Origin of the sequence: Nocardia sp. NPDC059229 (assembly GCF_042754165.1) — a bacterium.
Lineage (GTDB): Bacteria > Actinomycetota > Actinomycetes > Mycobacteriales > Mycobacteriaceae > Nocardia.
In genome coordinates, this window is sequence record NZ_JBHZAK010000021.1 from 1 (window position 1) to 55,385 (window position 55,385).

57 protein-coding genes (1 of these 57 running past the window's edge) are annotated in these 55,385 nt (G+C 67.9%); 25 read left to right on the forward strand and 32 right to left on the reverse strand.

The window, feature by feature from the left end:
- Positions 1–119: 119 nt before the first annotated feature.
- Positions 120–1,265 (reverse strand): methyltransferase, encoded by a 1,146-nt coding sequence (locus ACFXHE_RS35015; RefSeq protein ID WP_379388948.1) that lies wholly within the window; start codon positions 1,263–1,265, stop codon positions 120–122.
- Between the two features lie 284 nt (positions 1,266–1,549).
- Between ACFXHE_RS35015 and ACFXHE_RS35020 the strand changes: the two genes are divergently transcribed.
- The 3 genes from ACFXHE_RS35020 (at position 1,550) to ACFXHE_RS35030 (ending at position 4,378) form a co-directional block, all read left to right on the forward strand.
- Entirely contained in the window at positions 1,550–2,404 is an 855-nt protein-coding gene (locus ACFXHE_RS35020; protein WP_379388949.1) for a hypothetical protein, read from the forward strand.
- Between the two features lie 100 nt (positions 2,405–2,504).
- The gene (locus ACFXHE_RS35025; RefSeq protein ID WP_379388950.1) at positions 2,505–3,095 is read left to right on the forward strand and encodes a TetR/AcrR family transcriptional regulator; all 591 of its coding nucleotides are present in this window, start codon (positions 2,505–2,507) and stop codon (positions 3,093–3,095) included.
- Between the two features lie 83 nt (positions 3,096–3,178).
- Positions 3,179–4,378, forward strand: coding sequence for a cytochrome P450 (locus ACFXHE_RS35030; protein WP_379388951.1), 1,200 nt, complete (start codon positions 3,179–3,181; stop codon positions 4,376–4,378).
- A 46-nt stretch (positions 4,379–4,424) separates the two neighbouring features.
- On the opposite strand, the gene bioB is transcribed toward ACFXHE_RS35030, so the two are convergent.
- Entirely contained in the window at positions 4,425–5,489 is a 1,065-nt protein-coding gene (bioB, locus tag ACFXHE_RS35035) for a biotin synthase BioB (protein WP_364624651.1), read from the reverse strand.
- A 186-nt stretch (positions 5,490–5,675) separates the two neighbouring features.
- On the opposite strand from bioB, the gene ACFXHE_RS35040 reads away from it, so the two are divergent.
- Entirely contained in the window at positions 5,676–6,983 is a 1,308-nt protein-coding gene (locus tag ACFXHE_RS35040; protein ID WP_379388952.1) for a PucR family transcriptional regulator, read from the forward strand.
- Here the strand turns inward: ACFXHE_RS35040 and ACFXHE_RS35045 are convergent.
- The gene (locus ACFXHE_RS35045) at positions 6,926–7,930 is read right to left on the reverse strand and encodes an alpha/beta hydrolase (protein ID WP_379389055.1); all 1,005 of its coding nucleotides are present in this window, start codon (positions 7,928–7,930) and stop codon (positions 6,926–6,928) included. The two genes, ACFXHE_RS35040 and ACFXHE_RS35045, sit on opposite strands and share 58 nt — an antisense overlap.
- Before the next feature lie 284 nt (positions 7,931–8,214).
- On the opposite strand from ACFXHE_RS35045, the gene ACFXHE_RS35050 reads away from it, so the two are divergent.
- Both ACFXHE_RS35050 and ACFXHE_RS35055 read left to right on the forward strand, forming a co-directional pair.
- Positions 8,215–9,639 carry a condensation domain-containing protein gene (locus tag ACFXHE_RS35050; RefSeq protein WP_379388953.1) on the forward strand — a complete coding sequence of 475 codons (1,425 nt, stop codon included), beginning with the start codon at positions 8,215–8,217 and terminating at the stop codon, positions 9,637–9,639.
- Positions 9,636–11,486, forward strand: a complete 1,851-nt coding sequence (locus tag ACFXHE_RS35055; protein WP_379388954.1) for an MFS transporter — start codon at positions 9,636–9,638, stop codon at positions 11,484–11,486. The genes ACFXHE_RS35050 and ACFXHE_RS35055 overlap by 4 nt, the downstream gene beginning before the upstream one ends.
- 12 nt (positions 11,487–11,498) lie before the next feature.
- Here ACFXHE_RS35055 and ACFXHE_RS35060 read toward each other — a convergent pair whose 3' ends face one another.
- Complete coding sequence (locus ACFXHE_RS35060) at positions 11,499–11,729, reverse strand: hypothetical protein (RefSeq protein WP_379388955.1); 231 nt, start codon at positions 11,727–11,729, stop codon at positions 11,499–11,501.
- A gap of 341 nt (positions 11,730–12,070) precedes the next feature.
- On the opposite strand from ACFXHE_RS35060, the gene ACFXHE_RS35065 reads away from it, so the two are divergent.
- Both ACFXHE_RS35065 and ACFXHE_RS35070 read left to right on the forward strand, forming a co-directional pair.
- A complete protein-coding gene (locus ACFXHE_RS35065; protein ID WP_379388956.1) occupies positions 12,071–12,946 on the forward strand; it encodes a 3-hydroxyacyl-CoA dehydrogenase family protein in 876 nt (291 codons plus the stop codon).
- 16 nt (positions 12,947–12,962) lie between these two features.
- The gene (locus ACFXHE_RS35070) at positions 12,963–13,862 is read left to right on the forward strand and encodes a hypothetical protein (protein ID WP_379388957.1); all 900 of its coding nucleotides are present in this window, start codon (positions 12,963–12,965) and stop codon (positions 13,860–13,862) included.
- Here ACFXHE_RS35070 and ACFXHE_RS35075 read toward each other — a convergent pair.
- Positions 13,748–14,161 (reverse strand): ArsR/SmtB family transcription factor, encoded by a 414-nt coding sequence (locus ACFXHE_RS35075; RefSeq protein WP_379388958.1) that lies wholly within the window; start codon positions 14,159–14,161, stop codon positions 13,748–13,750. The genes ACFXHE_RS35070 and ACFXHE_RS35075 overlap by 115 nt on opposite strands.
- Positions 14,162–14,243: 82 nt before the next feature.
- Here ACFXHE_RS35075 and ACFXHE_RS35080 point away from each other — a divergent pair, with 82 nt between their 5' ends.
- Complete coding sequence (locus tag ACFXHE_RS35080) at positions 14,244–14,618, forward strand: VOC family protein (RefSeq protein ID WP_379388959.1); 375 nt, start codon at positions 14,244–14,246, stop codon at positions 14,616–14,618.
- Between the two features lie 131 nt (positions 14,619–14,749).
- On the opposite strand, the gene hsaA is transcribed toward ACFXHE_RS35080, so the two are convergent.
- The gene (hsaA, locus tag ACFXHE_RS35085) at positions 14,750–15,913 is read right to left on the reverse strand and encodes a 3-hydroxy-9,10-secoandrosta-1,3,5(10)-triene-9,17-dione monooxygenase oxygenase subunit (protein WP_379388960.1); all 1,164 of its coding nucleotides are present in this window, start codon (positions 15,911–15,913) and stop codon (positions 14,750–14,752) included.
- Between the two features lie 209 nt (positions 15,914–16,122).
- Between hsaA and ACFXHE_RS35090 the strand changes: the two genes are divergently transcribed.
- The 3 genes from ACFXHE_RS35090 (at position 16,123) to ACFXHE_RS35100 (ending at position 19,307) form a co-directional block, all read left to right on the forward strand.
- The gene (locus ACFXHE_RS35090; RefSeq protein ID WP_379388961.1) at positions 16,123–17,310 is read left to right on the forward strand and encodes a Rieske 2Fe-2S domain-containing protein; all 1,188 of its coding nucleotides are present in this window, start codon (positions 16,123–16,125) and stop codon (positions 17,308–17,310) included.
- Positions 17,311–17,442: 132 nt separating this feature from the next.
- Positions 17,443–19,182 (forward strand): cytochrome c oxidase subunit I, encoded by a 1,740-nt coding sequence (gene ctaD / locus ACFXHE_RS35095; protein ID WP_379388962.1) that lies wholly within the window; start codon positions 17,443–17,445, stop codon positions 19,180–19,182.
- On the forward strand, positions 19,179–19,307 hold the full coding sequence (locus ACFXHE_RS35100; protein ID WP_354844614.1) for a hypothetical protein: 129 nt from the start codon (positions 19,179–19,181) through the stop codon (positions 19,305–19,307). Before ctaD ends, ACFXHE_RS35100 begins: the two co-directional genes overlap by 4 nt.
- Before the next feature lie 110 nt (positions 19,308–19,417).
- Here ACFXHE_RS35100 and ACFXHE_RS35105 read toward each other — a convergent pair whose 3' ends face one another.
- From ACFXHE_RS35105 to ACFXHE_RS35120, 4 genes are all read right to left on the reverse strand, one after another.
- A complete protein-coding gene (locus tag ACFXHE_RS35105) occupies positions 19,418–20,017 on the reverse strand; it encodes a TetR/AcrR family transcriptional regulator (RefSeq protein WP_379388963.1) in 600 nt (199 codons plus the stop codon).
- A 19-nt stretch (positions 20,018–20,036) separates the two neighbouring features.
- The gene (locus ACFXHE_RS35110) at positions 20,037–20,744 is read right to left on the reverse strand and encodes an ABC transporter ATP-binding protein (RefSeq protein WP_379388964.1); all 708 of its coding nucleotides are present in this window, start codon (positions 20,742–20,744) and stop codon (positions 20,037–20,039) included.
- Positions 20,741–21,862 (reverse strand): ABC transporter permease, encoded by a 1,122-nt coding sequence (locus ACFXHE_RS35115; protein ID WP_379388965.1) that lies wholly within the window; start codon positions 21,860–21,862, stop codon positions 20,741–20,743. The genes ACFXHE_RS35110 and ACFXHE_RS35115 overlap by 4 nt, the downstream gene beginning before the upstream one ends.
- An 85-nt stretch (positions 21,863–21,947) precedes the next feature.
- The gene (locus ACFXHE_RS35120) at positions 21,948–22,481 is read right to left on the reverse strand and encodes a hypothetical protein (RefSeq protein ID WP_379388966.1); all 534 of its coding nucleotides are present in this window, start codon (positions 22,479–22,481) and stop codon (positions 21,948–21,950) included.
- Between the two features lie 167 nt (positions 22,482–22,648).
- Here ACFXHE_RS35120 and ACFXHE_RS35125 point away from each other — a divergent pair, with 167 nt between their 5' ends.
- A complete protein-coding gene (locus tag ACFXHE_RS35125; RefSeq protein WP_379389056.1) occupies positions 22,649–25,594 on the forward strand; it encodes an AAA family ATPase in 2,946 nt (981 codons plus the stop codon).
- 17 nt (positions 25,595–25,611) lie between these two features.
- Here ACFXHE_RS35125 and ACFXHE_RS35130 read toward each other — a convergent pair whose 3' ends face one another.
- Positions 25,612–25,953, reverse strand: coding sequence for a putative quinol monooxygenase (locus ACFXHE_RS35130; RefSeq protein WP_379388967.1), 342 nt, complete (start codon positions 25,951–25,953; stop codon positions 25,612–25,614).
- A gap of 61 nt (positions 25,954–26,014) precedes the next feature.
- Between ACFXHE_RS35130 and ACFXHE_RS35135 the strand changes: the two genes are divergently transcribed.
- Positions 26,015–26,410: an ArsR/SmtB family transcription factor gene (locus tag ACFXHE_RS35135; RefSeq protein ID WP_379388968.1), complete on the forward strand. Its 396-nt coding sequence runs from the start codon at positions 26,015–26,017 to the stop codon at positions 26,408–26,410.
- On the opposite strand, the gene ACFXHE_RS35140 is transcribed toward ACFXHE_RS35135, so the two are convergent.
- Entirely contained in the window at positions 26,369–27,532 is a 1,164-nt protein-coding gene (locus ACFXHE_RS35140) for a lipase family protein (protein WP_379389057.1), read from the reverse strand. The genes ACFXHE_RS35135 and ACFXHE_RS35140 overlap by 42 nt on opposite strands.
- A 262-nt stretch (positions 27,533–27,794) precedes the next feature.
- Complete coding sequence (locus tag ACFXHE_RS35145; RefSeq protein ID WP_379388969.1) at positions 27,795–28,277, reverse strand: MarR family winged helix-turn-helix transcriptional regulator; 483 nt, start codon at positions 28,275–28,277, stop codon at positions 27,795–27,797.
- 82 nt (positions 28,278–28,359) lie between these two features.
- Here ACFXHE_RS35145 and ACFXHE_RS35150 point away from each other — a divergent pair, with 82 nt between their 5' ends.
- Positions 28,360–29,604 carry an FAD-dependent oxidoreductase gene (locus tag ACFXHE_RS35150; protein ID WP_379388970.1) on the forward strand — a complete coding sequence of 415 codons (1,245 nt, stop codon included), beginning with the start codon at positions 28,360–28,362 and terminating at the stop codon, positions 29,602–29,604.
- A 106-nt stretch (positions 29,605–29,710) separates the two neighbouring features.
- On the opposite strand, the gene ACFXHE_RS35155 is transcribed toward ACFXHE_RS35150, so the two are convergent.
- The gene (locus tag ACFXHE_RS35155; RefSeq protein WP_379388971.1) at positions 29,711–30,451 is read right to left on the reverse strand and encodes an alpha/beta fold hydrolase; all 741 of its coding nucleotides are present in this window, start codon (positions 30,449–30,451) and stop codon (positions 29,711–29,713) included.
- A 62-nt stretch (positions 30,452–30,513) separates the two neighbouring features.
- Between ACFXHE_RS35155 and ACFXHE_RS35160 the strand changes: the two genes are divergently transcribed.
- Entirely contained in the window at positions 30,514–30,933 is a 420-nt protein-coding gene (locus ACFXHE_RS35160; protein WP_379388972.1) for a MarR family winged helix-turn-helix transcriptional regulator, read from the forward strand.
- 37 nt (positions 30,934–30,970) lie between these two features.
- Here the strand turns inward: ACFXHE_RS35160 and ACFXHE_RS35165 are convergent, their stop codons facing one another.
- Together ACFXHE_RS35165 and ACFXHE_RS35170 are read right to left on the reverse strand one after the other, a co-directional pair.
- The gene (locus ACFXHE_RS35165; protein ID WP_364624682.1) at positions 30,971–31,183 is read right to left on the reverse strand and encodes a hypothetical protein; all 213 of its coding nucleotides are present in this window, start codon (positions 31,181–31,183) and stop codon (positions 30,971–30,973) included.
- A 70-nt stretch (positions 31,184–31,253) separates the two neighbouring features.
- Complete coding sequence (locus tag ACFXHE_RS35170; RefSeq protein ID WP_379388973.1) at positions 31,254–31,901, reverse strand: TetR/AcrR family transcriptional regulator; 648 nt, start codon at positions 31,899–31,901, stop codon at positions 31,254–31,256.
- A gap of 241 nt (positions 31,902–32,142) precedes the next feature.
- Between ACFXHE_RS35170 and ACFXHE_RS35175 the strand changes: the two genes are divergently transcribed.
- The 3 genes from ACFXHE_RS35175 (at position 32,143) to ACFXHE_RS35185 (ending at position 35,487) form a co-directional block, all read left to right on the forward strand.
- Entirely contained in the window at positions 32,143–33,327 is a 1,185-nt protein-coding gene (locus tag ACFXHE_RS35175) for an LLM class flavin-dependent oxidoreductase (RefSeq protein WP_379388974.1), read from the forward strand.
- Positions 33,328–33,331: 4 nt separating this feature from the next.
- Positions 33,332–34,399: an alcohol dehydrogenase catalytic domain-containing protein gene (locus tag ACFXHE_RS35180; protein ID WP_379388975.1), complete on the forward strand. Its 1,068-nt coding sequence runs from the start codon at positions 33,332–33,334 to the stop codon at positions 34,397–34,399.
- A gap of 239 nt (positions 34,400–34,638) precedes the next feature.
- Positions 34,639–35,487 carry a ParA family protein gene (locus tag ACFXHE_RS35185; RefSeq protein ID WP_379388976.1) on the forward strand — a complete coding sequence of 283 codons (849 nt, stop codon included), beginning with the start codon at positions 34,639–34,641 and terminating at the stop codon, positions 35,485–35,487.
- Here the strand turns inward: ACFXHE_RS35185 and ACFXHE_RS35190 are convergent.
- On the reverse strand, positions 35,460–35,990 hold the full coding sequence (locus tag ACFXHE_RS35190; protein ID WP_379388977.1) for a hypothetical protein: 531 nt from the start codon (positions 35,988–35,990) through the stop codon (positions 35,460–35,462). The two genes, ACFXHE_RS35185 and ACFXHE_RS35190, sit on opposite strands and share 28 nt — an antisense overlap.
- A 112-nt stretch (positions 35,991–36,102) precedes the next feature.
- Between ACFXHE_RS35190 and ACFXHE_RS35195 the strand changes: the two genes are divergently transcribed.
- The 3 genes from ACFXHE_RS35195 to ACFXHE_RS35205 are packed head-to-tail and all read left to right on the forward strand — an operon-like array spanning position 36,103 to position 38,856.
- On the forward strand, positions 36,103–36,867 hold the full coding sequence (locus tag ACFXHE_RS35195) for an ATP-binding cassette domain-containing protein (protein WP_379388978.1): 765 nt from the start codon (positions 36,103–36,105) through the stop codon (positions 36,865–36,867).
- Entirely contained in the window at positions 36,864–37,847 is a 984-nt protein-coding gene (locus ACFXHE_RS35200; RefSeq protein ID WP_379388979.1) for an ABC transporter permease, read from the forward strand. The genes ACFXHE_RS35195 and ACFXHE_RS35200 overlap by 4 nt, the downstream gene beginning before the upstream one ends.
- 58 nt (positions 37,848–37,905) lie before the next feature.
- Positions 37,906–38,856 carry an ABC transporter substrate-binding protein gene (locus tag ACFXHE_RS35205; protein WP_379388980.1) on the forward strand — a complete coding sequence of 317 codons (951 nt, stop codon included), beginning with the start codon at positions 37,906–37,908 and terminating at the stop codon, positions 38,854–38,856.
- A gap of 57 nt (positions 38,857–38,913) precedes the next feature.
- Here ACFXHE_RS35205 and ACFXHE_RS35210 read toward each other — a convergent pair whose 3' ends face one another.
- The 3 genes from ACFXHE_RS35210 to ACFXHE_RS35220 form a co-directional block, all read right to left on the reverse strand.
- On the reverse strand, positions 38,914–39,195 hold the full coding sequence (locus ACFXHE_RS35210; RefSeq protein ID WP_379388981.1) for a hypothetical protein: 282 nt from the start codon (positions 39,193–39,195) through the stop codon (positions 38,914–38,916).
- Between the two features lie 322 nt (positions 39,196–39,517).
- Positions 39,518–40,405, reverse strand: a complete 888-nt coding sequence (locus ACFXHE_RS35215) for an alpha/beta fold hydrolase (protein WP_379388982.1) — start codon at positions 40,403–40,405, stop codon at positions 39,518–39,520.
- A gap of 142 nt (positions 40,406–40,547) precedes the next feature.
- Entirely contained in the window at positions 40,548–41,513 is a 966-nt protein-coding gene (locus ACFXHE_RS35220; RefSeq protein WP_379388983.1) for an NAD(P)/FAD-dependent oxidoreductase, read from the reverse strand.
- Positions 41,514–41,595: 82 nt separating this feature from the next.
- On the opposite strand from ACFXHE_RS35220, the gene ACFXHE_RS35225 reads away from it, so the two are divergent.
- Entirely contained in the window at positions 41,596–42,180 is a 585-nt protein-coding gene (locus ACFXHE_RS35225) for a helix-turn-helix domain-containing protein (RefSeq protein ID WP_379388984.1), read from the forward strand.
- 3 nt (positions 42,181–42,183) lie between these two features.
- Here ACFXHE_RS35225 and ACFXHE_RS35230 read toward each other — a convergent pair whose 3' ends face one another.
- From ACFXHE_RS35230 to ACFXHE_RS35260, 7 genes are all read right to left on the reverse strand, one after another.
- Positions 42,184–42,810, reverse strand: a complete 627-nt coding sequence (locus ACFXHE_RS35230) for a TetR/AcrR family transcriptional regulator (RefSeq protein ID WP_379388985.1) — start codon at positions 42,808–42,810, stop codon at positions 42,184–42,186.
- Between the two features lie 108 nt (positions 42,811–42,918).
- Entirely contained in the window at positions 42,919–44,415 is a 1,497-nt protein-coding gene (locus tag ACFXHE_RS35235) for a flavin-containing monooxygenase (RefSeq protein WP_379388986.1), read from the reverse strand.
- The gene (locus tag ACFXHE_RS35240) at positions 44,412–45,269 is read right to left on the reverse strand and encodes an SDR family NAD(P)-dependent oxidoreductase (protein ID WP_379388987.1); all 858 of its coding nucleotides are present in this window, start codon (positions 45,267–45,269) and stop codon (positions 44,412–44,414) included. The genes ACFXHE_RS35235 and ACFXHE_RS35240 overlap by 4 nt, the downstream gene beginning before the upstream one ends.
- A complete protein-coding gene (locus ACFXHE_RS35245) occupies positions 45,253–46,155 on the reverse strand; it encodes an alpha/beta fold hydrolase (protein ID WP_379388988.1) in 903 nt (300 codons plus the stop codon). The genes ACFXHE_RS35240 and ACFXHE_RS35245 overlap by 17 nt, the downstream gene beginning before the upstream one ends.
- Positions 46,152–47,513, reverse strand: a complete 1,362-nt coding sequence (locus ACFXHE_RS35250) for a cytochrome P450 (protein ID WP_379388989.1) — start codon at positions 47,511–47,513, stop codon at positions 46,152–46,154. Before ACFXHE_RS35250 ends, ACFXHE_RS35245 begins: the two co-directional genes overlap by 4 nt.
- Before the next feature lie 157 nt (positions 47,514–47,670).
- On the reverse strand, positions 47,671–47,955 hold the full coding sequence (locus ACFXHE_RS35255) for a hypothetical protein (protein WP_379388990.1): 285 nt from the start codon (positions 47,953–47,955) through the stop codon (positions 47,671–47,673).
- A gap of 384 nt (positions 47,956–48,339) precedes the next feature.
- Positions 48,340–48,984 (reverse strand): TetR/AcrR family transcriptional regulator, encoded by a 645-nt coding sequence (locus tag ACFXHE_RS35260; RefSeq protein ID WP_379388991.1) that lies wholly within the window; start codon positions 48,982–48,984, stop codon positions 48,340–48,342.
- A gap of 151 nt (positions 48,985–49,135) precedes the next feature.
- Between ACFXHE_RS35260 and ACFXHE_RS35265 the strand changes: the two genes are divergently transcribed.
- Positions 49,136–50,080: an oxygenase MpaB family protein gene (locus ACFXHE_RS35265; protein ID WP_379388992.1), complete on the forward strand. Its 945-nt coding sequence runs from the start codon at positions 49,136–49,138 to the stop codon at positions 50,078–50,080.
- Between the two features lie 12 nt (positions 50,081–50,092).
- On the opposite strand, the gene ACFXHE_RS35270 is transcribed toward ACFXHE_RS35265, so the two are convergent.
- Positions 50,093–51,409 carry an alpha/beta hydrolase gene (locus ACFXHE_RS35270; protein ID WP_379388993.1) on the reverse strand — a complete coding sequence of 439 codons (1,317 nt, stop codon included), beginning with the start codon at positions 51,407–51,409 and terminating at the stop codon, positions 50,093–50,095.
- Between the two features lie 345 nt (positions 51,410–51,754).
- Between ACFXHE_RS35270 and ACFXHE_RS35275 the strand changes: the two genes are divergently transcribed.
- Entirely contained in the window at positions 51,755–52,156 is a 402-nt protein-coding gene (locus tag ACFXHE_RS35275; RefSeq protein ID WP_379388994.1) for a hypothetical protein, read from the forward strand.
- A gap of 6 nt (positions 52,157–52,162) precedes the next feature.
- On the opposite strand, the gene ACFXHE_RS35280 is transcribed toward ACFXHE_RS35275, so the two are convergent.
- The 4 genes from ACFXHE_RS35280 to ectB form a co-directional block, all read right to left on the reverse strand.
- Entirely contained in the window at positions 52,163–53,242 is a 1,080-nt protein-coding gene (locus ACFXHE_RS35280; protein ID WP_379389058.1) for a calcium:proton antiporter, read from the reverse strand.
- Positions 53,243–53,527: 285 nt separating this feature from the next.
- On the reverse strand, positions 53,528–54,412 hold the full coding sequence (gene thpD / locus ACFXHE_RS35285) for an ectoine hydroxylase (protein ID WP_379388995.1): 885 nt from the start codon (positions 54,410–54,412) through the stop codon (positions 53,528–53,530).
- Between the two features lie 9 nt (positions 54,413–54,421).
- Positions 54,422–54,811 carry an ectoine synthase gene (locus ACFXHE_RS35290; RefSeq protein WP_379388996.1) on the reverse strand — a complete coding sequence of 130 codons (390 nt, stop codon included), beginning with the start codon at positions 54,809–54,811 and terminating at the stop codon, positions 54,422–54,424.
- Position 54,812: 1 nt separating this feature from the next.
- A protein-coding gene (gene ectB, locus ACFXHE_RS35295) for a diaminobutyrate--2-oxoglutarate transaminase (protein ID WP_379388997.1) crosses the window boundary here: on the reverse strand, positions 54,813–55,385 show its 3' portion. It continues 702 nt past the right edge of the window; only the last 573 of its 1,275 coding nucleotides appear in the window; its start codon lies beyond the right edge, outside the window; the stop codon is at positions 54,813–54,815.

A 55,385-nucleotide genomic window follows, 5' to 3' on the forward strand; every position in this document is an offset into this window, starting at 1 on the left:
GGCGCGTGGGGGGGGGGGGGCGAGCCCGCGCGGGCGGGGGGCGGGGCTGGGTTCCTGGTGTTCGCGGGGGGGTGGGGGCGCGCGGGGGGGGCCCCCCCCCCCCCCACCGCTCGGACCGATCAGTCGTTTGGCACCAGTCGCCACAATGAGGTGACCTCACCCCGCCGGGCCTCGTAGAGAGGATCGCTGCTGTCCGACGCTCGCGGATGCCGCGGAGGTGTGTCGTACCGGGCTGCCACCCGCAGCCCGGAGGCGGCGATGCGGGCACGGAACTCGTCCCGGCTTCGCAATTCGAGGCGTTCGGCGAGGTCGGAGAGGATCAGCCAGCCCTCACCGTGCGGGGCGAGGTGGTGGCGCAATCCGTCCAGGAAGCGGTGCAGCACAGTCGATCCGGGGTCGTAGATGCCGAGCTCCAGCGCCGAGTTCGGGTGCGCCGGCAGCCAGGGCGGGTTGCAGACGATCAGGTCCGCACGACCCTCGGGCCACAGATCGGCCTGCCCGACCCGAACCAGGCCGGTGAGGCCGAGGCGGTCCAGGTTCGCCTCGGCACAGGCCACCGCGCGAGGATTGATGTCGGTGGCGGTCACTCGCGCACCGCGCCGGGCCAGGACCGCGGCGAGCACCCCGGTCCCCGTGCCGAGATCGAATACGGAGGGCCGTTGCGCATTCGCCGGTAACGGCGCGCCGGCGACGAGATCGACGTACTCGCCGCGAATCGGGGAGAACACGCCGTAGTCAGGATGGATGCGCGCCCCCAGGGCGGGAATCTCGACACCGTTCCGATGCCACTGATGGGCGCTGAGCACCCCGAGCAGCTCGGTCAGCGACACGCACATCCGCTGGATATCGGGGCAATTCGGGCGCACCGACGCGTAAGCGTGTTCGCACGCCGACCGAACATGGGGTGCGCGCCGTAGCTCGAGAGAGTAACCGGGTTCGAGCACGATCAGCAGCCTGCCCAGTATCTCGGCGCGCTCGGCCTGCGCGGCACGCTGCTGATGGAACACCGCTGCCGGACTGATTTCGCGCCCAATCGGTCGCGCAAATCGCCGCAGACGACGGTCGAGGGCTCGCAGCAACTGGCGAGCATTGTGAAAATCCCCGCGCCACACCAGGCCCTTGCCCGCCCGCGCGAGGCGGTGGGCGGTCTGCGCGGTCATGTGGTCGTCGGCGACGACGATGCGGGCCGGGGCCGGAGCCCCGTTCTCGGAATGCCAGTGGGCGGTGTGGACCGATCGATTCTCGGTCCAGCTGAGGGTGGACATGACGAACTCCTGCGGAAACGAAGGTGCCTGGGGCCGGCGACGCTTCGAGGCAGGAGTCCGGAGAGCGACTTTCCGTCAGAACAAAGGCAATTCGGACCGTTCCCGCTGCGAAGCGCAGGAGCGGTTGTCGCCCAGCACCATTCCCATGCCCACGGTCGGTCCCTCCGTCAGATGTCCGTCCCCATGATCGCACACGCTCGGATCGGACGTGTCTCAGCGCCTTCTCAGCGACTCCCGGGCAGACTCCCCTGTGACCGGTAACCGACTGCTCGAAAGGGATCCGCATGTCCGCGGCGCAACCGCATACGAACTACAAGCTCCCCCAGGTAACCGCCCTGTTCTGGGTGCTGAAGATCGCGGCGACCACGCTCGGCGAGACCGGTGGGGATCTGCTGGCCCAAACCCTGAACCTCGGCTATGCGGCGGCGTCGATGCTGTTTCTGGGCATCTTCGCCGTCAGCCTGGTCACCCAGTTGCGGGCCCGCCAGTTCCATCCCGCGCTGTACTGGACCGTGATCGCCGCGACCAGCACCGCCGGCACCACCATCTCCGACTTCCTCAATCGCGGCCCCGGCTCGGGCACCTCCACCGACGACGGCCTGGGCTACGGCGCGGGCGCGGCCGTCCTGATCACTGGCCTGGCCGTCGTCTTCGTCATCTGGAAGCTCAGCGGCCAGACCTACGACGTCACCGGAATCACCAGCACGCGTGGCGAAGTGCTGTACTGGGCGGCCATTCTGCTGTCCAACACACTGGGTACCTCCCTGGGCGACTACCTCTCCGACAGTTCCGGACTCGGCTACGGCGGGGGCGCGCTGCTCATCGCCGCGGTCATGGCCGCCCTGCTTGCCGCCCATTACCTGACCCGGATCTCGGGGGTCCTGCTGTTCTGGCTTGCGTTCATCCTCACCCGTCCGCTCGGTGCGACGGCGGGCGATCTGCTGTCCAAATCGCACGACAAGGGCGGGCTCGGTTTCGGCACCTGGGGCACCACCGCAGTTCTGCTGATCATTCTCATCGCGGGAATCACGTACAGCTACAAGAGAATACGCACCGTCACCGGGCTCCAGCAGGATCGAGTGGACGTAGCCGCCGTCGAAGCGGAGCGCACCGCCGGTGGTCTCCGACGCGAAGGGTGAGACACGGTAGCCCGGCACTGCCGTGCCCGCCGAGTCTATGGTCGCGGCAGGAGCCGACGCCGTACGGGCCGCGCGTCGGCGAGGCGACATCGGAGGGCGAATGGGTACCGGGAGCGAAACCAGCGGACGGCACAAGGATGCCAATGCCACCCGTTCGGCCCTGCTGGCCGCGGCACGGGAGGTGTTCGCCGAGAAGGGGTTCGAGGGCACGACCGTGCGGGAGATCGCAGCGCGGGCCGGAGCGAATCAGGCGCTGCTGTTCCGGTACTTCGGGAACAAGGACGAGCTGTTCCGGGCGGTCGTCGCGGATCGCGGACATCGAGTGCTGTCGGAAGGCCCCGCGGACGAGCTGCTCGGCCGGCTGCTGGCCGGGATGCTGAATACCGCGGCGGATCAACAGCTTTGGCTGCAGGCCGCGCTGCGATCGAGCGGACATGCCAGCGGCGTGTCGGTGATACGGCGGGAGCTGGACGAACGATACGTGCGGGCACTGTCCGAACTCGGCGACGGCCCGGACGCCGAGTTGCGGGCCGATCTGGTGGTGGCCTGGCTGCTGGGCATCGGTCTGCTGCGATCGGTCTATCGCTGGGAGCCGCTGGCGAGCGCCGATCCGGCCGTTGTCGCCGACCACGTCCTGCGTTCGGCGCGCGTCCTGCTGGACCGGGTGAGTACGAATTTCCCTCCGTCATAACGGAAATCGAGCGTTGACGGTTGGGTGGCGCACTCCTACGATCGACCGCTGTAAGCATTTGCTTACACCAGAAGGAGTTTCGCGTGACCACACCTACCGAAGTCCGCCACTATCCGTTCGGCGATCCGGTCCGGCTCGATCCGCATCCGACGGCGTTGAAACTGCTCCGCGAGGAACCGATTTCCCGTGTCCGGCTGCCCTACGGCGGCGAGGCCTGGCTCGTCACCCGCTACGCGGACGTGCGCTCGGTGCTCAGCGATCCCCGGTTCGGCCGCGCCGCCACGGTCGGCCGCGAGGATGTGCCGCGGGTGCGCGAGACGCCGGCCATGCCTAACATTCCGACCAGCATGGACCCGCCGGAGCTGACCCGGCTCCGCAAGCTGACCATGACCGCGTTCACCACCCGTCGCGTGCAGGAGCTGCGCCCGCGCACCGAGGAGATCGTCGAGGACATGCTGACGGCCATGGCCGCGGCCGGCTCACCCGCCGACCTGGTGGAGGCGCTGGCGCTCCCGGTGCCGGTCACCGTCATCTGCGAAATGCTCGGCGTGCCACCGCAGGACCAGCATCGTTTCCGCGACTTCTCCGACGCGATCATGTCGACGACCGCCGTCCCCGACGAGGAGCGGGTGGCCGCGTTGGCCGCCGTCGCCGAATACCTGACCGAGCAGATCGCCGAGCGCCGCGCCGACCCCTCCGATGATCTGCTCGGCGCACTCGTGGCGGCCCGCGACAACGACGACCGGCTCAGCGAGGACGAACTGATCACGCTCGGCCTCACCCTGCTGGTCGCCGGTCACGAGACCACGGCCAATCAGATCGCCAATTTCGTCTACGTCCTGCTCACCGAGGGCGAATGGGACCGCCTGCGTGCGGATCCCGATCTCGTCCCGGCCGCCATCGAGGAGCTGCTCCGCTATATCCAGCTCGGCAATGGCGGCGCGTTCCCGCGCATCGCCGTCGAGGATGTCGAACTGTCGGGCACGCTCATTCGCGCGGGCGAGGCCGTCTTCGTGGATCTGGCGATCGCGAACCGCGACGAGACGGTCTTCCCCGATCCGGACACCATGGACCTGACGCGACATCACAACTCGCACTTGGCCTTCGGCCACGGCTTTCATCACTGCGTGGGCGCGCAACTGGCCCGCCTCGAACTGCACGTGACGCTGACCGCGCTGCTGCGCCGCTTCCCGAACCTGCGCCTGGCGGTTCCGGCCGACGAGGTGGAGTGGAAGACGGGCATGCTGCTGCGCGGCCCGAAAGCGCTTCCGGTCGTCTGGTAGTGCCCGGCCGTGGGCGGCCCCTGCGGCGAGCCGCCCACGGCGAACCCTACGCGTTCGCCGGAAGATCCGTCCCCGCACCACGTTTGCGCACCGCGACCAGGTCGTGGCGCGCCGGCGGCAGGGTCTGCTCCTGCGCGCCCTCGATGGTGAATCCGGCATCGGTGATCATCTGCCGGTCGTCGGCTCCGGGCTGCCCCTCGCTGGTGAGGTAGTCGCCCAGAAAGATCGAATTGGCCAGGTGCAGCGCCAGCGGTTGCAGGCCGCGCAGGTGGAGCTCACGGCCACCGGCCAGCCGCACCTCCACGTCGGGGAAGAAGAAGCGGAACAGCGCCAGGATGCGCAGGCAGCGGTCGGGCGTCAGCTCCCACTGTCCCGCCAGCGGCGTTCCATCGAACGGGATCAGGAAGTTGACCGGCACCGAGTCCGGGTCCAGCGCCCGCAGCGCGAAGGCCAGATCGACGATGTCCTCGTCCGACTCCCCCATGCCGAAAATCGCTCCGGAACACGGAGACAGCCCGGCCGCGCTCGCCCGCAGCACGGTGTCGACGCGATCGTCGAAGGTGTGCGTACTGCAGATGTCGGCATAGCGCGCCTCGGAGGTGTTGAGGTTGTGGCTGTAGGCGTGGGCCCCGGCCGCCGCGAGCCGCTCGGCCTGTCCCTCCCCCAATAGGCCCAGGCACACACAGATCTCCGTCTGCGGATGGTCGGCCGTGATGGCGGCAATGGTCTGCTCGATTCTGGTCAGATCCCGTTCGCCGGGCCCGCGCCCGCTGGCGACCAGGCACACTCGCTTGGCCCCGCCCGCAATCGCCTGCCCGGCGACCCGCGCGGCCTGCTCGGGCGTGATCCAGGAGTACTTCAGCACACCGGATGCCGAGCCCAGCCGCTGCGAGCAGTACCCGCAGTCCTCCGGGCACAGGCCGCTCTTCATATTGACGATCGTGTTGAGTTTGACACGCGCGCCGAAGAATTCGTGTCGCACCCGCGAGCCCGCCGCCACGACATCGATGAGCGGTTGCGCGCCGCTCAGCAACGCCAGCGCCTCCGCCCGGGTCGGGGCTGCTCGGCGTAACGCCTTGTCCACCAACAGATTCAACAGTCCATCAGTCATGCCAAGGCAATCTACCTCGAGCTTGAACAGCGTTCAAGTATTGGTTTGACGTGGACTTTTGTGATAACTAACAGTCCGAGGTGGGTGAAATTTGCCGAATCTTCACAGGCCGAGTGCCCGGACAGCCGGTCCGGATGATCGGTAGCTTCGGGATCGGGAAGCAGGGGGTGCAAGGGAGAAACCGGGATGTCGATGATCGATTCACCGAGTTCGGGCCTGACCATTTCGGGCATGCCGCTGTCGTCGGCGCTGCGGGACGTCCGCGAGCTGTCGCGGCGTATGGTCGGGCATTTCGTGGAGACCGTGGTCCCGTGCGGGACGCTGCCGGGCGACGCGCTGCGCGGGGATGTCACGATCATCACCCGCACCTGCCTCGAGCTGGCGGTCAGCATGCTCGACGGCCGGGACATCCCGGAGAAGACCAAGCGGCTCGAGGACGCCGCGGCGCAGTGGGCCCGCGAGGGCATTCCGATCGACACCATCCATCACGCCATCCACGAGGGCTTCAAGATCGGCCTGGACCTGGTGATGGCCAAGTCCACCAGCAAGTACACGCAGGCGACGGGCGCGACCACGCCCGCGCTCACCGCATCGGACTTCCACGCCATGGTCGGCGGCGCGAAACTGGTGGTGGAGCTGCTGGATCGGATGACGGCGGCCGTCTCGGTCGCATACGTGCGCGAGCTGCGCGCGGTGATCAGCGAGCACCACACCGCCGTGCACACGTTGACCTCGGCGCTGCTCGGCGGCCACAGCACCTCCACCATGGCCCGCGAGTGCGGCATCGAGATCGCGGAATCGTATCGGGTGCTGGCGGTTTCGATTCCGCCGCATCCGGACGAGAAGAACCGGGCGCTCGACAGTCAGGTGGTCGCGCGCCGCAAACTGCGCCGCACACAGGCCGAGCTGGCGACCCGCTACCCGGACAAGGTGCTCTCGCTGCTGAGCGTCGACGGCGGCACCATCCTGATCCCGGAGCACGGGCTGCCCAACGCGGAGCTCGACGAGTTCATCGTCAACCTCTCCCGGGCCGCGCAGGTGCCGATCACGGCGGCGGTCACCCAGGCTGCGCCACAACAGATTCCGGCCGCGACCGAGCAGGCGCACGAGCTGCTCGACATGGTGCAGCGCTTGCAGCTGGTGCGCGGGCTGTACCGCTTCGACGATCTCTCGCTCGAATACCAGCTCACCCGTCCGGGTCCCGGCCGCGATCATCTCGGGACGCTGCTGGATCCGCTGGACGAGTATCCCGAACTGCTGCAGACGCTGCAGCTGCACATCAGCAACAACCTGAACCGTCAGCGCACGGCGCGGACTCTGCACGTGCACACCAATACCGTCGACTACCGGCTGAAACGTATCGGCCAGCTCACCGGATTCGACCCGACCCACACCTCGGGGGTCTGGTATCTGCGCTCGGCCCTGGTGGCCCGTACCTACCGGAGCGCCCGGTCGAACAATGCCCAGGACTTGTGCAGGTCCTCCTGCCAGTAGCCCCAGGAGTGGGTGCCGACGGGACGCAGATCGAAGGTGGCGGGCACGTGCAGGGCGGCCAGCCGGTCGCGCAGGGCGAGGGCGCACTGGTCGGCGACGGCCTCCAGGATCACGCCGGATGTCAACTGCGCCAACAGTTTCAGCGCATTGCCCTGGATTCCGGGCCCGTCGAGGGTGTCGAGCGTGCCCGGGATCCCGGTCCCGGCGGAGACGTAGATCGCGGTGCCGCGCAGGCGATCGGCGTGGAGATAGGGGTCGGTGGCGCTCCACTCCGGGTCGCCGGGCGGACCCCACATATTGGCGACATTGCCGGCCCATCGCGCCACCACGGCGGTGACGAAGGCCTGCCCCTGCGGATCACTGGTGCGCGCGCAGCCGCTGTACGAGCCGATCGCCCTGTAGAGTCCGGGCGCGGCCAGGGCCAATTGGAAGACCGAGGTACCGGCCATCGAAATCCCGGCTATGGCATTGGATCCGGTGCCGCGCAGGGCCGAATCCACGATCGGGGGGAGTTCGGCGGTGAGGAAGGTCATCCAGCGCTGACGGCCGAGCACCGGGTCGTCGGCACGCCAATCGGTGAAGTAGCTCCCGCGACCGCCCAGCGGGATCACGACGGTGACCTGCTCGCCGGCGAAGAAGTCCGCCACATCGGTCTGCTCGAACCAGCTGCTCGCATCGAGTCCGCCATTGGCTCCGTTGAGCAGATACAGCACCGGGGCGGGTGTCGAACCATCCGGTGCGCGAAGCACTTTCAGCGCGATGTCGGTGTCCATCGCCGCCGAGCGCACCCGCAGATCGAGCATCCGGTCCCCGGCCTCGGTGGCATCGACGAGACGGGACCCGTCCGGGGCGGCCACCGCGTTCGCGAGCACATCCGGAGCGGCGATCGGCCCGGTCGGTGCTGCGGTGGCGAGCGCGGTGCTCGGCAGCAGCAGGGCCGACGCCATCATCAGCAGCAACTGTCGTAGGCAGATTCGTCTTCGGCGCGTCCGCCGCCCAGGATGGTCTCTCACGTGTCTCCCCGGCTCGTCCTTGTGACCGGCCACGGTAGGAGTGAACTCTGCTGGGCAGCAATGCCTTTGGACATCCTGGAGCATTGTGGCAGCCGGGCCCGCCGCGGATTGGCACTGTTCACAGGATTCCGCGATCTTCGCGCCGCGGGTACCCGGGATGTCGTTGACTGCGCTGCGACATCAGTTCTCGGGATTTCCCGCTGCGAATCGAGGCACCCGTGGTCGACTTCGGCTTCATCGACGATTGGCATCCCGCTCCGGGCCGGGTCACCGGCTGGACGCTCGCCCCGGAGTCGCACGCGGCCATGCTCACCGCCCCACTCCATCCGGCCCCGCCCTCGTATCAGCAGGAGCAGTACCTGCGGGCCACCCTGCGCAATATCGATGCGGGCGTGCGCGCCTCGCGGTTGTGCATGATCTCCTTCGAGATTCCGGGCCGCCCGGATCTCGCGGCCATGGCACGCACGGTCACCCGGTTCCTGCGCCGGCACGACACCTTCGCCAGCTGGTTCACCCACGAGCCGTGCGGGTCGGTGGTGCGGCGCACCGTCGCCGCCGGGGTGATCACCGTGGTCACGCAGGACTATCGGCACTTCGAGTCCAGTGCGGACATTCGCGAGCACGTACAGTCGCAGGTCCCGAATGCGTTGCACTGGGACTGTTTCGGGTTCGGCGTGATCGAGCACGAGCAGTCCTACACCGTGTTCGCGGCGATCGATCACCTGCATACCGACGGTGTGGCTCAGGCGCTGACCTGCACGGAACTGCTGATGATCTACGGCAGCGAAGTGTCCGGCGGCGGTGTGGAACTCCCGCCCGCGGGCAGCCATATCGCCTATTGCGCCCGGGAGCGGGCCGTCAACAGCGTGCTGCGGGCGGGATCGCGGCAGGTCAGGATGTGGGCGAAGCTGTTGCAGCGCAACGGGGGTGTCATGCCGGCGCTGCCGGTGGATCTGGGCGCCGATGCCGGGCCGGGCTTCCGCCAGGGCGCGCAACTCACCATTCCGCTGTTCGACGCGGACACCGCGGACGGGTTCGAGCAGGCGTGCACCGACCACGGCGGGCGATTCCTCGGCGGCCTGTTCACGGTGCTCGCGCTGACCGAACTCGAATTGGCGGGGCGGGAATGGTATTTCGTGCTCACACCGGTCAATACGCGCACGACTCCGCAGGAGAACATCTCGATCGGCTGGTACACCAACCTCGTCCCGGTCGCCTTCGACCTGGACCCCGACGACAGCTTCACCTCGCTGGTCGGCGCCGCACAGTGGGCCGGAGACACGGCCAAGGAGTTGACCGACGTCTCACCGCACCGGGTGCTCGAGCTCGCCACCCCCGATCTCGGTGTCCACGCCGAGCCCGGCTGGGCGGCGGCCATGCTGTCCTACGTCGACGTGCGCAAGATTCCCGGCGTCGAGATGTTCGACAAGATCAAGGGCGGAATGTTCGGGAACCGGGCCGCCGCCGGCGCGGTCTACCTGTGGGTCAACCGATTCCCCGACGTGACCACCCTCAGCCTGCTCTACCCCGACACCCCCGAGGCTCATGCCTCGATCGATCGCTACGTCAAGACGCTGACCTCGATCGCCTCGGCCGTGGCGACGGACGGCGACTACAGCGTCCGGGTCGATTCCGGGCGATGATCACACCGATCTCGGCAGACGGCAATGACGCCCCGGCCGTCCCCGCCCGCGCGGCGTGGGGAGCGTTCGCGGCGTGCCTGATCGCGGTCTTTCTCCAGATGCTGGATCTGACCGTGGTCAATACGGCACTGCCGGCCCTGGCCCGCGACCTCGGCGCGCCCGGCTTGGCGCAACTGCTGGTCGTCACCGGCTACAGCCTCGCCTTCGCGTGCACCCTGCCCGCCGCCGCCCGGCTGGGCGATATCCACGGCCGCCGAATGCTTTTCCTGGTTTCGATGGCAGGATTCGCCGCCGCGTCGCTGTGGTGCGGCGGCGCCGATCAGGCCGTAGCGCTGATCGCCGGGCGGATCGTCCAGGGGGTGGCCGCAGCCGGGATGGCCGCGCAGACCGTGGCCATCGTCAATGCCGGATTCGAGCCGGATCGCCGAGTGCTGGCCTTCGGAATATACGGCGCCGTAGCGGGATTGGCGGGTCTGGCGGGCCCGCTGATGGGCGGGGCGGTGGTGGCGGCAGATCCGTTCGGGCTGGGATGGCACGCGATCTTCCTGCTCAACGCACCTGCGGGCCTGGCGGCTTTCGCGCTGGCGTATCGCCACTTGCACATCGGTGCGGCGGCTGATCCCGGGCGAGTCGATGTGTCGGGGGTGCTGTTGGCGTCCACGGGGTTGTTGCTGGTGCTGTATCCGGCCACTGTTGGTCGTGAAAGAGGCTGGCCGCCATATCTTCTGGGTCTTCTGGCGGCGGGTTGTGTGGTCTTGGCGGCCTTCGGCTGGCAGCAGCGGCGAGCAGCGGGCACCGGGCTGCTACGGACCTCGATCTTCGCCGACCGGGCCTTCGCAGTCGGCTCGATCCTCTTGCTGGTCTGCTACGGGATCTTCACCGCTTTCCTGTTCGCGGTGTCCGTGGCCGCCCAAACCGGGCTCGGCATGACCGCGCTGCAGACGGCGAAACTCATGGCGCCCTTCGCGCTCGGTGCGGTCCCGGCCGCCGTGACCGCGCCGATCCTGATGGTCCGCATGGGTTCTCGAACCCTCACCGTCGGCATCGTGCTGTTCGGACTGTCGCTGGCGATGATCGCGACCTCGCTCGATCCGGCGCGGGCGAGCATCGACACGCGCATGTTGAGCGGACCGGTGTTCCTGGCCGGGGCGGGCATGGGATGGTTCGCCACACCACTGCCCGCCCTCATGACCGCCCGCGTGACGGCGGAGGAGACCGGCTCGGCCTCGGGCCTGCTGCCGACGATTCAACAGCTCGGCAGCGCCATCGGAGCCGCGGCATTGGGCACGCTGTTCTTCTCCCGGGTCAGCAGCGGGACGGGGGTCCCACAGGGGAAAGCGGTTCTGGCACAGGCGCTTGCCCAGCAGGGCCTGTCTCCGGAGCAGACGGCGGCTTCGGTCGAGGGGTTCGGCGACTGTGTGCGCTCCGCGCTCGCCTCCGCCGCTCCGGCCATGGACCTGACCACCTGCGCGGCGACCGACCCCATCGTCGCTGTCTCGGCGATCCCGGTCCTGTGGTGGCAGTGCGAGCACGGCTGGCCCCAGCTCGCCATGGGAACCGTCGTCGACGCGGAACAGCGCGCGGCCACCGGCGGAGTCGCCGGACTTCCGATCCAGTTCGCGGTGCTCGCGGGAGTGATCGGTGTTCCCTTGGCGCTCACCGGATTCTGGGCGCTGACAACCGCGCCGGACTCGCGGCCCTATCGGTTCGTGGCGATCGCCGCAGGGATCGACATCGTGTTCATTCTCGCTGCGGACGGCCGCACGGCGGGCGACCTGATCGTCTTCGTCGATTCCGATCTGGTCGCCCCCAGCCCGGACCAGCTCGCGGGTTCGTTCCTGACGTGATACCGGACTGTCTCAGCGCCAGGCGGGCCGAAGAGTCGCCGAATGATTCACGGCTCGCCCGCCGCCGCTGGCGGCCGCCACCAGTTTCGGGTCGTGCCGGACGTAGACGTTGTAGTAGCCCAGCGCAACCGCGCCGAACCAGGCCACCAGCAGGTTGCCGATGCCGGGGTTGACGATCGCGAAGGCGAAGAAAGCGATGACGACCACGGCGACGAGGACGCAATCAAGGATCTTGCCGTTCAACCGAATTCTCCTTTTCCAGCCACCTGGCGCGGCCTCACAGGAATCTGAACGTAATACCAGATTATAGAAGAAGTAAAGCGATTCATCGGGAGATGGGGTGACATTCCATGCCAAATCGCTGCACGAGGTGGTAATTCCGTAAAGACACGATCGAAAGGCGAAAGGAAATCGTCAATTTCACCGGGACGCATGTCGGCTACCCGCGCGCTGCTCGGTCGGGCAACCTGACACCGGGTGCTAGGCGGGTCGCTGTACCGGGTAATGGGCAGACCCGGCTACCGTGACATCGATCGATAGCGCGAAACCACAGCTCGGAGATCGCCCAATCCAAGGAGCGAGAGATGGCCGCGATACCGAAGGATTACCGCACCCGGCCGGTCACCGTGATCGGCGCGGGGACGCTGGGTCGGCGCATTGCGCTGATGTTCGCCACGCGGGGCGGCACCGTGCACCTCACCGATCCGAACGGGACGCAGGGGACGCAGGCCGTCGGGTACGCGACCGGCGAATTGCCTGCGGTGGCCGCCCATATCGACGGCGGCACGCCGGGGGTCGTGAGTTATGTGCCGGACCTGGCCGATGCGGTGGCGGAGGCGTGGCTGGTGGTGGAGGCGGTGCCGGAGCGGCTCGATCTCAAGAAGTCGATATTCGGTGAGCTCGACGGACTGTGTGCGGCCGATGCGGTCGTTTCGTCGAATTCGTCGTCGTATGCGAGCAGGCTGTTCACCGAGGGGCTTTCGACCCGCGACCGCATGCTCAACACCCACTTCTATATGCCGCCCGCGTCGACGACGCTCGATGTGATGTCCGATGGCGACACCGCGCCCGAGATCATCGACTTCGTCATGTCGACGTTCCCCGAATACGGTCTGCATCCTTTCCTGTGCCGCAAGGAGAGCACCGGCTTCATCTTCAATCGGATCTGGGCAGCGCTGAAACGCGAATCGCTCGAGGTCGTCTACGAGGGCGTCTCGACCCCGCAGGACGTCGATGCCATGTTCAAGCTGAACTTCGGCACCAAGGCGGGGCCGTTCCGGATGATGGACAGCGTCGGCCTCGATGTGGTGCTCGATATCGAAGAGCATTACGCCCAGGAGAATCCGCATCTGCCCGAGGGCCCACGCGTTCTGCTGAAGCGCTATATCGCCGACGGCAAGCTGGGCGTGAAATCCGGCGCCGGCTTCTACGACGACTACCCCGACCCGAATCGGCAGTGACCCGCAGGAGGCCGCGATGAAACATCTGCTCGCGCTCGACCTCAAAGCCCGTGCCATGCACGCGATCTCGCTCGACGGGGGTGACGTGCGCACCCTGATCACCGGGTTGGACGCCTACCCCGACGGCGTCGCCGTCGATCAGGATCGCGGGCACGTGTACTGGACCAGCATGGGCGCACCCGACATGCGTCCCGGGCCCGGCACGGAACCCGTGTTCTTCCACCGGACCGGCATGCTCGAACGCGCCGACCTCGACGGCGGCAATCGCACGGTGATCGTGCCGCCCGGCGCATTCACCACCGGCAAGCAGCTCACCGCCGATTTCGCCACCGGCCGCCTGTACTGGTGCGACCGCGAGGGCATGCAGGTCCTCACCTGCGATCTCGCCGGGGGCGAGCTGCACCCGCTGGTGGTCACCGGCGCAGGCCCCGAAGACGCTGTGCAGTCCCGGAATTGGCCGGTCGGCATCTGCCTGGACCTCGACCGCCGCCACCTCTACTGGACCCAGAAGGGCGCACCGAAGGCCGGTGAAGGCCGCATCTTCCGCGCGCCACTGGAACTCCCGGCCGGCACCTCCCCGGCGGCCCGCACCGATATCGAGGTGCTCTGGCACGACCTCCCCGAACCGATCGACCTGGCACTGTCCGGCGACGGGAACCTGCTGTGGACCGATCGCGGCGCGGAACCCGCGGGCAATACCCTCAACCGCGCCTCGGTCGACCCGGTTCCGGGTCCGGTGACCGTCCTGTCCAGCGGCTACCGCGAGGCCATCGGCGTGGTGGCGATCAGCGAATCCCGGTTCTACGTCAGCGATCTCGGCGGTGCGATCCGCCTCGTCGACCTCGACGACGGTATCGACACCGAAATCGCCCGCCCCGGTGGCGCACTCACCGGACTGGCACTGGCAGACCTCTGAGGGAGAGACCCGAGCACCGCATCGAGAACGCCGGGGAATCGTTCATCGATGTCGGCCCGGCGCAGGGTCATGTAGCGGGCCTTGCCGTCGACGCGGGTGACGGTGAGGCCGGCCTCGCGCAGGGTGCGCCAATGGTTCGACAGCGTCGATCTCGGGACTACGAGATGATCTGGGCTGCAGGAGATTTCGCCGTGGACGGCCATCAGGCGCACCAGTTCCATCCGGACCGGGTCCCCCAGGGCGTGCAGCACCGTCACCAGGTCCAGGTCCGCGGTATTCGGCTCGGTAAGCGGCGGCATCGGGTTCCTCGTTCGGTTGACATGACCGGGTCACCAGCTTACGTTCGTTTCGTTGATTCGGAAATATCGAAATGAGATTGCCGTGACGGTCCTCAGCACCCTGGCCCGCGTCTACGTCGACGATCTGGACGCCGCATTGCCCACGTTCACCGCGCTCACCGGTGAGCAGCCCCGGCTTCGCTTCACCTACCGCGAGCTGGAACTGGCCGGCATCGGCGCCTACCTGCTCATCGCCGGAACCCCGGAAGCCCTTGCCCCCTACCGGGAAACACACGCCACCGCGATCGTGGACGACCTGGACGAGGTGCTCACGATCATCACCACCCTCGGCGGCGACATCCTCGACGGCCCGAACGACGTACCCACCGGCCGCAATCTGACGGTGCGGCACCCCGGCGGCGCACGCATCGAATACGTCGAATTCGACACGGCCAAGATCGAATCCGTCGCGAGCTGACGACGGCAGGCCCCGCTGCGGCGATCAGGCACCGGCGCGGGCGGTGGCCAGGATGGCGCCGATGGCGGGGCGCGCGGGTCCTTCGCTTGGCGGGCGGGGCCTGATCCGGAACCCGCCGCCGCCCGATCCGACTACACCATGGTGTCCCCCACCGGGAGACCGAAAGCATGGTTCCCGTACATGACGTAGGCACGTTCGGGGTCGTTGGCCGCGTGGACGCGTCCGGCATGGGCATCGCGCCAGAGGCGTTGCAGCGGGGTGTCGTCGGCGAGGGCGCCGGCCCCGGCGGCCTCGAAGAGCCGGTCGATGGCGGCGATGGCGCGGGCGGTGGCGCGGACCTGGTCGCGGCGGGCGCGGGCGCGCAGGGCGAACGGGATCTCCCCGCCGTCCCGGAGCCGGGCGTACTCGTCGGCGACATTGCCGGACAACTGCCGCCACGCGGCATCGATGTCGCTGGCGGATTCGGCGATGCGGATCTTGCCGAAGGGGTCGTCCTTGGCGTGCTCGCCGGCGTACGCGGCCCGGATCCGCTTGCCCTGATGCTCGACGTGGGCCGCGTAGGCGCCGTAAGCCATGCCGACGATCGGCGTGGCGATCGTGGTGGGATGGATTGTCCCCCAGGGCATTTTGTAGACCGGCTCCGAATTTTGCTGCAGCCCGGGCGATGTCAGCGAGTTCATGACGCTGAAGCTCAGGAAGCGGTGCCGCGGGACGAAGACGTTCTCGACGACAACCGTATTGGATCCGGTGCCACGCAGACCGACCACGTTCCAGACGTCGTCGACGGAGTAGTCGCTGCGCGGGATGAGGAAGGAGCCGAAGTCGACAGGCTTGCCGTTCTCGAGCACCGGCCCGCCGACGAAGACCCAGTCGGCGTGATCCACCCCGGAAGACCACGCCCACGAACCGCTGACCAGATAGCCACCGTCCACCACGGCACCGGCGCCCATCGGCGCATACGACGAGGCGATCCGCGCGTCGCTGTCGTGGCCCCAGACATCGTCCTGCGCACGCTGATCGAACAGCGCCAGGTGCCAGTTGTGAATCCCCAGGATCCCTGCCACCCAGCCGGTGGATCCACAGGCGCTCGCGAGGGTGCGCACGGTGTCGTAGAAGACCACCGGATCTGCGGCGCATCCGCCCCATTGCCGCGGCTGCATCAGGGTGAAGAATCCCGCCTCCCGCAGGTCCTCGATCGACTCGTCGGGAATGCGCCGCAACGTCTCGGTCCGCTGGGCGCGCTCGCGCAGGGTCGGCGCCAAAGCCTCGACGCGCGCGGTGATTTCACGGGTCATCTCGCCGGGTTCTCCTGACCGGTCGGGTGGCGATCGCACATTCTCCGCCACATATCTAGAACACGTTCCAGTCACTATTGAGCAGCTCGAGGTCCGCGACAAGCGGACGGAAATCCCTAAAAGAAGAGTCTTTCGACCATTTTCTGGATGCCCTCACCGATCGGAAGCTGACACAGATCTGAAACTGGTTCTAGACCTAGGAGGGTGCGATGGCGACATCACGCGGGTTCGGCAGAAAGATCCGGGACATCGACGTGGGCACGATGCCGACCCGCTATGCCCGCGGCTGGCACTGCCTGGGCCTGGCGGACGCGTTCCGGGACGGGAAACCCCACTCGGTCAATGCCTTCGGCACCAAGCTGGCCGTCTGGGCCGACGATACCGGCGGACTGCGGGTGCTGGACGCCTACTGCCGCCACCTCGGCGGCGACCTGTCGACGGGCACGGTCAAGGACGGCCGGATCGCCTGCCCGTTCCACGACTGGCGCTGGGACGGCGACGGCCGCTGCACCGGCATTCCCTACGCGCGCCGGATACCCCCGCTGGCCCGCACCCGCGCGTGGACCACGCTCGAGCGCAACGGCCAGCTCTTCGTCTGGCACGACCACGAGGGCAACCCGCCACCGGACGAGGTCACCATCCCGACCATCCGGGGACCGTACACCGACGCCGAAGGCAACCCCGCGGCAACGCTTTCCCCCGACTGGACCCCGTGGACCTGGCGCTCGATCCTCATCGAGGGCTCCAACTGCCGCGAGATCATCGACAACATCGTGGACATGGCCCACTTCTTCTACATCCACTACGCGTTCCCAACATTTTTCAAGAACGTCTTCGAGGGCCATGTCGCGACGCAGTACCTCGAGACCAAGGGCCGCCCGGACGTCGGCATGGCGACCAAGTACCGCGGAGACACACTGCTGAAATCGGAGGCCTCGTACTTCGGGCCCGCCTACATGATCAATCCACTGCTCCACGTCTACGGCGGTTTCGAGGTCCGCAGCGTCCTGGTCAACTGCCACTACCCGGTCACCCAGGACTCCTTCGTCCTGCAGTACGGCATCACGCTGGAGAGACCCACGGGCGTACCGGCGGACACCGCGAACCGCCTGGCGGACAGGATGACCGAGGGCATCGGCGAGGGCTTCCTGCAGGACGTGGAGATCTGGAAGCACAAGTCCAAGATCGAGAACCCACTGCTCTGCGACGAGGACGGCCCGGTCTACCAGCTGCGCCGCTGGTACGAGCAGTTCTATGTCGACGTCGCCGACATCGATCCGAAATCGGTGCGGCGCTTCGAGTTCGAAGTCGACACCTCGCGGGCCAACGAGGTCTGGGAGCTCGAGGTCGCCGAGAACCTGCGCCGGCGCGATGTGATCCCGGCCACCGCACCCTAGCCCAGTTCGAGGACGATCTCGGTTCGAAGGTCACCGGCGGCACGGCCCAAGGTCCCCGATCGCTCGTCGAAGGTCATCGGCCCGGCCCGCGGGTATTCACCGGCAACCCCGCGGCTCACTACCGTCCGCAGGGTGACCGCCCTTTCCCCGAAAACCCCGCTGGTACCCGAGACCACGCGACCCCATCCCGTGCGGCACGCACCGAAGGGGTCGTTCCTCTACAAGATGGTCACCACGACCGACCCGAAGGTGCTGGGACAGATGTACCTGGTGACCTCGATGGTGTTCTTCATGATCGCCGGGCTGATGGCGTTGATCATGCGTGCGGAGCTGGCGCAGCCGGGCATGCAGTTCCTGTCGCCGGAACAGTTCAATCAGCTGTTCACCATGCACGGCACGATCATGCTGCTGTTCTACGCGACCGCCATCATCTTCGGATTCGCGAATATCCTGCTGCCCTTGCAGATCGGCGCGCCCGATGTCGCGTTTCCGCGGCTCAATGCATTCAGCTACTGGTTGTATCTGTTCGGCGCGACCATGGCGACCGCAGGCTTCGTCACCCCGGGCGGTGCGGCCGATTTCGGCTGGACCGCGTATGTGCCGCTGTCGGACATCATCCACTCCCCCGGTGTCGGCGCGGACCTGTGGATCCTGGGGGTGGGCGTCTCGGGCCTGGGAACCATTCTGGGCGCGGTCAATATGCTCACCACCGTCGTATGCCTGCGCTGCCCGGGCATGACCATGTTCCGGCTGCCCATCTTCACCTGGAACGTCGTCGTCGCGAGTTTCCTTGTGCTGCTGGTGTTTCCGCTGCTGACCGCGGCCGCCCTGGCGCTGTACTACGACCGGCACCTCGGCGGGCACATCTACGATCCGGCCAGCGGCGGAACCATGCTGTTCCAGCATCTCTTCTGGTACTTCGGGCACCCCGAGGTGTACGTGATCGCGCTGCCGTTCTTCGGCATCGTGTCGGAGATCTTCCCGGTGTTCAGCCGCAAACCGCTGTTCGGCTACACCGGCATGGTCTACGCGACACTCGGCATCGCGGCGCTGTCCATCGCGGTGTGGGCGCACCACATGTATGCCACGGGAGCCGTTCTGCTGCCGTACTTCTCGTTCATGACCTTCCTCATCGCGGTGCCGACCGGTGTGAAGTTCTTCAACTGGATCGGCACCATGTGGAAGGGGCAGCTCACCTTCGAGAGCCCGATGCTGTTCTCGCTGGGCTTCCTGGTGACCTTCCTGTTCGGCGGCCTGTCCGGCGTCATCCTGGCCTCACCGCCACTCGATTTCCATTTGTCCGACACCTATTTCGTGGTCGCGCACTTCCACTACACCCTGTTCGGCACGGTCGTGTTCGCCACTTTCGCGGGCATCTACTTCTGGTTCCCCAAGATCACCGGCCGCATGCTCGACGAACGCCTCGCGAAGTGGCACTTCTGGACCACGTTCCTCGGTTTCCATCTGACGTTCCTGGCCCAGCACTGGCTCGGCAACATGGGCATGCCGCGGCGCTACGCCGACTACCTGCCCTCCGACGGCTTCACCCTGCTGAACCAGGTCTCCACCATCGGCGCCTTCCTGCTCGGCGCGTCGATGCTGCCGTTCCTGTGGAACGTCTTCAAGTCCTACCGCTACGGCGAGATCGTGACCGTCGACGACCCGTGGGGCTACGGCAATTCGCTGGAGTGGGCCACCAGTTGCCCACCGCCACGGCACAACTTCTACGAGCTCCCGCGCATCCGCTCCGAGCGCCCCGCCTTCGAACTCCACTACCCGCACATGATCGACCGCATGCGCGCCGAGGCTCACGTCGGCTGGGGCGCGACCGCCCATCATGTCACCGAGACCACGCCCGTGGAGGCGAAATGACCAGGCCCCAGCAACTCTCGACCTTCCGGATTCCCCGCCTGCCCTACGGCGTCCTGGTCATGCTGACCGGATTGACGCTGATCGGTGGCCTGATCCTGCTGACCCACCTCGCCCAGGGTCGCTGACCCCCGATCGTGCGGACGCTGACTCCCCTTGCAGCCGTTCGCACTCCGGTGAGGCCGCGCCCCCGCCCGCACGGCCTCACCGGGCCTTTCGCGAGCTTCCCGCTTGCGGTTCAGCGCCGCCCGGCCGCGCTCGGCGACAGCGCCGAAAGGTAGGGCGCGACCAATTCCGTTGCGGCCGTGACAGTCCGGTCGGCGTCCTGGCCACTTTCGAGCATGCGCGAAGCCGCATGCACGATGCCGTCGATGAGTCCGGCGGTGGCGGCCGGGTCGGCCGCACCGGCCGTCTCGAGCGCGCCGATCAGCGGGGTGCGGAGTTCGTCGTGCAATTCGCGGCTGTAGGCGGCGATATCGTCGTCGATGATCGTGGTGAGCACGCGGGCAAGCGCATGCTCACCGCTCGCGACCAATTCCAGGTTGGCGCGGACGTATTCGAGAACCTGATCGGCCGGGCCGGACGCGGCCGCCATCCGTTCCGCCACCCGCCGCGCCCACTGCGGGAAGGTGTCGGCCAGCAGCTCGGCGAGCAACTGGTCGCGGGAGGAGAAGTACTGGTAGATGCTCGGGCGGGCGAGCCCGGCGCGCGCCGCCACCTCGGTGAGAGTGGGCGGGCGGGCCGGGTCCTCGGTGAGGATGGCGCGCGCGGCGTCGAGCAGGGCGCGGCGTTGCGCCTCGCGATGTTCGGCGAGCGTGGCGGCTTGGATCCTCGGCACCTGATCTCCTCGTAGGGGGTTACCCGCTCAGTCTCCCATCCACCAGGGTGAGCACCCGATCGCAGTGGCCGAGGATGTCGTGATCGTGGGTGACCATGATGGTGGCCACCTTCCGCTCGCGGGTCTGCCGGGCCAGCAGCTCGATCACCTCGTGGCTGCGGGCGCGATCCAGCGCCGCGGTGGGCTCGTCCACCAGCAGCAGCGTCGGGTCGGTCGCGAGCGCGCGGGCGATGCCGACGCGCTGGCGTTCCCCGCCGGAGAGCTGATGCGGCCGCCGCCCCGCCTTCGCGGCCATTCCGACGGCGGTGAGCAGGGCACCCGGATCCGCTGGGCCGCTCGAAGCTGGTGCGGTGCCGCGCTTCCGCCCGCCGGTGCGATCGTGCAGCCGCACCTGGTCGCGGGCGGTCAGCGCGGGAATCAGATTCCCGGTCTGGAACACGAACCCGATGTGCTCGCGGCGGAATCGCGCCAACTGCCGCCGGGACAGGGTCGTCATCTCGGTGCCGTGCACCAGCACCTGCCCGGTGTCGGGCCGGGCCAGCCCGCCCGCGACCGCGAGCAGCGTGGATTTGCCCGATCCGGACGGTCCCACGACGGCCAGCAGCTCGCCCGCCCGCACGCTCAGGTCGATGCGGTCCAGGGCCGCCACGGCCCGGTCGCCGCTGCCGAAGGTCAGCGAGACATCGCTGAGCGAGATGCCCTGGCGGACAATCGATTCGACGGTCATCGCTGTGCCCCCAGAGCCTCGAGCGGGTCGACCCGCGTGACGCGCAACGTGGTCAGCACCGCACCCAGCATGCCCATCACGATCAGCAGTGCCGCACCGACCGCGACCGCGCCGGGTTCGAGCGCGAAGGGCATGCCGCCGACGAACCGGCTGCCGCCCACTCCCACGCCGACCCCGGCGGCCGTCGCGGTGACGAGCACGATGGCGGCCTGGATCAGGCTGTCGCGCAACAGATATCCGGTGGAGACACCCAGCGCCCGCAGCACCGCCAGCTCGTGGGTGCGCTGCACCGTCCAGACCATGAAGAACGCGCCGACCACCAGGGCCGAGATGGCGTATAGGAAGACCCGAATCAGGGTCATGGTCGACATTTCGGCCGAGTAGCCGGGAGAAGCATCGAATGAGGCCGACAGCGTCATGGCGTGCGTGCCCGCGGCGCGATCCCCCGCCGCCAGATCGATGCCGCCGGGCCGCGCGCGCAGCGCCACGGCATTGGCCTCGTGATAGATCTCCGGCCGGGCGATGTCGCCGGGCCGCAGTCCGGCGTGGATCTCCTGCCAGAGTCGCAGCGGCACATAGGCGACGTTCACGTGCCCGAAGGTGCGCTGTTCGGCGGCCGCGCCGACGACCCGCAGGGTGGTGCCGATGCGGTCGATGATCACCACATCGCCGATGCGGACGCCCTTGTCGAGGGTGGTCGGGCTGACCACGATGCCGTCCGGCGCCCCGAGCCCGGACCCCTCTGCCGGGCTCGGGGCCAGAAACGACCCCGGCTCGACCCCGAACAGCGCGAGATCGATCGCGACCCCGGCGCCGGTCTTCGCATTGACCAGCGTGTTTCCGAACAGCGCCGCATCGGCGACATCGCCGCGCCCGCGCCAGGCCGCGACCTGTCCGTCGTCGACCGTGCTGCGGGTGAAGGCCGATTCCGTTTCCGTCTTCGGCGCGAAGGCGAAGGCGTCCACGGGCATGGCCTTCAATCCCGAGACACCGTCGTCGACCAGGCCCGACGACAGGCCCGCCAACATCACGATGAGCACCGCGATCAGGGCGACGACCGCGGCCATCAACCCGAATCTCGCTCGCGCGAACCACAGTTCGCGCACCGCCAGGAACATCCGAACTCCCTTGTCCTGCGCCGGGCACTTTTACCGACGCACCGTCGGGATGTTACCGACAGTGCGTCGGGAAAATCTGAGGGGGTCACACCTTCTTCAGACAGAAGGTGGTCCGGGGTTCGGCCAGGGTGATGACGCTGTCCGCGTCCTCGCCGCACAGGGATTCGTCGGATTGGCCGTCGATGCGGGTCAGGACCTGAAAGCTGGCGTTGGAGGTGCCGCATTCGGCGTACTGGTATCCGGTCAGCATGCTCTCGTGATAGCAGGCGCCCTGCTTGAAATTCGGGGCCAGGCACAGATATGCCATGGACATGCCATTGAGGGTTTCCTCGTACGAGGTGTAGTCGGCAGCGCAATCGGTTTTGCTGCTGTAGACCTTGGCGACCTGGTACACCGCCTTCGGGGAACCGCAGTCGACCGGCGCGGTTTTGGAATCGATCATCGAGCCTTCGATGACATCGATACAGTCGCCGACCTTCGACCGACCGGTATCGGATTTGCCCGCGTCCTTGACTACATCGGCGCCCTTCTGGACGGCGGAACACCCCGCCAGGGCCAGGGCCGCAATGGCCAGGATCACGGGGACCAGCCGCCGCGCACTCGACGAAATCCTCTGCATGTGAAGCTACGTACCTCTCCCACTCGCCAATCGATCGAACCCGGACTACCCAACCCGTTTCCGCACGCCACAGCATCCGTGAAACCACGGGATCGGGGCGGCGGCCGGGAGGCGAGAGTGCCGAGTTAGGCTCGCCTGAAGGCCGTTCACTCGGAAAGGAGTGCGCGATCCAGCCATTCGTCGGCCGCACCCGCGAACTCGCCACCCTGAACGCGGCCTGCCACGCTCCCGGTGGAGACGGCGTATTCCTGGTGGAGGGCCCGGCCGGAATAGGAAAATCGCGGCTGCTTTCGGAATTCGCGAACGGGCTCGAGCCGGGCCGATGGCGGACGGTCGCCATCGCGGGCACCGAATACGATCAGCCCACACCGCACTATCTCGTACGCGATATCGCGGATCGGCTGGGCGGCACGGAAAACGAAATCGGGACCGATACCCGGGACTCGGCCCGATGGATTCGGCAGCGGCTCGAAGCCACGCCGACGCTGCTCATCATCGACGATGCGCATTGGGCCGATGCCGCCTCGATGCGGATGCTGGCCCTGCTGATTCGGCAGCGGCCGGAATCGGCTCGCATTGTGCTGGCCTATCGCGAAGGGCAATTTCCGGAATCGCTCGGATCCGCGCTGCGCGCACCGGGTGTCGCGAGCGAGCACCTCGCGGTGCCGCCGCTGTCCGATGCCGACGCGAGAGCGCTGCTGCCGGAGCTGCCGGCGGGCCGGTGCACGCAGGTGGTGGCGGCGGCGCACGGCAATCCGCTGTATCTGCGACTGCTCGCCGAACTCACCCCGGCCGATTTCGACGCCACGATTCGAGCCGAGGATCCGGCCGCGGCACCGGCGGATCAGACCGCACTGGACCGGACCATCCGGGCCGAACTGGCACACCTGCCCGCCCGGGAGCGGCTGGTCGCGCAGGCGATCGGGGTGTGCGGCGGCACCGATGACGTGGAACTGCTCTGCGGCACGGCCGAAGTCGCACCGGCAGAGCTGCGCGAGGCGATCGACGATCTCACGCGGCGCGGCTGGGTCAGCGTCACCACCGGCCTGGTGAGCTTCCGCCATCCGCTGGTTCGCGCGGCGGCGTACCGGCTGGCCGGGCACGGGTGGCGGGCGGCCGCGCACACTCGCGCGGCACAGGTGCTCCGCGCCAAGGACGCACCCGTCCTCGCCCGGGCCCGCCACCTGGAACACGCCCTCGGTCGCGACGAGCTCGCGGCGGCCGAATTGCTCTGCGCCGCCGAGCAGGCCCTCGGCACCGATCCGGCCGCCAGTGCCCGTTGGATCGCCGCGGCCCTCGACGCCCTGCCGGATTCGGGTGGGCGCGCCGATGTTCCGGCCCGCGTCCTGCTCGGCCGAGCGCTGCTGCTGTCGGGATCCGCGGAATCCGCGCGCGAGACCCTCGAACCCCTGCTGCCGGGCACTGCGGGCGATCCCACCCCCGAGCAGGTCGAAGCGGTTCTCCTCTATGCCCGCTGCGAACGGATCCTCGGGCGCGTGGACAGCGCTCGAAACCTGTTGACCCGGCTGGTCGATCGGCCCGGCAGTCACGAACACGGGCCCGCCCGGCTGGAATTGGCCATCCTGGAGATCCAGGACAACCGCGACGCCGAGGGCGCGGAACGAGTCCGGCAGCTGTTCACCTCCGAAGCCCTGCACGACCCCGCCATGCGCGCGGCCGGGGTGACACTGCGGAGCATGGGCCGGCTCAATGGCCTCGACCTGCGCGCCGCCGAAGCCGACTACCGCGTCGCGGAGCGGGAATTCGCGCAGCTCACCGACACTCAGCTACTCGACGGCATCCACGCCGTCTCCGCCCTCGGCTGGATGGCGTACTTCCTCGACGACCAGCGCACCGGCCTCACCCACATCGAGCGCGCCATCCGCGTCAGCCGCCGCCGCGGCCGCAGCTTCATCCTCCCCGAACTCCTGACGGTACAGGCCTACTCGCTGGCCAAACTGGGACGCTACGCGGACGCCCTCGCCGCCGCCGATGACGCCGTCGAAACCGCCGAACTCTACGCCTACCCAGGTATCGCCCCACTGGCCGGAGCCCTCAAACTCCGTGTCCTGGAAGCAACTTCGCCGCGCGCAGACGTCATCCAATGCTGGCGAGACCTCAACGCCCTCCCCCGCCCCGCCGTCCGCTGGTGGCGCGGCGCAGTCGAAGCAGCCCTCCTGGAGCTGGCCGCCCGCCTCAACCTGGATGATGTGCCCACCCAACAACCGAGCCCCCGCGCAGGCACAGCTACAGCAGCCGAAGATTCGAACCTGCCCCCCGGTTCGCCGGGACCACAACCGGGAGACCCGCCCCGAGGCGACCGCGCACACCGGATGCAGGCGACCGAGGCACTATCGGGATACGCGTCCGAGAGCGGTCGAGCACCGCGTTGGTCTGCGACCGAGTCACCGTCCGGAGAATCAACTCCGGGCGACCGAGCACGGCCTGGACTGGCGGTGCCACTACAAGACGGCACAGCAGACGGCGGCCGCTTGCACCCGATGCGAGCGGCCGAGCTCTCTGTCGCGTGCCTGAGCGCCGTCGATCGAGGTGACCTCGACGCGGCCGAAACCCTGCTGGCCCAGGCTGAGGATGTGGCCGAGCGCCTGGGCTTACCCGGCGCACTGGCTGCGGCAGCCCGGGCGCGGGCCGGATACCTCTGCGCCCGTGGGGATCTCACCTCCGCCGAACGTGCCGCCGAAGACTCCTCCGAAGCGTACGCACGGGCCGACATGCCGGTGTTCCGCGCGCAGGCCCTGTTGGTGGCGGCGCAGATTGCCGGGCAGCGCGGCGATTTCACCACCGCCACCGCCCGAATTGCCGCCGCCCGCGCCGAATTCGCGGCAGCCGGAGCCACGGAACTGCAACGCGCCGCGACGGCCGTCCAACGTCGGCTCGCAGGACATCGAACGGTCTCCGGAGCGACAAAGCTGAGCGAGCGGGAACGCGAGGTCGCCGAGTTGGCCGCCAAGGGCCTCGCCAACAAGGAGATCGCGGCCCAGCTCTACCTGAGCCCCCGCACCATCGAGGATCACCTCGGCCGCATCCTGCGCAAACTCGGTTTGACCAGCCGCGCCGGAATCGCTTCTCGGCTGGCCGAATTGGCCGATTGACCGGCAGATCGCGCGGGTCAGGCTGGGATCGGGTGGGGGTAGGGGCTTTGCATCGAGAGGTAGCGGATTTCGAGGTCGCGTTCGAGGTAGTCCATGCGGTGCTGCCAGAAGTCGCGCATGTGTGGGAGTTCGAGGTGGCGGTCGAGGTCGGCCTTCGAGCGCCAGACCTCGTAGAACACGAAGGTCGAGGGGGCGGCGGCGTCTTCGTGGAAGTGGTATTCGAGCGCGCCGGCTTCCGCACGGGTCGGTGCGACGAACGAGAGGAGCAGCTCTCGGAGTTCGTCCGCGCGTTCGGGTTTGGGGTGGGCCAGGCCCATCAGCGCGAAGGGGGTCCGATTATTAGGTACGAGATCTGCCATACCTCCGGACGCTAACCGGACGTGAGGTACGATGCAAGTCGTACCTAAAGGAGGTGGGCGGATGGCCGACGATGAGCCGGAGCTCGAGGACATGGAGCTCGGCGCGGTGCTGGCGGCCCTCGCCGACCGGCATCGCCTGGAGGTCGTCCTGGCCCTCCTCGCCGATGCCGACGGCGCGGAACGGCATTGCAGTTCGTTCGGGCTCCCGGTATCGAAAGCCACTCGGACACACCATTTCCGAGCGCTGCGCCAGGCCGGGCTGATCCGTCAGGTCGACCGCGGCAACAGCAATATGGCCCAGCTGCGCCGAGCCGATCTGACGCAGCGTTTCCCCGGCCTGGTCGAACTGCTCACCGCCGAGAACGCACGCCGCGCCGCCACGAACCAGCGCCCGCTATCCGAGCAGGTGGTCAATCTATCCGCAGCTCACCGGGACCGGATCCCCGCGGAAACGTGATTCCACATAGTTCCACGCGTCGGCGAATCCGGCGACGGCCGTGGTCATGTGCTCGGCGATATCGAAGGGCCGGAACACCAGCGGCACACCGGCCTTGCAGTACCGGTCGGCGACCTCGGCGACCGGATCGAAGAAGGTGAGCGTGTCGAACCGCCCCTGCCAGAAGTAGGTCGGGACCGCCGGCGTGCCCGGGAAGTAGCGCAGGCTGTTCTCCCGCAGCACCGCATGCGCCTCCGGGCTGTCCATCAGGCTCTTGGACGCTGCCATCTGGTCGGCGTTGCGGAAGGCGCCGTGGAACAGCAGGAAGCGACGGCAGGCGTCGTGGGTGAATTCGCGGAACCAGAGCCCATTTTCATTGAGCTGATCCGAGATCGGCAGGCGGTTCGGGTATTCGCGCTCCAGGCCCATGGCCGCCGCGAAGGCCAGGCCGAAGCCCGGGTGCGGCTCGAAGCCGAGCGAGAGCGCCATCTGCTCGAGATCGGCCGGAATGCCCCCGGCCACAACGGCATCGAGCTTCAGGTCCGGCGCGTACTCGCGATGCAGGGCAGCGGCCCAGGCGGTCGCCATGCCGCCGCCGGAATACCCGGCCAGGGCGACGGGCGACTTCCCGAGTCCCAGTTCGGTGGCCTTGCGGACCGCCTTCACGCTGTCCAGGGTCACCATGCCGCTGAGCTTGGCCGCGCCGTAGGCGACATTCGGCCCCAGATAGTCGGGCAGCGAGATGGCCCAGCCGCGCCCGATCGGCAGCATGGCGCCCACGCCGTCCTGCAACTCTCCGTTGAACAGCGAGCGCGACGGATTGCATTGCGCGCCCAGGGAGTTGATGAGCGCCTGATACGACACCAGCGGCGGGTTCGAGACCCCCACCGGGAGCAGCACCGTGGTCATGCCGAGGATCGGCTGGCCCTGGGAGTTGGTGCTACGGAAGGCCACCTGCCAGCCCTCGGTGCCCACGTACAGCCCGGTATCGATCTTGCGCGTCCGGACCACGTCACCGGGCGCGAGCGCACCCAGATCGGCCGGCGGACCGTAGAACGGATCGGGATCCTGCGTGGGATACAGGGGTTGAGCCGACACGGGGGCGGCGCCTACCGCCCCCACGGTCAGGATGCTCAGAGCCAGGACCACAGCCCTGACGGACACTGCGAACAACGACGTCCCTCACACTTCAGTCGTTCTCATCTCGCTCCCGACCGCGCGCGAAAGAACGATCGACCAATAAAGCAATGGATTGGCATTCGGCACGGCCGAGCCTGTGAACCGGAAGAGCATGCGCCAGCAAGCCTCTCGCGAATCGTACAGTGACGATACAGCTAACTAACCAGAGCGTCCAGTTATTCGGACAATTCCGGCACGAACTGTCAGTGCCGATCACTGCCCTCGACTACGAACCCCGAACCGCCTTGGGCAGGGCCGAGATTCGCTCGCGGTGGCGTTGCTGGAGTTCGCGGCTGCGAGTGAGGAAGTCGAGGATGGTGCGCAGCTCCGTAGCCGACGAGCCCGCCATCTCGGCCGCGCCCTCCTCGGCGATGGGCCCGTATATCTCCCAGGCCCGGGCCATGGTCGCCGGGGTGATGCGGACCAGCACCTTGCGCCGGTCGCCCGGTTCCGGCTCCCGGGTGACATGACCGAGTTTGGCGAGCCGATCCAGCATCGTCGTGACACTGCCACTGGTCAGACCCAATTCGGCCGCCAGTGCGCCCGGCGTCGACTCACCCCGGACCAGCACCTCGAGACAGCGCAGGTCGGTGCGATTGACGCCGAGCACGGTCGCGGCGGCCTGGTCGACATCGTCGACGGCCGCCTGCAACGCCTGGGACTCCCGCCCGACCCGGGCACGCAACTCGTCCAGATTTTCTCTTGACATTCAAACCTCTTGATCGTCAAACTATCTATATCTTGATAACCAAGATACATCACGCTCAAGAGAGTTCAGAGGGAGACACGACATGAAGAAGGCACTGGTCATCGGCGGCGGCATCGCCGGTCCGGTCACCGCGATGGCACTGCAGCAGGCCGGTTGGGAAGCGGTCGTCTACGAGGCCTACGCGGACACGGCCGCCGGGCAGATCGGCGCATATCTGACGGTCGCGGTGAACGGCCTGTCCGCGCTGGCCGAGATCGACGCCCACCACATCGTCATGGACACCGGCCACGCCACCGACACGCTGAGCTTCTACACCAGCGCAGGCAAGCACATCACCGATATGCCCATCGGCGGCACGCTGCCCGACGGCACGGTGACCCACAGCGTGAAGCGGCGCGACCTGTACCGGGCACTCAATGCCGAAGCCGCACGGCGCGGTATCCGGTACGAGTTCGGCAAGCGACTCGTCGACGCGGAACCGAAGGCCACGGGCGGCGTCGTCGCCACCTTCGCCGACGGCAGCCGGGCCGAGGCCGACCTGCTCGTCGGCGCGGACGGCATCCACTCCCGCACCCGGGAGATCATCGACCCGAATGCGCCGAAGGCCCACTACCTGGGCATCTACGGCCTGGGCGGATTCGTCACCGACCCGGCCCTGGTTCACGAACTCGGTTTGCGGCCGGGCGTTTACAGCATGATCTTCGGCAAGAAGGCCTTCTTCGGTTATCTGGTCGCACCCGGCGGCGAGATCTGGTGGTTCGCGAACATGCCCGGCGCACAGGAACTTTCGAAGCAGACAGTGGCATCCACGGCGCCCGCGCAGTGGCGCGACCAGCTGGCGCGGATGCTGGCGGCCGACCGGGGCCCCGCGGCCGCCATCGTCGCCGCGACCCCCGACGCCACCTTCGTCACCGGCTTCAACCAGTACGACATGCCGTCGGTCCCCACCTGGCACAACGACCGCATGGTCATCATCGGCGATGCCGCCCACGCGGTGGCCTCATCCTCGGGCCAGGGCGTCTCCATGGCCGTCGAGGACGCGGTGACCCTGGCCATCTGCCTGCGCGATCTGCCCGAGACCGCCACCGCCCTGGCCGAATTCGAGCACCGCCGCCGTGAGCGGGTCGAGCGGGTGGTCGCGCACGGCGCCGAAACCAGCGGCGACAAGGCCCAGAGCGGCCTGGCCCGCTTCCTCGTCCGCCAATTGACGCCGTTCTTCCTGAAGAAGGCCGCCAAGCAGGGCGTCGGCTCGCTGAACTGGATGTTCGACCACCGGATCAGCTGGTCCGGCGAATCAGCCGACCAGCCGGTCCGCCCGAGCGCCTAGTCCGGGCCGCGCAGTCGCCGTCCATGCCGGCCCGTCGTGCGATCACCCCGAATCGCCCCGCCGGCAACGAGATTCGCCGACACGAGCACGCCCCGACTGCGGGGCGTCAGGCGCTTGCCCGGAGCTGGCGTAGGTAGGCGTCGAGGTGGGCGAACGTTGCCCGCGGCTGTTCCAGGTGCGGGAGATGGCCTGCGGCGGTGATGATTTCGAGGCGAGCGTCGGGGAATGCATCGGCGTAGGCGGCCGCGTAGGCGGAGGTGGCGATGCCGTCGCTTTCACCCCAGAGGAGCAGGGTCGGCAAGGACACCTCGGGCAACCGGGCGGCCAGCTCGGGATCGTGCATGTAGGGGTCGCCGGCGTAGTGGCGCAGTGCGGCCATGTTCGCCGCACGTACGGCCGATTGTTCAGGGGTCGGCTCGGGAGCATTCGACAGGGCTCGGGCCGGGTCGTGCCATGAGTACCGCGCGACCTGTTCGGGGGTCAGCGCGAAGATGTCGCGGATCGGCGCACCATCGACGCGGATGCCGACGGCGTCGATGAGCACCAGGCCCGCAAGGCGATTCGCGGTATCCCGGACCGCCATCTCGGCGGCGATCCAGCCGCCGATCGAGGATCCGACGACGACCACCTCGCGAAGGTCCCGTTCATGCAGCAGCCGCAGGTACAACTCGGCGACGTCGCCGATGGTGTTCACCTCGGCGGGGCGCGAGGTCCCGTCCCAGCCCGGATGGGTCGGAGTCAGGACATGGGCGGTCTTCGCCAGATGCGCGGCGATGGTGGCCACGCTGCCCGGCCCCGCGCCACCGTGCAATACGAGAATGTCCGCGCCGGTACCCGATTCACTCATGGTCGCTCCTTGACTAAACATGTTGATATAAACAAGCTTAGTCAGCCTGATAGCCTGTGTCCATGGCAGGTGATTTGCAGGCCCTGGGACGAGCCATCAAGCAGGCGCAGTATCGCCACCACCGCGCACTCGACAGCAGGCTCACCACCGTGGGCACCACGCTGGCGCAATGGGATGCGCTGCGTGCCATCGACCGCGAACCGGGATCGTCGGCGCGAGCCTTGGCGGAGGAGACATTTCAGAGCGAGCAGGCCTTCGGCACGCTGGCCAACCGGCTCGCCACGCGCGGGCTCATCGAACGCACGCCCGGCCGCGGCCGCCTCATCGAGCACCGTTTGACCGCCGAGGGGCGACGCACGCTCGCGGCCGGAAACGCGATCGCCGACAGTGTCCTGGCGGAATCCTTCGCGGAACTGTCGGCCGCGGAGCGCAAGACGCTGCAGGCACTACTGCAGCGAGTGGGCCCCGGCTCCCGGGCCTGACGCCCCCGATCGGATTGCGGGACAGCCGAATCCGCGCTCAGCTGGCGAGAGTGTCCGGGGCGTCGGCGACTTCCGGGAAGCGGCGGCGCAGGCCGTCGAGCTGGCGCTGGACCGCGGTCAGGTCGGCCTGGGCTCGGGTCTGAGCTTCGGGGCGCGAGACGTATTGCAGCTCGCGGGTCAGCATGTCGGCGTGGCTCTGGAGCTCTCGGGCCAGGACACGAGCCTGAGCGAGTTCGGGATCTTCGGGCATCGGCAACCGCCTTCGAGCTGGGAGTGGGCGAAGTATGTCATGTTTCGTCCACTTGTGCGCCACCGGCGATTCAGCGGCCGGTTCCGCCCAGCAAACGGTCGAGGCCGCCGATGAGAAAGACGACCTGGTCTTCGTAGAGAGCGGCCAGTTCCTCGGCAGGAGGTGGAGTGGCGCCGGGATGCCATTCGTCCGCGCGGCTCAGGGCTTGCAGGAAACCCATGAGCGAGATCGCCCAGCGGGCTTCCAGGCGATTGGGATCCGAGTGCGGGAAGGCCCGGCGGAGCTGAACGTGCAGCTGATCGGGGAGGTCCTGCTCGGCGGCGGTGAGGGCGGGATGGGAGAGCAGGGAGAGCTGGGTGACGATCTTGATCCAGCGCATGCCGCGGGTCCGGTGCTGTAGCAGCAGGTCTCGATAGGGCTCGGTGACCGCGCGGACCAGGGTCTCGGCGGTGGGCGGTTCGGCGCGGCCGGCAAGCACGTCGGCATTGGCGCGAATGCGGTCGCGGACGGTCGCGCCGAGATCGAGCAGCACGGCGGCGATCAGGTCGTCCTTGGTGCCGAAGTGGTAGTTGACCGAGGAGGGGCCGAGGCCGGCCGCGGCGTTCACCGCGCGCACCGAGACCGCGTCCACGCCGTGGGCGGCGAACAGACGCTCGGCGGTTTTCACCAGCCGGGTGCGGGTCGCATTGCCCTGGCGGTTCTGCATGGGGACGGTCACGGCATGAGCTTGGCACATCGGAGGCGCGGGGCCGGCATCGCGAGGCCCGAGAATGGTTCGACAATCCGATTTCGGCACAGCACAGCGCTCATTATCGACGTTGAATCAGCTTCGCTACCTGCGTTTTCAAATCATGCCCACTCACCGGGACAGCCGAACTTATGGATCAGTTGATCCAGGTTTACTCGGGGAACCGCACCCGGCGACGAAGCCCGGGGCACTGGGTGAAGGAGATCCATCCGTGTGGACCGCTGAATCGATGAAATTCGGGGCCTTCCTGGCTCCGTACCACCCCCTCGACGCCGACCCGGCCCTACAGCTGCGTCGCGACATCGATCTCATGGAACACCTCGACCACCTCGGCTTCGACGAGGCGTGGATGGGCGAGCACCACTCGACCGGAGCCGAGATCGTGCCCGCGCCCGACGTTTTCATCGCCGCGGCCGCCGAACGCACCGAGCGGCTGCGCTTCGGCACCGGCGTGGTGTCGCTGCCGTATCACCATCCGCTGGTCACCGTCGACCGCATCACCCAGCTGGACCTGCAGACTCGCGGCCGCCTGATCTTCGGCACCGGCCCCGGCAAGATCCCGCTCGACGCGCACATGATGGGCATCAATCCGTCGGATCAGCGCCGCCGCCAGGGCGAGGCGCTCGACGCCATCCTCGCACTGCTGCGCGGCGAGGTGGTGAACATGACCACCGACTGGTTCACCCTGCGCGACGCCCGCGCCCAGCTGCCGACCTACGATCCGGCCGGCATCGAGGTCGCCACCGCCTCCACCATCTCCCCCAACGGCTCGGTGCTGGCCGGTACGCACGGGCTGTCGCTGCTGTCACTGGCGGCCAGCTCCCCCATGGGTTTCGAAGTGCTGGACCGCAATTGGGGCGTCTACGAGAAGGTGTGCGCCGAGCACGGGCACACCGCGGACCGGTCGCGGTGGCGGCTGGTCAATCCGATCTTCCTGGCCGAGACCCGCGCCGACGCCGAGCGCGCGGTGAGCCGCCGCATCGGCTCGATGGCCGCGTACGTGAACCGGCAGACCGGCGAGCAGCCGGCGTGGGCGGACACGCCCAGGGGCATCATCGATCAGTGGCGCAATGACAACCTCGGCGAATTCGGGCAGGCCATCATCGGCACGCCGGACGAGGCGATCGCGCGCATCGAGAAGCTCATCGAGAAGACCGGCGGGTTCGGCACCATGCTGGTCCTGCACGTGGACATGGCGAGCTGGGAGGACACCAAGCGCAGCTACGAGCTGTTCGCCTCGGAGGTGATCCCGCACTTCAAGAATCGCAACCGCCGCCGCGAGGAAAGCCTGCAGTACGCGCAGGACAACCGGGAGCTGCTGATCGGGCAGCTGGTCACCGCGATCACCAAGGCACACACCGACTACTACGGCGAGACCGCCGCGACGGGAGCGTGATCCCATGCGCGCCACACAGTTTCTGAACGGGCAGTTCTCCCCCGCCGAGGTGGCCGAGCCGCCCGCACCGGGTCCGGGGCAGTTGCGGATCGCGGTGGCCGCGTGCGGTATCTGCGGCAGCGATCTGTCCATGTCGAAGGATCCGTGCCGGTTCGTGCAGGTGGCAGCGGACAGCGGGTATCCGCTGGCCACCTTCGACACCGAGCGACCGGTCGTGCTCGGGCACGAGTATGCCGGGACCGTCACCGAAATCGGTGCCGGGGTCACGGATTTCGCGGTCGGCGACCGCGTCGCGGGGATCGGGCTCGCGACCGAGGCGGCGACCGGCATTCCGACGATCATCGGGTACTCGAACGACTATCACGGGGCGTTCGGCGAGAGCATCGTGGTGGACGCGTTCTGGGTGCGGCACGTGCCCGAGGGGCTGTCGCTCGAGCATGCGACGCTGGCCGAGCCGCTGCACGTCGGCGAGATGCACGTGCAGCAATCCGGTCTCACCGCCGAGGATTCGGCGCTGGTCATCGGCTGCGGGACCATCGGGCTGGGCGCGATCATCGCGGCCAAGGCGCACGGGGCGCGGCTGGTGGTGGCTTCGGAGCCTTCGCCCAAGCGGCGGGAGCTCGCGCGGGCCGTCGGTGCGGACATCGTGGTGGATCCGAACGAGCAGGATCCGATCGAGGCGTGGATGACGGCGGTCGCGCAGGGCGACAGCGTGGTGGGCCAGTCGGGCACGGGCATTCTCATCGCCTATGAATGCAGCGGGCGCGCAGGAATTATCGGCACGCTCATGCGGACCATGCCGTTCAACTCGCGAATCCAGGTGCTGGCCGCGCCGTTCGCGGACGAGCCGATCATTCCGGTGGTCGGGCAGTTCCGGCGGATCGCGGTCAATTTCGGGCACGGTCCCTACGAGAACGCCTACGACATCACACTGGAGCGACTGGCGTCCGGGGCGATCGACGCGGAGGCGCTGATCACCGGGCGGGTCGGGCTGGACGGGGTGGCGGATGCCTTCACGGCGCTGCGGAATCCTGAAGAGCACGTGAAGATCCTGGTGCTGCCGGATCACTGACGGTGATATGCCCGGTTTATCCGGGTTCGGTGTGGCGGGCGGCGTGGTCCAGTGCCCGGCGACCCGCCACACCAGCGTTGGGCTAATGACCAGCATGTGTCGGGCTCCACCGTTGTCCGACATGCTGGTTCATTGCCCGGATTGTGAAAATCACTGGTAGATCGTCGCATTTGCCGATGTGCGAAAGGACTCCGGAGCGGGTCCGACCGATCCGCCACGTGACGGGTTAGGCTGGCGAAATGTCGGCAAACATTGCTGTTGAGGAGGCCGGGGCGACCGGAGGCGAAGCCCAGGTGATTGCGCTGTGCAATCAGAAGGGCGGCGTCGGTAAGACCACCTCGACGGTCAATCTGGGTGCCGCGCTTGCCGAGTGCGGGCTGCGCGTGCTGCTGGTGGACCTCGATCCGCAGGGGGCGCTGTCGGCGGCCCTGGGCGTCGCACACCATGATCTCGAACTCACCGTCTACGACCTGCTGAGCCGGTCGGCGCCGCCGATCGACGACGTGCTGATCAAGACCGGCGTCACGAACCTGCATCTACTGCCCAGCAATATCGATCTGTCGGCGGCGGAGATCCAGCTCGTCAACGAGGTGGGCCGAGAGCATTCGATGCGCCGGGTGCTCGATCCGATCCGGGATCGCTACGACTACATCCTCATCGACTGCCAGCCGTCGCTGAGCCTGCTGACCGTGAACGCGCTCGCCTGCGCGGACGGGGTCATCATTCCCATGGAGTGCGAGTTCTTCTCGCTGCGCGGGCTGGCGCTGCTCAACGACACCATGGAGAAGGTGCGCGAACGGCTCAATCCGCGGCTCGAGCTGTCGGGCATCGTGGTCACCATGTTCGATCCGCGGCTGCTGCACTGCCGGCAGGTGCGGGACCGGGTGGCGGAGACGTTCAAGGCGGAGCTGTACGACACGGTGATCTCGCGGACGGTGCGGTTCCCGGACTCCACCATCGCAGGTGAACCGCTCACCACATGGGCACCGAAATCCCGTGGTGCGGAACAGTATCGGGATTTGGCGCGGGAGTTCCTGAAGCGTTCGGGGCGGCCGATGGGTCAGCTCGCGATGTCCACGATGCAGTAGCCCTGGGTCGCGGCGCGCAGGGTGAAGGTGAGCACGGTGGTGACGGCGGAGGAATTCGTCACCGGGACGGTCACGGCCGCGCCGGTGTCGCCGGTGCGGGCTGTCATCCGGTCGGCGTCGAAGGCTGTTGTACCGGTGAGCCTTCCGGGATTGTTGGCCAGGGTCGAGCCCGCGCAGACGAGGGGGTACCTGCCCTCGGTGTCATCGGGCTGGAGCGGCTGCCCGATCCAGCGGGACAGGTAGCGGCGGACCGTGTAACGGGCGTCGTCCTCGGTGAGAGCGGGCTGGGCGGGAGCGGATTGCGTCGGCGTGGTTGTCACCGGCGCGGGGATGGTCGTGGCCGCCTGCGAGGTGGTGCCCAGCGTGTCGAGTGAACCGGTCGGCACAGGGCGCGCTTTCTCGGAGGAGTGCGCGGTGTGCGGAGTCTGTACACAGCCGAAGGCCAGCGTGCACAGCGCCACAGCGGGAAGCACCTTCAACGCGCGGAATCCAAGGCGGGTCACCGATCCCACGATAGCGGTGTTTTCCATATCCGCCCCGACGCGACGAGATCATCAGTACGCTCGGTGAGCGGACCGGACGTCCGCTCAGTCGATGTCGCCGGGGTGATCGCCGATGCCAGCCGTGGTATTGGAAGCCGAAGGGCTTCAGAAGCGGTACGGCGGTGTGGAGGCCTTGCGTGGGGCCGGTTTCCAGGTCGGTGCGGGCGAAGTGGTGGCACTGATCGGCGACAATGGCGCCGGGAAATCCACACTGGTGAAATGCCTTTCGGGGGCCGAGCAACCCGACGGCGGGCGGATTCTGCTGGACGGCATGCCCGTTCGGATGGCGTCGCCGACCGCGGCGCGACGACTCGGGGTGGAGACGGTCTACCAGGATCTGGCCGTCGCCCCCGACCTCGATCCCGCCGCCAATCTTTTCCTCGGGCGCGAGTTGCTCCGCAAGGGGCTGCCCGGGCGGCTCGGGATGCTCGATCGCGAGGCCATGAGAATGCAAGCGGCCGAGCACTTTCAACGGCTCGGTGTCGTGCTGCCCAGTGCGGATGTGCCGATCGGGTCGCTGTCGGGCGGGCAGCGGCAGACGGTCGCCGTGGCGCGGGCGGTGATGTGGGCCAGCCGGGTCGTCTTCATGGACGAGCCGACCGCGGCGCTGGGCGTGGTGCAGCGGGAGCGAGTGCTGGATGTCATTCGCCGCGTGCGCGATCAAGGCATTGGGGTGGTGCTGATCAGCCACAATATGCCCGAGGTGCTGGCCGTCGCCGATCGTATCGAGGTGCTGCGGCTGGGGCAGCGGGTCGCCCGCTTCACCGCCGCCGACGCCACGCTGGAGCAATTGGTGGGAGCCATGACCGGCGCGCTGACCACGGAGGATCAGTCATGAGGCGGCTGGCCGGGACCGGCACGTTGTGGATCGGCTGCGTGCTGGTCGTGCTGTACGCCGCGTTCAGCATTGTGCGGCCGGACGCCTTTCCGACGCGATTCACGCTGCAGACCTTGCTGATCGAGACGTCGGTGCTGCTGGTGCTGTCGATCGGGATGACATTCGTGATCGTCACCGCGGGCATCGATCTGTCGGTGGGGATGGTGCTGATCTTCTCCGGCGTGCTCGCGGCCAAGACCATGGAGTGGCTCAGTCCGGGCGAGGATGCGACGCACGCGGGCTGGGGCATCATTCTGCTCGGGCTGCTGATATCGCTGGCGGGCGGGGCGCTCTGGGGGCTGGTGAACGGAATTCTGGTGGCCAAGGCCAAGATTCCGCCATTGATCGTGACGCTCGGGTCGTTCGGTGCGGCGCTGGGGGCGGCGCAGTTGATCACCGGCGGGGTCGACACCCGCACGGTTCCCGGGAAGCTGCGTGACTCGCTGGGTTTCGGCACCATGCTGGGCGGGATTCCGGATCTGGTGCTGGTGGCGGTCGCGGTGACGGCGGTCGGCGCCTGGCTGCTGCACACCACTCGGTTCGGGCGGTACACGTTTGCGATCGGTTCCAGCGCGGAGGCTGCGCGGCGGGCCGGGATCGGGGTCACGCGGCATCTGATCCTGGTGTATCTCATGGCCGGAATGCTGTCGGGCCTGGCCGGTTTCATGAATTTGGCATATTTCGGGACCACCACGATCGCGGGCCACGGGACCGACAATCTCGATGCCATCGCGGGGGTGGTGATCGGCGGGACCAGTCTGTTCGGCGGGGTGGGGTCGGTGCTCGGCACCGTGATCGGGGTGTTCATCCCGTCGGTTTTGCGCAAGGGCTTCGTCATCGCGGGGGTGCCGGTGTTCTGGCAGCCCATCGCGGTGAGCGTCGTGCTCGTGGCGGCCGTGTGGTTCGACCAGATCCGCAGGCGGTCCCGGGACCGGAAATAACACAACGCAGTTCGAAGGTGAGGGCCTGATGATGAGAACCGGTGGACGGGCGGCCGTAATGGCTGGTGTAGTGGTGGCGGTGGCCGGACTACTGGCGGGATGCGGTGGCTCGGTGAGCAATTCGGGCAAGGCCGATGCGAAGAAGCTGGTGCTCATCCCCGGCGTCGCGAACGAGCCCTTCTACATCTCGATGCAGTGCGGCGCCCAGGACGAGGCGAAGAAACTCGGATACTCACTGGACACCCAGGCCCCGACCCAATTCGACGCCTCGCTGCAGACGCCGATCGTCACCGGCGTCATCGCCAACAAACCCGGGGCGATCCTCATCGCGCCCACCCACGCCCAGGCCATGGCCAGCCCGATCAAGCAGGCCAGGGACGCGGGCATCAAGGTCATCGAGGTGGACACCGCGCTCGACGACACCTCCATCGCCCTGTCCTCCATCTCCTCCGACAATGTGAAGGGCGGGCAACTCGCCGCGGTCACCCTCGCGAAACTGGTGGGCGACAAGGGATCCGTGCTGGTGATCAACACCAAGGCCGGCACCTCCACCACCGACCAGCGCGCCCAGGGCTTCGAGGACGAACTGAAACAGAACCACCCGGGCATGTCGTCACTGGGCGTCCAGTACAACAACAACGAAGCCGCCCAGGCCGCCTCCATCGTCACCGCCACCCTCGCCGCCCACCCCGACCTGGCCGGCATCTTCGCCACCAATCTCAGCTCCGCCGAAGGCGCCGCCACCGGCCTCCGCAACGCCGGCAAACTCGGCCAGGTCAAGGTCGTAGGCTTCGACGCCAGCCCCAAACAGGTCCAAGACCTGAAAGACGGCACAGTCCAAGCCCTCATCGCCCAAAACCCCTCCGACATAGGCAAACAGGGCGTAGACCAAGCCGACGCCGCCCTCCAGGGCAAGCCCGTCACCCGCAAAATCCAAACCGACATGATCGCCATCACCGCCGACACCATGTCCACCAACGACCAGTACTTCTACAAGAGCAAGTGCTGACCAGACCACCGCTTCCGAACACGAGGGCGCAGCAGGCGTAGCCCAGTCAGGCGCAGCTCAGTACTTCTGGCGATCGACGCGGTGCGATAAGCGCTGCGTGAAGGTTTCGGTCCACGCAGCCGATTCCGATTCCTCCGCAGTCCCCGTGGCGCGTCTCCTCGCACGCAGATTGCCCGTGCGCCCGCCTTGTTTCACCCCGCCGGGCCGGGCCTGCAATGCCAATACCCGCACTCCCCATGACACGTAGGCCTCAACACTCATCCCCGCGCATTCCGCGGCGTCGCGCAACGTGAGCCAATCATCCTCACCCACCGTCACCACAATGTCCTTGCTCGACATAACGATCAACGTTAGACCTTGCAGACCGTCCAGACCCGTTAGTGGCCTGCAAATAATTCGTTCAGCCGCTGATCGCCCTGTCCGGACAGTCAAACGAACCCCACCCCGCGCGCCGCAACGCCGAACGCCAGAGAACCGGTCGTATCTCGCAGCTTCGGCCGCCGGGCAGCATTTTCTTGCCAATTCCAAAGGCACAGTGCGTGATCAGAACGGTTGAGCCAGATATGGCTCGAACGGCTCGCTCACGCACTCACCCGTAATTCGTTGCAGCCGAGCGCATCACGCTGAAGCGGGTTCCCACCGACCGGTCTGAGAAGCTCGCTCAGCTTTGCGACGCGTGTCGCTGGATGAGTTCGTATACGGGCTTGGGGTCTTCTACTTGGGGGTAGTGACCCAGATCCGGCAGTCGAGTTACCGGCGTGTTCGGCCTGAGGTTCAGAACTGCTTGCAGTACGGCCTCGGTGCAGATGGGATCCAGACCCGCCCACCCGAGTTCCAGCGCGCCCAGCCAGGTGCGTATTGCGTTGTGCCAGCGCGTGGAAGTCGGGGGTGTGACGCGTTCGTGGTTGTAGTAGATGAGTTTGTCGAGCATGCGATGACCGTCATTGTGGGACAGCAACGACCACTGGTCGGCTGCCTCCTCAGCGGTGAGGGGATGCGCCGCGGAGAAGATACTGCCGAACGAGCGACGGAAGGAGAATTCGCTCGTCGCTCGGGTGACGAGCGGTCCGAGCCGGCTCAGCAGGAGTTTCTGTCCGAGCAGCAGGCTGGCCTGTTCGCGGACCAGGCTCGCATTGAACAGCAGAGCCGATTTCAGCGTGAACGACAATGTTCCATCGATGTCGCGGGCGAGGAGTTCGGTGGCGACCGAGCTGCCCATGTCGTGGGACACCATGACGACGGGTTCACCCACGTACCGCTGCGCGAGTTCCTCGGCGATATCGGCTTGAATTCGCAACGAGTACTGCATATCTCGCGGCTTGTCGGACAGCCCGAAGCCGAGGAAGTCGAAGGTGAGCAGGCGGTGGCCGTCGATCGAGTCGAAGGCGTCCCGCCAGTCGTAGGAGCTGGACGGGTAGCCGTGCAGTAGCACCAGCGGCGGCAGGTCCGGGGAGCCTGCTCGTTCACGGACGAAGATCCGGTGGCGTCCGACCTGTTCGAAGGTGCCCGATCGCTGCCAGGCCGCGACACGTGGGGTCAGGTCCGCCATCTCTACCCTCCTGTGGGCGACAGCCGTCGGTTCGCCATCACCCTAACAAATTGCACTGTCCATGCAGATTGTTCGCGGGGTGAACGGGCCGATTCCCCACGCTCAGTAGGCCGGACCGGCGTGGGCCGGTCCGGCCGGCTGGTCAGGCGGTGGCTAGGGCGCGGTGGGCTTCCACTGCCAAACGGGTTTCTTCGGTTATCAGGTCGGCGTTGATGTGGGCGCCGGCCATGGCGCCGGCGGCGGCGGAGTTGCCTACCTGAGCCGAGATGTCGGTGACGTTGCCTGCGGCCCAGACTCCGGGGGTTTCGGTGCGGCCGGTGGGGTCGGCGGGGATGCATTCGCCTGCGCCGGTGGGGTGGGAGGTGGGGGTCAGGCCTAGATCGGCCAGGAAGGCGGTACGGGCGACCATGCGGGTGGGGGCGGCCAGGATCTCGCGGGGGATGATGGTGTCGTCGGCGAGGCGGACGCCGGAGATTCGGTCGGCGGCGATCTCTACGGCGGCGACCTCGCCGGTGACGACGCGAATTCCTCTGGCCGCCAGCTGTTCCGACTCCTCCTCGGTGGGAGGGGTGTTGGTGTGGGCGAAGTAGACGACATCGTCGCTCCACTGGCGGAAGAGGAGGGCGAGGTGAATTCCCATGGGGCCCAGGCCGAGGACGCCGATCGGGCGGTCCCGGACCTCCCAGCCGTGGCAGTACGGGCAGTGGATGACATCGCGGCCCCAGCGCTCGCGCAGGCCCGGGATATCGGGGAGTTCGTCGACCAGGCCGGAGGTCACCAGCAGGCGGCGGGCGCGGACGGACCGCCCGTCGGCCAGGGTGACGACGAATTCCTCTCCGTCCCTGACGATTCCGGTCACTTTGCCCGGAACCACGTGTCCGCCATAGCCGCGCACCTCTTCGCGCCCCCGCGCCAGCAGCTCTGCCGGCGGCACGCCTTCGCGGGCGAACAATCCGTGCACCCTGTCCGCGGGCGCGTTGCGCGGGCTGCCCGCGTCGATCACGACCACCGAGCGCCGGGCTCGGGCGAGCATGAGTGCCCCGTTCAGTCCGGCCGCGCCGCCGCCGACCACCACCACGTCATAGCTGCTGTTCAGCTGATCGGTCATTGATGACCACCTCCTGCCTACGACCATGCGGACCATGCCGCGATCCTGGCAACCTTGTTTGCCGATATGGCAAACTGAGGTTATGACCGACGATATCGACAGAGCCCTGGAAGGGGTGGGACTACGGCTGCGTGAGCTGCGCAAACAGCGCGAGACCACGCTAGCGGAGCTGTCCGCCGAGACCGGCATCTCGGTGAGCACGCTGTCCCGCCTGGAGTCCGGCGCGCGCCGCCCCACCCTGGAGCAGCTGCTCCCCCTGGCCCGTGCCCACAATGTGACCCTCGACGAACTGGTGAACGCCCCGCTCACCGGCGACCCGCGCGTGCACATGCGCCCGATCAACCGGGGCGGCATGCAGATGCTGCCGCTGACCCGCCGCGTCGGCGGCATCCAGGCCTTCAAGATCGTGCTGGGCCCGAAATCCGGTCGCACCGAACCCAATCCGCAGACCCACGAGGGCTACGAGTGGCTCTACGTCCTCAACGGCCGGCTCCGGATGATCCTCGGCGCGCACGACCTGATCCTGCACCCGGGCGAGGCCGCCGAATTCGACACCCGGGAACCGCACTGGTTCGGCGCGGCGGACGACGGGCCGGTCGAATTCCTCAGTCTCTTCGGCAAACAGGGCGAGCGGGCTCACGTCCGCGCCCGCCCCAAGGGCGACTGACGGCTATCCCTGATACCGCGGCCCGACCAGCGCGAGCGCGGTTTCGACTGCCACATCGATGATTTCGGTGATGTCGCGCCCGTCCTCCACGGTGGAGGCGATGAGCTCCCGGAACCCGCCGTAGAGGATGGTCGCCATCTGCCGGGTCGGCGGATGCAGTCCGGCCGCCTGGAATTCCGATGTGGCGGTGAGGTCCTGGATCAGCGTGATGAACGATTCCGCGGCGTCCCGGTGCAGTTGCCGCGCCCGCTCCCCCAGCGCCGGGGTGTCGCGGATCCAGGCCAGGGTGATGCAGGTGTCGTCACGGGAGGCCCCGATCCACGCCTCGATCGCCTGATGGATCTGGGTGTCCCAGGGCGCGGTCGGGTCCACGGCCGCGTAGATCTGCTGGACGGTGTCGTTGTTGCGTTCGGTGAGCATGGCGACGAAGCAGTCCTGCTTGTCGACGAAGTGCTCGTAGAAGGTCCGCCGCGAGGTCCGCGCGAGGCGGACCACATCGGCGACGGTGGTATCCCGATAGCCGCGCTCGCGGACCGCGTCGGCCATGGCATCCAGCAGCCGCCGCCGGAACCCGGAGTCGGTGGCGGGTTCGGCGCTGGTTGCGGTGTCGGCGGTGTCGACGTCGGTCACGAGCATCAGCCTAGTTTCTCCGATCTCGGTGAGCATCGCGGCATGTCGGTGTGTTCGCGGCGGTACAGCTCGCACCCGGTCAGGCGGCGGTGTCACCTCACACCCCGGTCAGGCGGTGACCTGTTCGGGACCGCGTTCGGACGCGGCGACGGTATGAGCCGGGCGGCGGCCGAATCGGATGGTCCCGTCCTCGATTCGCCCGTGCCGCAGAGTGATCACATCCTGGGCATAGTTCATGCCCAGCCGCCACGGCGCGCGCGATCCGGCCTTGGGGAAGCGGTCCATGGACCGCAGCACGTAGCCGGCCTGGAAGTCCATCAGCGGCGCGGTGGTCACCGCCGGATCCGGCCACGGCGTGGCCTGGGAGTATCCTTGAATGTCCATGTGCCGCAACAACCGGCACACGAATTCCGCGACCAGGTCGGCCTTGAGCGTCCAGGACGCATTGGTGTACCCGATGGTGAAGGCGAAGTTGGGCACGCCGCTGAGCATCATGCCCTTGTAGGCCATGGTGTCCGGCGGCTGGATCTCGCGGCCGTCGACGGTGAGCCCGATACCGCCGAGGGCCAGCAGGTCCAGCCCGGTGGCGGTCACCACGATGTCGGCGGACAGTTCCGCGCCGGATTCCAGCTTCACCCCGTCCGCGGTGAACCGCTCGATGCGATCGGTCACCACCGAGGCCCGCCCGTCGCGGATGGCCCGGAACAGGTCCCCGTCCGGGACCAGGCACAGCCGCTGATCCCACGGGTTGTAGGCCGGGTTGAAATGCGTGTCCACGTCATAGCCCTCGGGCAGCTGCTTGATGGTCAGGTCCCGGAAGAACTTGCGCATCATCTGCGGCCGCCGTTGGCTGAGCTGATAGATCAGCGTCCCGACGGCGACGTTCTTCCACCGGGTGATGGCGTAGGCCCGCCGGGTCCCGAACCACCCGCGCAGCTTGGTGGCGATGGCGTCCACGCTGGGCGCGGACATGATGTAGGTCGGCGACCGCTGCAGCATGGTCACGTGCCCCGCGTTCTCGGCCATGGCCGGCACCAGCGTGACCGCGGTCGCCCCGCTGCCGATCACCACGACACGCTTTCCGGCGTAATCGAGTTCGGCGGGCCAGTGCTGCGGGTGCACGATCTGTCCGCGGAAGTCGCCGATGCCGGCGAACTCGGGGGTGTAGCCCTCGTCGTAGCGGTAGTAGCCGCTGCACAGGTAGAGGAAGTCGCAGGTGATGGTCGAGGTCATCCCGTCGTGCTCGAACCCGACGGTCCAGCGCGCATCCTCCGACGACCACGAGGCCCCGGTCACCCGGTGCCCGTAGCGAATTCGCCGATCGATCCCCGCGTCGGCGGCCGTCTGGCGAATGTAGCCGAGAATGGCGGGCCCGTCCGCGATGGCCTCCGCCGCCACCCACGGCCGGAACCGATACCCCAGGGTGTGCATATCCGAGTCCGACCGCACCCCGGGATACCGGAACAGATCCCAGGTCCCGCCCATGGCCTCGCGCGCCTCGAGAATGGCGTAGCTGCGTCCCGGGAACGCGTCCTGGAGATGATGTGCCGCCCCGATGCCCGACAGCCCGGCCCCGACGATCAGCACGTCCACGTGTTCGGTCATTGCTTCGCTCCCTTCGCGGCCCGGGCGCGTACCAGGCCCATCACGACCGACAGCACGTCGAAGTAGTGTGTCGGGGTCACTCGCGCCAGCGTGTCGAACAGGTAGGCGTCGGGCCCGACGAGAACGCGCGCCTTGCCGCGTTCGACTCCGCGGCAGATGATTTCGGCCGCCTGCTCCGGCGTGGTCATGGTCATGGCCTCGAATTCGGCGGCCATCTGCTCGTGGGTGCGGCCCCTGCCCTCGGGATCCTTGCGCACGCGGCCGTTGCGGGCGATATTGGTCCGGATGCCGCCGGGATGCACGGTCACCGCCGAGACGCCCGTGCCCCGAAGTTCCTGCCGCAGTGCGTCGGTGAACCCGCGCACCGCGAATTTCGCTGCGCAGTAAGCACTCTGATACGGCATCCCCGCCAGCCCGTACACGCTGGAGGTGTTGACGATGGCGCCGCTGCCCTGCTCGACCAGGATCGGCAGGAACGCCCGTGTGCCGTTCACCACCCCGTCGAAGTTGATCTGCCGCAACCATTCGTCGTCCGCGGGCACACTGTCGAGCACCGAGGAGGACACCGCCACCCCGGCATTGTTGAACACCGCCGCCAGGGGCGCGAGCAGCCACTCGCGCACCTCGTCGGCGAAGGCCAGCTGATCGGCCGCGTCGCGCACATCCAGCACGCGGGTCAGCACCGGCCCGCTGAGGGAGGCCGCCGTCTGCTTCAGACCCTCGGCATCGATATCCGCGATGGCCACCGGCGACCCACGGCGAGACAGCAATTGGGCCAGTCCCCGCCCGATTCCGGAGGCCGCGCCGGTGATCATGACCGGGTGGCCGGACAGGGGCCTAGAGGTTCGGGGCATCGGAACTCCTGGATTCGGCGGTGCGGACGTGCGAGTCGATGAGGTCGGCGAAGGTGGGCCAGAGTGCGGCGGGCAGATCGTGACCCATGCCGGGGAGGGTGTGCAGGCGCGCGCCGCGGATCGCCGCGGCGGTGACCTTGCCGCCCGTCGGGTTCACCATGCGGTCGCGGTCGCCGTGCAGGACGAGGGTCGGCGCGGTGATCGTCCGCACCTCGGCGGTCCGGTCGCCCGACTTCATGATTCCGGCGAGCTGGCGTCCCACACCCGCCGCCGGGCGCGGATCACGGTCCCAGGTGGTCCCCGCGGTCGCGCGAATCCTGGCCTCGTCGAACGGATATCCCGCCGAGCCGATGTGCCGGTACATGCCGACCGCGCGGTCCAGGTGCTCCTCGCGGGTCCCGGCGGGCTTGCGGAACATACGCGCCCAGGTGGACAGCGCGGGCCGCCCCACGCGCGCCGCACCGGTGGTCGAGAAGATCGACGTCAGCGAGGACACCCGAGCCGGATAGCGGGCCGCGACGGTCTGCGCGATCATCCCGCCCATCGACATGCCGACCACGTGCGCGGACCGCCAGCCGAGGGTGTCGAGCAGCCCGACGGTGTCGAGGGCCATGTCCCCGAGATCGTATTGCTGTGGATCCCAGCGCTTGCGGGCCATCGCCAGCCCGCCCGGCGGCCGGAACCCGGCGTGCGTGGAGGTCCCCACATCGCGATTGTCGAACCGCACCACGTCGTATCCGCGCACCACCAGCTGCGCGATCAGCCCGTCGTGCCATTCGTGTTTCTGCTGCCCGAGCCCGGCGATCAGCAGCAGCGGCACGCCGGATCCCTCCCGCTCGTAGGTGAGGGTGATCCCCCGCCCGACCTCGGCCACCCGCTCGCTCATGCGGTCACCTCGGCGCCACGCTCCACGCTGGTTTCGACGGCCTCGACCGCCGGCGGCCGCGGTGCCCGCCGATACACGACGGCCCGCCCCTTCTTCGCCGGAACCAGTGCGACACCGCGGAAGTGCGCGCGCTCATCGGGCGCGTCGGTGGTCTCGAGTGTGAAGTCCCGCAACAGCACCCGCAGCACCACGTTCATCTCCATGGTGGCGAAGGCCGCCCCGATGCACCGGCGCGCGCCACCGCCGAACGGAATCCAGCTGAAGGTCCCCGGCCGGGCGCCGACGAACCGATCCGGATCGAAATCCCGTGGGTTGGTGAACAATTCCGGATTGTCGTGCATGAGCCGGATGCTCACGAGCACGTGCTGCCCGCGCGCCAGCGTCCACCGGCCCAGTTGCAGCGAGTCGGTCCGCACCTTGCGCGCGGTGGCGTCGATGACCGGCCGTACCCGCTGGGTCTCCAGCAGTGCCGCCTCGCGCAGCGCGGACCCGCCCGCGTCGTTCTCCTCGACCAGGCGGCGCAGGATGTCCGGATGCCGCCGCAGCCGTTCGACTGTCCAGGCCAGCGAGGTGGCGGTGGTCTCGTGCCCGGCGGTGAGCAGGGTGAGCAGTTCGTCGGCGATCTCGCCGTGCGTCATGGCCGAACCGTCGTCATAGCGAGCCTGCAGCAGCATGGCCAGCACGTCGTCACGCTCGCTCAGCTCCGGCTCGGCGGCCGCGCGCCGGATGAGCCGTCCGACGATCTCGTCGTACTGCGCGCGGTAGGCGGCGAACCGCGCCCACGGCCCGAAGCGCCCGAACAGCCTGCGCGGCACCGGAAGTGCCGCCAGCGCCGACCCGACCAGCACCAGTTTCGGGAGCAGTGCCCGCAGCTGGTCGAATTCCGCGCCTTCCGCGCCGAAGACCGCGCGCAGGATCACGTTCAGGGTGATCCGCATCATCGAGTCCATGGTCGCGAACTCGCGCCCCGACGGCCAGCCGGCCATCTCGCGGACCGCCTCCTCCTCGATGAGCGATTCGTAGACCGCCAGCCGCCGCCCGTGGAACGGCGGGGTGAGCAGCTTGCGCTCCTTGCGGTGTTCCTCCCCGCGCAGCGCGAAAAGCGAACCGGGGCCGAGGAATTGGCCGAGGTTGGCGTCGATGTTGTCCACCAGATCGGTGTGCGTGGTGAACAGCGCCTTGACCTCGGCCGGTTCCGACAGCACGAGTGTGGGCCCGAAGCGGGGCATCGCGACCATGAACGCCGATCCGTAGCGCTGATGCAGGCGACGCCAGGCCCGGGTGCGCCCGGCCAGGATCTCGATGCCCTGCACGAAGGCCGGCGCGGTTGGTCCGTCGGGCAGTGTCACTGTGGTCATGCGCCATCTCCCAGCCTGGTACATCTGCGTACCATCAGCACGGTACGCGCCTGTACCGACTGTGGCAAGGGTCACGTTCCGGACACGAGAGGGCCATTTGGCAGCCCTCAGCGACTCCGGTCGGCGCGACGACCGGAACGCTGCCAGGAGAGGTTGACTACTGCGCCGACCGCAACGGGTGAGCGGGATCGAAGATCGAGATCGGCGGGCCCTCCCCCGCCGGATGCACCTGGAGCTTGCCGGTGTCGTCGATGAGGATGCGCCGCCCCGGATATGTCCGCCGAGCGATCTCCACGTCACGGTCATCGAACTGGTCGCAGCCGGTGAAAACCAGTACGCCGTAATGCAATTCGGTGGCGTACACACTGGCCGGCCAACGATGTAGCCAGACGTCGAGATCGAAGAGGGCATCGGGTTTGGGCAGGTCAGTGCCGACCGTCATGCGGGCATAGTAGGCCCGCTCGCCCGAGTTCCGCACGCACACATCGGCGAGTCGCCGTAGGGATCGCGTCAATGTTGCGCCGCGGGTTCGGATCCGGACTTCGCCATCATCACTCCCCGGACGGCGACACACGGGAGGTCTCATGGCGGAGACCGGTCTCGGACCAGCGCAGTCCGATCCGGCGATCGATCGATGGCAGCAGCGCGCGGTGGCGCTGATCGCGAACTTCGCGTACCGCAGGTCGACTCCGTTGTTCCAGTAGGAATCGATCATCGAGGCCGCCGCGGACTCCGGCGGAATCAGCTCGTCCCAGCTGGCGTAGCACTGGAAGATCGGGATATCCGGCAGATTCTCTGGCCGGCCAGACTTGTTCCCAAGGCAGGGTCAGGGGGTGCCGATCAGTAGGTGGACGATGGCCTGGACGAAGCCCTTGATGCGCTCGCGGGGGTAGGCGTCCGGTTCGCTGACGGCCAGGCGGCCGAGCATTTCGGCAATCGTCAGCAGTGAGTTCGTCAGCAGGCCGGAATCGATTCCGGCCCAGCGCGGATCGGCGATCAGACCCATGCGGACCAGCGCCTCGGCCCGGTCGAAGATGCCGGCGCGGGAGCTGCGGATGGCCTCGCGATATTCGTCGGGGGCATTGCCCGGGCCCGCGAGCAGCAGTCGCCAGCGGGTCGGATTACGCAGGGCCACATCGACGAATGCTTCGACCGTGGCGGAGGCGGCGACGACCGGGTCCGCGCCGAGCAGGTCGGTGGGCAGGGTGTCGGCGACCTGTTCGAGGGCGCGCTCGCGTTCGCGTTCGAGCAGCGCGGCGACCAGCTCTGCGCGGGTCTTGAAGACCGTGTACAGCACCGGCTTGCCGACACCGGCCTCGGCGGCGACGGCCTCCATGCTCAGCTCGTGCAGCTCGGCCTGCTCGAGTACGGCGAAGGCGGCGTCGAGCAGCTGGGCCCGGCGCTCGTCCGGGGGCAGGCGGGGCGCATAGCGCCGCCGCGGCCGGTCTGCCGTCACACGGGGTTTACTCACTGCCGCTGCACCTTCACCGGCCCATTCTGTCATCCCGGATAGCGAGGTCACGCGCCTGTCCGGGCTAAAGCTACGCACCCGTTGTATTCAGCGACCACAATTGCTACGGTGGCGTTGTATTCCATGGGATCGAGCCTGCAGAGGAGCCCCAGTGACCTTCGATCCGACCACTCTCCGCCGCGATGACTACGGCTTCTTCGGCCCGGATTCGCCGAGCTGGAAGGTGTGGACCGCACCCACCGCGGTGATCGGCTTCCAGCGCGCGGTGACCCTCGAGCACTTCGATCCGTTCCTGACCGCGGCCGTGGCCGACACCGGCAAGATCTACTCCGAGCCCCGCCACCGGCTCGACGCCACCTTCGCGTACTTCCTGATCGTGGCCATCGGCGATTCCCGCACGGCCATCCAGGCCTCCGAGCACCTGATGACGGTGCATGCCGAGAACACGGGCATCGAGCCGATCAGCGGGCAGCGTTACAGCGCCAATTCCCCCGAAACCCAGCTGTGGATCCACATCACCGGCTGGCACTCGGTACTCAAGGCCTACGAAATGTTCGGGCCCGGACTGACTCCCGAGGAGGAGGCCCGCTACTGGCAGGAGTGCCGGATCGCGGCCGAGCTGCAGACCTGTAAGCCCGAGGAGGTGCCGGTCACGCGCGAGGGCGTGCAGGAGTACTACGCGAATGTCCGTGCGCGCCTGTGCACTTCGGAACGCGCCCAGGACGGCATGCGGCAGCTGCTGTTCACCTCGCCGCGCCACGGCGCGGGCTGGACGTACGCACTCGGTGCACGCCTGCTGTCGTTCGCCTCGATCGCGACGCTGCCCAAGTGGATGCGCAAGCTCGGCCAGTTCGACCGCCCGGGCATTGTCGACCTGCTGGTGAGACCCGCAGCGCGCGTCCTGGTCTGGCTGTTCTCGCTCTTCGACAAGGCGGGTCTGATCATGGCCGCCCCGATCATCGCGCCAATGGCGGGGCAGATCCTCGAACAGCACCTGAAAGCGGAGCCCCCGGCCCGGCTCGAAACGGTCACACCGGCCGCCGCCCGCGAGCTCTACGGCCGTCGCGGGCACCGAACCGTCCCTGCCGCAAGCTGATTCGATGCGACCTCATCGACAGGTGAGGTCCTGATCCGGACGCGTGCCGTCGCGCAGGAAACGCTCGACGGCATCGTTCGCGCAGGCGACCGGCGAGGGATACACGCCGTGCCCGCCGCCGTCGACCGCCACCATCCGGGCGCGGTCACCGAATGCCTGCCGCAAGCGCAGCGCGCCGCTGTACGGGGTCGCCGGATCCCGGAGATTCTGCAGCAGTAGCACATTCGAGGGTCCGGACGCGGTCACGACCGTGCGCGGCGCGACCGGATACGGCCAGAAGGCGCACGGGGAGAAGCCGCGCGGCATGCCCGCGGTGAGCGGGAATCGGGCTCGATCCGCAGCGACGGCGGTTGCGTAGTCGTCCGCGGACGTCGGCCAGGCCACGTCATTGCACAGGGTCGCCACCATGACCGCGGTCGACGCCTGGGCCGCCGGCTCCGGCGGGGAGAGCCGCGCGGCAGGCAGAGCGTTTGAGCGCAGTGCGGCATTGATCACCTGGGCGACATAGGGAAACCGCTGATCCTTGTACAGCCCGTCGAGCAGGATCTGCCGTAATCCGTTGCCGCTCAACGCCGAGGTCTCGGCACCCGGCCACGGCAGCGGTGCGCGATCCAATCGTGCCGCCAGCGTGAGGAACTCGTCCCGCACCGCCTCGGGCGTCTCCGCCACCCGATCCGGATTCCCCTCGGCCGCCGCCCACCGCGCGAAGTCCGGAAACCGATCCTCCGCCCCCACAGCGGAATTCCCCAGCCAGGTCCGCTCGACCCGCTCGGGATCCGGATCATCATTGCTGTCCAGCAGGATCCGATCCGTGTGCTCCCCGAACAGCGTGGCGTATACCGACAGCACGTACGTCCCATAGGACGTTCCCCACGCCGCGATACGCTGTTCCCCCAGCGCTTCCCGGATCCGGTCGATGTCCCGCGCCGCGGTCCGGGTCCCGATCGACCGCACCAGCGCACCCCCATCCCGCACGCACGCCTCGGCCACCCGCCGCTCGATCGCCACATTCTCCGCGATCCCCCCGTCCGCGTCCGGCCACGGCCGCAGCCGCTCCGGTGCCAGATCCTGCCGCGCGATATGGCAATTCGCCGCGGTGCTGGCTCCGATCCCGCGTGGATCGAACCCGATCAGGTCGTACTCGTCCCGCACCGACTCCGGCAGCATCTGTCCTGCGGTGGACGGCAGATTCAGCCCGCTGCTACCCGGCCCGCCCGGCACGAGCAGCAACACCCCACGCCGATGTTCCGGATGCGCACTCCGAATCCGCGACACCGCAAGGGAAACCCGCTCCCCCTCCGGATGCTCGTAGTCGAGTGGCACGGACACCGTCGCGCACTCCTGCCGCGAATCGACCCCCACCCCCCGACACGCGGCCCACTCGATGCCCGAGCTCGAATCCGACCGGCAGCCGACGAGCACAGACGACACCACCACTGCGAGCCCCAACGCCGCCCCAACGCGAATTGTTGTCTTCACACCGCCGAACGTAGAAACCCCGAACACCAACCCGCGTCACCCCACGGTGCCACCCGCCGCTCCCCCTGCAGGACTATCGGACAGCTGGCGGGACGGTCCTGGGTGAAACGCCAGTGTTGCGTGATTGAACATAATCGACCGAGTTCGATAGGCTCGGGGTTTGGCGTGCGGGCCGATCGAGCCGAGGGTGATGCGATGAGGCAAGCGTTCGATGCTTGGAAGCGGGCGGTGACCCGGGGGGCCAGTACCCGGGCCATTGCGGAGAAGCTGGACAGCAATGGGCCCAGGATCAAGCGGCATTTGGAGGAGTCCGATCCGCCGGTGGCGGACACGGTGATCGAACTGGCGCGGGCCTACGGGGTGAATCCGGTGGAGGGGTTGATCGCGGCCGGACTGATCACACGCAGCGATGTCGATCATGCTGCAACGAAGGACGCGCTTGCCGAGGTGCCCATGTTGCAGTTGCTGGAGGAGGCCGTGGAGCGGGAGCGGCGGGCCGTCCGGCGGCGAGCGCCCGAGGGTGAGCAGGCGGCGGACAGCGAGGAGCGCCGGAGCCGGCGGTTCCGGCGCAAGGTCGGCGAGGGGACTGCGGAGTAGGCGTTCCTACGGCGCGACCGCGAGAAAACCGAACGCCGCGAAGAGCGAGAGGTGCACCGTGCCCTGCAGCAGGGTGGCGCGGCCGGGCACCACGGTGAGCATGCCGACGACCACTGTTATTGCCAGCAGCACCATTTCGGTCGCGCCCAGGCCGAGCAGCAGCGGGGTGTCCAGCCAGATCGAGGCGACCGCAATGGCCGGAATCGTGAGGCCGATGCTGGCCATGGCCGAGCCCAGCGCCAGGTTCAGACCGACCTGAACCCGCCCGCCCCGCGCGGCACGCACGGCGGCCAGCGCCTCGGGCAGCAGGACCAGCATTGCGATCACCACACCGACCGCCGAACGCGGCAGACCCGCTGCGTCGACACCGGATTCGATGGCCGGGGACACCGCCTTCGCCAGACCGACCACCCCGACCAGAGCGGCGATCAGCAGCCCGCCGCTGATCCACGCGCGGCGCGCGCTCGGCCGCTCCGCGTGCTCGTCCTCGTCGTCGGTGCCGGGCTCCACCGGGAGGAAATCCTCCTTGTGCCGCACGGTCTGCATGGCGATGAAGCAGCCGTAGAGCACCAGTGAGGCGACGGCCGCGAAGGCCAGCTGGGCGGGCGAGAAGTGCGGCCCGGGTTCGCTGGTCGTGAACGTCGGTAGCACCAGGCTCAGCGTGGCCAGGGTCGCGACCGTGGCCAGCGCCGCACCCGTGCCCTCCGCATTGAAGACCGCGACCCGCCGCCGCAACGCCCCCACCAGCAACGCCATTCCGAAGATGCCATTGCAGGTGATCATGACCGCTGCGAACACGGTGTCACGGGCCAGCGGCGCGGCCTTGTCCCCGGCCGAAACCATCAGCGTCAGAATGAGTCCGACCTCGATGACGGTCACCGCGATGGCCAGCACCAGCGCGCCGAACGGCTCGCCGACGCGATGCGCGACGACCTCGGCGTGATGCACCGCGGCCAGTACCGCCGCCAGCAGGAGAGCGAATACCGGGATGTCGGCCAGCAGCGACAATTCCCGGCCCCACACCGCGGCCAGCATCACCACCGCGAGCAGGGGAACGACTACGGTCCAGCGAATCTTGTCCAGCAGCAAAGGTTCCTCAGTGGTCACGGGATTCGACGAGCGCGGAAATCCCTCGGACGCAGCCGAATCGACCGGGCACGCGCCGGCCGACCGGCGCGTGCCCGATGTTCGACCCACGTCAAACCATAGAGGTACGATGCAACGTTACACAATCATGATGAACCATTGTCGTTTCATCGAGCCAGTCAGCTCGCTCATATCAGCAGCTCAGACAGCACATCCGAGAAATATGTGATCGCACCCACATGGAACGACATCGGCATACGAGACGAACCCTCGACAACTCCCCGATCACACCAGGGGCGTGAAGTCCCGGCTCGCGAGGTACTCCGGCCGCGGATGCGGCGCGGCATAGGGATCGAGCAGCGTGTTCTCGACACTGTTGAACACCAGGAACAGATTCGAACGCGGGAACGGCGTGATATTGCCCGCCGACCCGTGCATGAGATTCGAGTCGAACAGCAACGCCGAACCCGCCCGCCCCGTGAACTGCGTAATGCCGTGCTTCCCGGCCAGATCCGTGATGGCCGCCTGCGACGGGACGCCGATCTCCTGACCGCGCAGGGAAACCCGGTGATGATCGGCCGGCGTCTCACCCTGACAGGGGACGAAGGTGCGATGCGAGCCCGGCATGACCATGAGGCTGCCGTTGAACGGGTAGTTGTCCGACAGCGCGATCGACAGGCTCACCGCCCGCGGCGTCGGCATGCCGTCCTCGGCGTGCCAGGTCTCGAAGTCGGAGTGCCAGTAGAAGCCGGTGCCGGTGAACCCGGGCATGTAGTTCACCCGGGTCTGATGCAGATAGACCTCGGAGCCGAGAATCTCGCGCGCCAGACCGGCAATCCGCTCCTCGCGCACCAGATCCGCGATCATGGCGCTGAGCCGGTGCACCTCGAACAGGGAGCGCACCCGGTGCGACTCGCGCTCGATGATCACGCGCTCGTCCAGCACGAGGTCGGGATCGCCGGTCAGCCGCTGGATTTCGGCCGCCACCTCACCGACCTCGTACGGATCGAGCAGGCTGTCGATCACGGCGTAGCCATTGTCGTCGAAATCGGCGAGGGCATGGCTGCCGATCTCACCCCACACCGTCGGGTCGTCACGCTCGATCGGCGGGGTGCCGACCACCGTGCGGGTGCGATAGCGATCGATTCTTCCGTTGTCGGACACAGTCATTCGAAACTCCTAGTCGACGGCGACGAGCGGGTACACACCGTGCTCGTCGTGCACCTCCTGCCCGGTCACCGGCGGATTGAACACGCAGAGCATGCGCATCCGGGTGCGGGCGAAGAGGCGGTGCCGTTCATGGCCGTTCAGCAGGTACATCGAGCCGGGGCCCAGCTCGTAGGTGGTGCCGTGGTCGAGATCGACCAGGGTGCCCTCGCCCTCGACCAGCCAGACGGCCTCGATGTGGTGCTGGTAATGGAATTCGTGGACGGTCTCGGCGTCGATGGTGGTCTCGTGGAACGAGAACCCGACCCGGTCGCCGCCGAGCACGATGCGCTTGCTGCGCCAGCCCGGGCCCGCGACATCCCGATCGGTGCCGGTGATCTCGGCGGTGGTGCGCACGATCATGTCAGCGCCCCCGCCCGCCGCTGACGGCATCCAGCGAGGCGGCCAGCAGCTCCAGGCCGTGATCGAGCTCGTAGTCGGTAATGGTCAGCGGCGGAAGCAGTTTCACCACCTCGTCCTCGGGACCGGAGGTCTCCACCAGCAGCCCGCGCTGGAAGGCGGCGGCACATACCTTCTCCGCCTGCGAGGCGTCGTCGAAGACCAGGCCGTGCACCAGACCACGCCCGCGCGCGCCGACACCGTCGAAGGCCGCGGACATGCCCGTCAGGGCACGGTCGATGCGCTCACCCTTGGCCCGGGTGGCAGCCTCCAGGGCGTCGTCGGCCCAGTAGTGCTCCAGCGCCGCACGGGCGGTGACGAAGGCCGGGTTGTTGCCGCGGAAGGTGCCGTTGTGCTCGCCCGGCTTCCACAGGTCCAGTTCCGGCTTGAACAGCACCAGCGCCATCGGCAGGCCGTAGCCGCCGATCGACTTGGACAGCGTGACGATATCCGGTGTGATACCGGCCATTTCGAAGGAGAAGAACGGTCCGGTGCGGCCGCAGCCCATCTGCACATCGTCGACGATCAGCAGAATCTC

Coding starts and splice junctions, on each gene's coding strand:
- ACFXHE_RS35245 (WP_379388988.1), bottom strand. CDS start 46,155: ATGAGCGAGCGGGTGGCCGAGGTCGGGCGGGGGATCACCCTCACCTAC.
- ACFXHE_RS35145 (WP_379388969.1), bottom strand. CDS start 28,277: ATGTCAAGAGAAAATCTGGACGAGTTGCGTGCCCGGGTCGGGCGGGAG.
- ACFXHE_RS35100 (WP_354844614.1), top strand. CDS start 19,179: ATGACCAGGCCCCAGCAACTCTCGACCTTCCGGATTCCCCGCCTGCCC.
- ACFXHE_RS35150 (WP_379388970.1), top strand. CDS start 28,360: ATGAAGAAGGCACTGGTCATCGGCGGCGGCATCGCCGGTCCGGTCACC.
- ACFXHE_RS35215 (WP_379388982.1), bottom strand. CDS start 40,405: ATGGCGGACCTGACCCCACGTGTCGCGGCCTGGCAGCGATCGGGCACC.
- ACFXHE_RS35160 (WP_379388972.1), top strand. CDS start 30,514: ATGGCAGGTGATTTGCAGGCCCTGGGACGAGCCATCAAGCAGGCGCAG.
- ACFXHE_RS35130 (WP_379388967.1), bottom strand. CDS start 25,953: ATGGCAGATCTCGTACCTAATAATCGGACCCCCTTCGCGCTGATGGGC.
- ACFXHE_RS35120 (WP_379388966.1), bottom strand. CDS start 22,481: ATGCAGAGGATTTCGTCGAGTGCGCGGCGGCTGGTCCCCGTGATCCTG.
- ACFXHE_RS35110 (WP_379388964.1), bottom strand. CDS start 20,744: ATGACCGTCGAATCGATTGTCCGCCAGGGCATCTCGCTCAGCGATGTC.
- ACFXHE_RS35090 (WP_379388961.1), top strand. CDS start 16,123: ATGGCGACATCACGCGGGTTCGGCAGAAAGATCCGGGACATCGACGTG.
- ACFXHE_RS35045 (WP_379389055.1), bottom strand. CDS start 7,930: ATGGCGTCGGCCCTGCTGCTGCCGAGCACCGCGCTCGCCACCGCAGCA.
- ACFXHE_RS35235 (WP_379388986.1), bottom strand. CDS start 44,415: ATGACCGAACACGTGGACGTGCTGATCGTCGGGGCCGGGCTGTCGGGC.
- ACFXHE_RS35135 (WP_379388968.1), top strand. CDS start 26,015: ATGGCCGACGATGAGCCGGAGCTCGAGGACATGGAGCTCGGCGCGGTG.
- ACFXHE_RS35070 (WP_379388957.1), top strand. CDS start 12,963: ATGAAACATCTGCTCGCGCTCGACCTCAAAGCCCGTGCCATGCACGCG.
- ACFXHE_RS35065 (WP_379388956.1), top strand. CDS start 12,071: ATGGCCGCGATACCGAAGGATTACCGCACCCGGCCGGTCACCGTGATC.
- ACFXHE_RS35220 (WP_379388983.1), bottom strand. CDS start 41,513: ATGACCGATCAGCTGAACAGCAGCTATGACGTGGTGGTGGTCGGCGGC.
- hsaA (WP_379388960.1), bottom strand. CDS start 15,913: ATGACCCGTGAAATCACCGCGCGCGTCGAGGCTTTGGCGCCGACCCTG.
- ACFXHE_RS35185 (WP_379388976.1), top strand. CDS start 34,639: ATGTCGGCAAACATTGCTGTTGAGGAGGCCGGGGCGACCGGAGGCGAA.
- ACFXHE_RS35155 (WP_379388971.1), bottom strand. CDS start 30,451: ATGAGTGAATCGGGTACCGGCGCGGACATTCTCGTATTGCACGGTGGC.
- ACFXHE_RS35240 (WP_379388987.1), bottom strand. CDS start 45,269: ATGCCCCGAACCTCTAGGCCCCTGTCCGGCCACCCGGTCATGATCACC.
- ACFXHE_RS35025 (WP_379388950.1), top strand. CDS start 2,505: ATGGGTACCGGGAGCGAAACCAGCGGACGGCACAAGGATGCCAATGCC.
- ACFXHE_RS35210 (WP_379388981.1), bottom strand. CDS start 39,195: ATGTCGAGCAAGGACATTGTGGTGACGGTGGGTGAGGATGATTGGCTC.
- ACFXHE_RS35165 (WP_364624682.1), bottom strand. CDS start 31,183: ATGCCCGAAGATCCCGAACTCGCTCAGGCTCGTGTCCTGGCCCGAGAG.
- ACFXHE_RS35255 (WP_379388990.1), bottom strand. CDS start 47,955: ATGACGGTCGGCACTGACCTGCCCAAACCCGATGCCCTCTTCGATCTC.
- ACFXHE_RS35200 (WP_379388979.1), top strand. CDS start 36,864: ATGAGGCGGCTGGCCGGGACCGGCACGTTGTGGATCGGCTGCGTGCTG.
- thpD (WP_379388995.1), bottom strand. CDS start 54,412: ATGACTGTGTCCGACAACGGAAGAATCGATCGCTATCGCACCCGCACG.
- ACFXHE_RS35225 (WP_379388984.1), top strand. CDS start 41,596: ATGACCGACGATATCGACAGAGCCCTGGAAGGGGTGGGACTACGGCTG.
- ACFXHE_RS35055 (WP_379388954.1), top strand. CDS start 9,636: ATGATCACACCGATCTCGGCAGACGGCAATGACGCCCCGGCCGTCCCC.
- ACFXHE_RS35275 (WP_379388994.1), top strand. CDS start 51,755: ATGAGGCAAGCGTTCGATGCTTGGAAGCGGGCGGTGACCCGGGGGGCC.
- bioB (WP_364624651.1), bottom strand. CDS start 5,489: ATGACTGATGGACTGTTGAATCTGTTGGTGGACAAGGCGTTACGCCGA.
- ACFXHE_RS35020 (WP_379388949.1), top strand. CDS start 1,550: ATGTCCGCGGCGCAACCGCATACGAACTACAAGCTCCCCCAGGTAACC.
- ACFXHE_RS35195 (WP_379388978.1), top strand. CDS start 36,103: ATGCCAGCCGTGGTATTGGAAGCCGAAGGGCTTCAGAAGCGGTACGGC.
- ACFXHE_RS35075 (WP_379388958.1), bottom strand. CDS start 14,161: ATGCCGCCGCTTACCGAGCCGAATACCGCGGACCTGGACCTGGTGACG.
- ACFXHE_RS35015 (WP_379388948.1), bottom strand. CDS start 1,265: ATGTCCACCCTCAGCTGGACCGAGAATCGATCGGTCCACACCGCCCAC.
- ACFXHE_RS35040 (WP_379388952.1), top strand. CDS start 5,676: ATGTCGATGATCGATTCACCGAGTTCGGGCCTGACCATTTCGGGCATG.
- ACFXHE_RS35290 (WP_379388996.1), bottom strand. CDS start 54,811: ATGATCGTGCGCACCACCGCCGAGATCACCGGCACCGATCGGGATGTC.
- ACFXHE_RS35115 (WP_379388965.1), bottom strand. CDS start 21,862: ATGTTCCTGGCGGTGCGCGAACTGTGGTTCGCGCGAGCGAGATTCGGG.
- ACFXHE_RS35180 (WP_379388975.1), top strand. CDS start 33,332: ATGCGCGCCACACAGTTTCTGAACGGGCAGTTCTCCCCCGCCGAGGTG.
- ACFXHE_RS35250 (WP_379388989.1), bottom strand. CDS start 47,513: ATGACCACAGTGACACTGCCCGACGGACCAACCGCGCCGGCCTTCGTG.
- ACFXHE_RS35205 (WP_379388980.1), top strand. CDS start 37,906: ATGGCTGGTGTAGTGGTGGCGGTGGCCGGACTACTGGCGGGATGCGGT.